The following is a 55524-nucleotide window of genomic DNA, read 5'->3' on the forward strand; positions in this document are numbered from 1 at the left end:
CGCGAGCGCCTGGCGCGCCTGGCGGTGGACATCGAGGCGGCGCGCATGATCGGGCTGGAGACCGCGTGGGCGCTGGAGCAGGGCGCGGTGCCGGCGGCGCAGTCGTCGATGGCCAAGGTGTTCGTGAGCGAGCTGACGCAGCGGGTGGCCGACGCCGGCACCGAGATCCTCGGCCTGAACGGCCAGCTCCATCCGGAAGAGCCGAGCGCGCTATTGCACGGGCGCATGCAGTGGCTCTACCGCATCGCCCCGATGCTCGCCTTCGGCGGCGGCACCAACGAGGTGCAGCGCAACATCATCGCGATGCTCGGCTACGGGCTGCCGCGCAAGTGAGGAGCGACCGGTCATGCGGCTGATCCCGACCCCGGAGCAGCAGGAGCTGTGCGACGCCGTCGCCCGCTTCTGCGCCGAGCAGATCACCCCCGAGCGCCTGCTCGCCTGGCAGCGGGAGCCGCGCGGCATCGACGGCCGGGCCTGGGACGCCATCGCCGAGCTCGGCTGGTTCGGGCTGGCCCTGCCGGAGGCGCGCGGCGGCAGCGGACTCGGGCTGATCGAGCTGGCCCTGCTGCTGCGCGAATGCGGCCGCGGCCTCATCCCGCGCAGCGTGATCAACGCCATCCGCGCCGGCTGGGCCCTGGCGCGGCTCGCGCCCGAGGCGCCGGAGCTGGAGGCGATCGCCGCCGGGCGCGCCATCGTGGCGTTGGCGCTCGACGAGCAGCACGCGCGCGACCCGCGCCACTTCCTCACCGCCATCGAAGGCGAGGCGCCGGCGCGGGTGCGCGGCGAGAAGTGGGGGGTCGCCAACGGGCTGAGCGCCGACTGGCACCTGGTGGCGGGGCGTGGTCGCGACGGCGTCCAGCTCGCGTTGGTCCGCGGCGAGCATGGCGAGCGGCGGCCGCTGCGCACCTTCGATGGCGAGGAGCAGGCGGTGGTCACCTATGCCGACGTGCCGGCCGAGCGGCGGGTCGGCGGCCACGGCGCGGCGGCGCTCGCCGCGCTGCGGCGCGAGGCGACGGCGCTGGCCCTGGCGGAGATGGTGGGCGGCATGCAGGCGGCGCTCGACGCCACCGTCGCCTACGTCAAGGAGCGCGAGCAGTTCGGGCAGAAGATCGCCGTCTTCCAGGCGGTGCAGCACCAGGTCGCCGACATGGCGACGGCGTACACCGCGGCCCGCCATCTCACCTGGCAGGCGATCACCCGCATGGCGGCCGGCAGCGAGCAGGGCGGCGAGCTCGAGCACGCGGTGGCCTTCACGGCGCCGGCGTTCAAGCGCCTCGCCTGGACGGCGCACCACCTGCACGGCGGCGCCGGGTTCGTGGTCGAGCACCCGCTGCACTACCACAGCGAGCGCGCGCAGGCACTGGCGATCCGCTACGCGCCGGAGGCGCCGGCGCTCGCCGCCGTGGCCGTGGCGTTGCTCGACTGAGCGCCGCCGTCAGAGATCGGCGAGCTCGGCGTCGAGTGGCAACGGCAGCAGCGGTTCGAGCAGGGTGTCGATGGTGGCGAGCACGAAGGTGACGCCGGCGACCAACAGCAGCCGCCGCCCGGTGTAGTCCGCGAGCTGGATGCCCTCGAAGAGCGGCAGCAGGACGATGACCACGCCGACGGTCACCGCGGTCACCGCCAGGGCGTTGGCGCTGAGCTTCAGGCGCAGCACGCGGCACAGGATGCTGAGCAGCAGGAACACGCCGATGGCGATGAAGACGTAGAATGGGACGAGCAAGAGATAGTGCACGCGGAGGCGCTCCTTATCCTGGTTCGCTAGGGGCCGGGTCGGGGAAAGTCAATCGACCAATCCGTTCCCGCGGCAGCGACGCCAGCGCGGCGTTGCGGGCCGCGATCGAGGCGCTGCGCACCGCCGGATACGGGCCGGACCTGCTCCGCGAGCGCCTGTCGGTCCGCCTTCCCGACGACGTCGGCCTGCTCAACCGGGCGCCGTCGCTGGAACGGCTGCGCGGCGCGAGCACGGCCGAGACCGCCGTGCGGCTCTGCTTTCTCGAGTCGTCCGAACCGCTTGCGGCGGTCCGCCGCCTGTTCGGCGCCGCCCTGACGCGCCGGCTGGTGGCGGCGCGGTGGCTGCGCGAGCGCTCCGGGCACATGCGGGTCGGCCTGCGAGTCGACGTGCACGAGCGCCTGGCGCTGCTCGCCGACCGCCGCTTCGAACGGCCGGACCTGGGCGCCCTGGGACTGCCGCGCGGCGACATGGTCTATCCGCCGGGCAGCGACTCGATCCTGCTCGCCGAGGCGGTGCCGGTGCGCTCGGACGAGCGGGTGCTCGACCTCTGCACCGGCAGCGGCATCCAGGCGCTGCAGGTCGCGCCGCGCGCCCGCGCGGTGATCGCGGTGGACATCGGCGCGCGCGCGGCCGCGCTGGCGCGAACGAACGCGCAGCTCAACGACGCCCGCGGCGTCGAGGTCCGGCGCGGCGACCTCTACCGCCCGGTGGCGGGCGAGCGCTTCGATCTCGTCATCGCCAACCCGCCCTTCGTCCCGGCGCGCCGCCGCGGGCCGGCGTACCACTCGGGCGGGCCGCGCGGCGACCGCGTACTGCGGCGCGTCGTCGAGGGCTGGGACGCGCACCTGCGGCCGGGCGGCCGCGGCATCGCCATCTCGCACCTGGCGGTGCGGCGCGGTGAGACCGTCGCGGACGTGCTGCGACCGTGGGTGCGCGGCTTCGGCGGCCGCGCGCTCGGACTGGTGCTGGAGGCGGGGACGCCGGTCGATCTCGCGGCGGCGCAGAGTCTCTTCGCCCTCGACGAGGGGTTCGACGCCTACGGGCGCGAGGTGCGCGACTGGACGGCGTATCTGCGCCGGCATCGGGTCGAGCAGGTGGTGCTGCTGCTGCTCGTCGGCGAGCGCGGTGGTCCGGCCGGCCTCGAGGTGCGCGAGGCCTTCCAGCGCACCCTGCCGTTGCCCTTGTCGCCGCCGCCGCCGGCACTGGTCGGCACCTGGCTGGCGCGCGCCTGAGACGTACCCGCGGGCGACGCGCGGTGGCGCCGGAGCGGCCCTCCACACGGGAGGCGAAACCAGCTAAGGGCTGCACATGCGGATCGCGATCATCGTCATCGCCGCCGGCGTCCTCGCCGGGTGCAGCGCCACCAAGCCGACGCTCTACCCCAACGAGCAGTACAAGCGGGTCGGCGAGGCGCAGGCCGAACAGGACGTCGCCAACTGCCAGGCGCAGGCGCAGGAGTACGTGAAGACCGGCGGGCAGGGCGGTCAGAAAATGGGCGAGGCGGCGCGCAACACGGGCGTCGGCGCGGCGGTCGGCGCCGCCAGCGGCGCCGTCGGCGGGGCGATTGGCGGCAACGTCGGCGAAGGCGCGGCGGTGGGCGCGGCGAGCGGCGCCACGGCCGGCCTGCTCGGCACCATGTTCGGCTGGATGTTCCAGCGCAGCGAGCCCGATCCGGTGTACCGGAACTTCGTCGAGAAGTGCCTGCGGGACAAGGGGTACGAGCCGATCGGCTGGCAGTGAGGGAGCGACGGATCCGCGCGTGTCGGGAGGCGGTCCGAGGGCCAGGATCGGGATGCCCGTCCCAGGCCCGGCGGCGCGACGACCCGGCCGCCGGCCTCAGTCGAACGCCTCCACGAGCTGCATCGGCTTGAGGAGCTGGCGCGGCACGTCGTCGAGGAAGCGCGACGCCTTCGCCAGCACCATGCCGGTGGCGCGGTCGTACATGTTGATCGGGTGGGTCAGGTACAGATTGCGCTTGGCGCGGGTGACGGCGACGTAGAGCAGGCGCCGCTCCTCCTCGAGATCGTCGTCGCTGTGCAGGCTGTAGGTCGAGGGGAACTTGCCGTCGACCAGCCAGATGACGAAGACCGTGTGCCACTCGAGGCCCTTGGCGGAGTGGATGGTCGAGAGGCAGAGCCGTCCCTCCCCGTCGTCCGTGGCGAGCGCATCGCCGACGCTGTCGCTGGGCGGCTCGAGGGCCATGTCGGTGAGCAGCGATTCGAGGCTGCGATAGCGCGCCGCGATGCCGACGAAGTGCTCGAGGTCGCGCTGGCGCTTCGGGTAGTCGTCCGGATGGGCCCGCTTCAGCAACGGCTCGTAGTAGCGCAGCACCTCGGACAACTGCTCGTCGGGCCGGCGACCGGGCTCGCCGAGGCGGCGGAAGAGGCCGGCGAGGGCCTGCAGCGCGGTCGACTGGGCGCGGCCGCCGCCGGCCGCGAGCGCGGCGGGAATGTCGGCGGCCCCGAGCAGGCGTGAGGCGAGCTCGTCGGCGCTCTTGGGGCCGATGCCCTCGAGCAGCAGGAGCAGGCGGTGCCACGAGACGGCGTCGCGCGGGTTCTCGAGCACCCGCAGGTGGGCGAGGGCGTCCTTCACGTGCGCGGTCTCGATGAACTTGAAGCCGCCGCGTTTGATGAACGGCAGGTCGGCGCGCGACAGCTCGAGCTCGAGATCGAAGGCGTGGAAGCTGGAGCGGAAGAGGACGGCGATCTCGGACAGCGGGACGCCCTCTTCGCGCAGCTCGAGGATGCGCTGGCAGACGAACCGGGACTGGAAGTTCTCGTGCTCGGCGGCGATCAGCAGCGGCGCGGAGCCGTCCGCCTGGGTGGTGAACAGCACCTTCGTATAGCGCTCGCGCGCCTCGCGCATGATGGCGTTGGCGACGTCGAGGATCGGCTGCGTGCTGCGGTAGTTCTGCTCCAGCGTGATGACCCGCGTGCCGGGAAAGAGGTCGGGGAAGCGCATGATGTTGCGGAAGTCGGCGCCGCGGAAGGCGTAGATGCTCTGGGCGTCGTCGCCCACGGCCATGACGTTGCCGTGCGCGGCGCCGAGGAGCTGGACGATCTGCGCCTGCAGCGGGTTGGTGTCCTGGTATTCGTCGACCATCACGTAGCGGTAGCGCTGCGCCAGCCGCTCGCGGACGTCGGGGTGCTCGGCGAGGAGCTGCCGCAGCTTGACCAGCAGGTCGTCGTAGTCGAGGACGGCGCGCTCGGACTTGTAGGCGTCGTAGGCGGCGTGCAGCGCGTGCAGGTCGTCGGCGTGCTCGGCCAGATGCGGATAGGTCTCGGCGAGGATCTCGTCGAGCCGCCGGTGCTTGTTGACGACGGCGCTGAAGAGGTCGCCGATCACCTGCTTGCGCGGGAAGCGTCTGTCCTTCTTGTCGAGGCCGAGGCGGGCGCGCAGCAGGCCGATGGCGTCCTCGCTGTCGCCGCGATCGAGGATGGTGAAGCCGCTCGGCAGGCCGAGGGCGTTGCCGTGGCGGCGCAACGTCAGGTTGGCGAAGGAGTGGAAGGTGCCGCCGGCGACCTGCTCGCAGCGGCCGTCGAGCAGCCCGGCGGCGCGCCGCAGCATCTCGGCCGAGGCCTTGCGGGTGAAGGTGAGGAGCAGGATCGCGTGTGGATCGACGCCCTGCTCGACGAGGCGGGCGACGCGGAAGACGAGGGTCCGGGTCTTGCCGCTGCCGGCGCCGGCGATCACCAGCACCGGCCCTTCGGTGGCGCTGGCGGCGGCGAGCTGGGCGGGGTTGAGGAGCCCTTCGTAGTCGATGCGGAACCTGGGCTCGCGCGTCGGGCGGCGGAGGATATAGGTGTCGGGTCGAGCGTTCATGGTGCGGCGAGCCCCCGGGGCCCGCGAGGGCCGACTGTAACAGCAGAGCGCCCGCGACGGCCAATGGAACACGAACAGAAGGTGAAGATTCTCGACCTGCGCGGCGTCGCCTGCCCGCTGAGCTGGGCGAAGGCGCGTGTGGTGCTCGATGGAATGCGGCGCGGCGAGCGGTTGCGGCTGCTGGTCGACGCGGGGCGGGCGGTCCGCGATATTCCGCGGGCGGCCGAGGCGATGGGCTATGCCGTCGAGAGCCCGCTCGAGGTCCCCGAGGGCTGGCGCCTGGAGATCGTCGTCTGATCGACGAAGGGCACTGGGAGCGCGTGGGTAGCTCGCCCCACGGCGGCCGGCGCGCCGGCTCAGCCCGGGATGGGGATGGACACCAGCAGCGCCAGCAGGGCGCTCAGGCCGGCGACAATCGGCCACCAGCGGGGGACTTCGTCGCTCATGACTTCCCACCTCAGCAGGAACCGGGCCCGCGGGCGGTGGGTCGCCAAGTCACCTGACGCTTGGCACTGGCACGCCTCGGCCGCGTCGAGCCGATGACGGAACGCCGGCGCGTCGTCGCCCCGGCCGCCCCGCGCGCATTCGGGCGAACTCTACTCGCCCGGGCCCATCATCTGGATCTTCTTGGCATCCTTCACCGTCGCCAGAAGCTCGGAAACGGAGGCGTTGAGCAAGGGGTGGATGAGCTGCGGCGCCAGCTCACTGAGGGGCAGGAGGACGAATCGGCGCTCCTGGAGGCGCGGGTGCGGAATCTTCAGGTTGCGCTTGTTCACGATCTCGTTGTCGAAGAAGAGGATGTCGAGGTCGATGATGCGCGATCCCCACTTCTTTCCTTTCACGCGCTTACGCCCCATTTCCTCTTCTATCGCCAGCAGCTTCTTGAGCAGCTCGGCGCTGTTCAGCTCGGTCTCGAGCTCGACCACGCTGTTGGCGAACCAGGTCGTGGCGTTGCCGTGCGGCTCGCTCTCGTAGAGCGAGGATTCCTTCACCACGCGGGTCTTGGGCAGTTGGGCGATCCGTTGCCGCGCCTCGCGGCAGTTCGATCGCCGTTCGCCCAGGTTGGACCCGATTCCGACGAATACTCGGTGGGGCATCCCTCCAACCTCCCCGCCACATCCACTCGGCGGCCGGCCCAAATGAGCCGAACGCGCCACCCTTCCACGCCCTGAGGTAGCTTGCCGTCGGTTGTGGGCACCGACCCGGCCACCAAAACCCGCCGGCGTTGTACAGGGAAGCCGGCGCCATTGCAACTTTCCCCGGCCCCCGGGCGGTGCGGCTTGAGAGCCCGGAGGGCGGGTGCTAACTGCAGCGGACTGCGGGTTTCGCCGGGTCGCGTGAGGAGGAGCAATGGAGTCAGCGGAGCGCCTGAAGAACATCCCCCCGTACCTGTTCATGGAGCTGCGGCAGAAGATCGGGCGGGCTCGGGCGGCGGGGAAGGACGTCATCAGCCTGGCGATCGGCGATCCGGTCGAGCCCACTCCCGAGCCGGTGATCGACGAGCTCGGCCGTGCCGCCCGCGATCCCGCCAACCACCAGTACCCGACCGATGAAGAGAAGGGCATGCTCGGCTTCCGCGAGGCCGTCGCCCGTTGGTACGGCGAGCGGTACCGGGTGTCGGTGGACGCGCGCAGCGAGGTGCTCGGCCTGATCGGCTCGAAGGAGGGCTGCCACCACTTCGCCCTGGCGCGCGTCAATCCGGGCGACGTGGTCCTGATGACCGACCCCGGTTACCCGGCCTACCGCGCCAGCATCCTCATCGCCGGCGGGGAGCCGGTGACGGTGCCCATCCGGCCCGAGCACGGCTACCTGCCGGCGCTGCGCGACATCCCGTCCGACACCGCCAGGCGGGCGACGGCGATGTTCCTCAACTACCCGAACAATCCGACCGGTGCCGTCGCCACGCCGGCGTTCCTGCGCGAGCTGGTGGAGTTCGCCCGCAGCCACGACATCGCCGTCTGCTACGACAACCCCTACATCGAGATGGTCTTCGACGGCGAGAAGCCGCTCAGCTTCCTCTCCGTCGAGGGCGCGAAGGACGTCGGCGTCGAGCTCAACTCGCTTTCCAAGCCCTTCAACATGACCGGCTGGCGCATCGGCATGGCGCTCGGCAATCCGGATCTGATCGCCGCGATCTCCAAGGTGAAGGAGAACACCGATTCGGGGGTGTTCAACGCCATCCAGTACGCGGCGATCGCCGCCTTCAACCGCTGCGCCGACACCATTCCGCACATGCTGCAGATCTATGCCCGGCGCCGCGATCTGGTGGTCGCGACCCTGCGCCAGATCGGCATCGAGTACACCCCGGCCAGGGGCACCTTCTATCTGTGGGTGCCGACCCCGAACGGCATGAGCAGCCTGGAGCTCGCGGACCTGCTGCTCGAGAAGGCGCAGGTCGTCATCGCCCCCGGCCGCGGCTACGGCGAGTACGGCGAGGGCTTCTTCCGCATCTCGCTGACCGTCGCCGACGCCCGCCTCGAGGAGGCGATGGAGCGGGTGCGCAGCGCGCTCGAATCGTAGGCCGTGCCGACGCGCTACAAGCCGAGCACGTTGCGCATCGAGTAGCGCCCCAGCGGCTTGTCGGCCAGCCACAGGCCGGCGCGCAGGGCGCCGCGGGCGAGGCAGTCGCGGCTCTGGGCGCGGTGGCTCAGCTCGAGGCGCTCGCCGAGACCGGCGAAGACGACGGTGTGGTCGCCGATCACGTCGCCGCCGCGCAGGGCGACGATGCCGATTTCCTGGTCGGTGCGGGCGCCGACGATGCCCTCGCGGGCCAGGCGGGCGCTGCGCTCGAAGTTGCGGCCGAGCCCGGCGGCGACGGCGCGGCCGAGCGCCAGGGCGGTCCCGCTCGGCGCATCGACCTTCAGGCGGTGGTGGATCTCGACGATCTCGGGATCGAAGGCGTCGCCGAGGGCGGCCGCGGCGCGCTCGACCAGGGTCAGCAGCACGTTGACGCCGATGCTCATGTTGGCGGCGACGACGCTGCGGGTGCGCGGCGCCAGCTCGTCGAGCTGCCGCTGTTCCTCGGCCGAGAAGCCGGTGGTGCCGATGACGATCCCCGCCCGGTTCTCGACCGCCGCGCGCAGATGCGCGAGCGCGCCGGCCGGCGCGGTGAAGTCGAGGGTGACGGTGTCGGCCGTCGCGGCGGCGGCGTAGTCGGCGGTCACCGGCACGCCCAACGGGGCGACGCCGGCGAGCGTGCCGGCATCCTCGCCGAGCGCCGGGTGGCCCGGCGCCTCGATGGCGGCGCGCAGGCGCGCCCGCGGCTCGGCGGCGATGAGCGCCGTGATGGCGCGTCCCATGCGGCCGGCGGCGCCGCAGACGACGAGGTCGACCGCGGCGCGTGGGCCGCCCAGGCGGTGGTCGTCGCTCACAGCAATCCGGCGGCGTCGAGGGCGGCGCGCAACTGCTGGCGCGGCGCCTCGGTCATCGGCAGCAGCGGCAGGCGCAGCTCGTCGGCGCAGAAGCCGCGCAGCGCCATCGCCGCCTTGATCGGGATCGGATTGGTCTCGAGGAAGAGGGCGTGGAGCAGCGGCAGCAAGGCGTAGCTGCGGCGGCGGGCGTCTGCCCAGTCGTTGCGCCGGGCCGCGTCGAGCATCTCCACCCACTGCTTCGGGACGCAGTTGCTGATCACCGAGATGACGCCGACGCCGCCCACCGCCATCACCGGCAGGGTCAGGCTGTCGTCGCCCGCGTAGACCGGCAGGGCGTCGCCACAGCGGCGAATCACCTCCTGGCACTCGTCGAGCGACCCGGTGGCTTCCTTGAGGCCGATGACGTGGGGCAGGGCGGCCAGGCGCTCGAGCGTGCCGGCCTCGATCTTCGAGCTGGTGCGGCCGGGGATGTTGTAGACGATCAGCGGGAACTGCGTCGCCTCGGCGATGGCGCGGTAGTGCTGGTAGATCCCCTCCTGCGTCGGCTTGTTGTAGTAGGGCGAGATCAGCAGCGCCGCGTCGGCGCCGACCTCCTTGGCGCCGCGGGTCAGCCGGATGGCCTCGGCGGTGGCATTGGAACCGGTGCCGGCGATCACCGGCACCCGGCCGCGCGCCCGCTCGACCACCAGCGCGATCACCTCCAGGTGTTCGTCATGGGTCAGCGTGGCCGACTCGCCGGTGCTGCCGCAGGGGACCAGCCCGTTGATGCCATTGGCGATCTGGTCGTCGACGATGCGGGTCAGCGCCTCGCGGTCGACCGCGCCGTCGCGGAATGGGGTGATGAGGGCGGTCAGCGCGCCCGGAAAGGTTCGCTTCATGCCTCAACCTCGATTTCGCCCCGGAATGCCTCTTCGGCGGCACCCGTCATGATCACGTGTCCGTCGCTGGCTCGCCACTCGATGTCGAGGTCGCCCCCGTTCAACTGCAGCAGCGCGTGGCGTTCGGCGCGTTCGGTCAGCACGGCGGCGACCAGCGCGGCGCAGGCGCCGGTGCCGCAGGCGGCGGTCTCGCCCGAGCCGCGCTCCCAGACGCGCATGCGCAGGCGGGTCGGGCTGTCGACGCGGACGAGCTCGGTGTTGACCCGGTGGGGGAAGAACGGGTGGTGCTCGAACTGCGGGCCGAGGTGCTCGAGGTCGATCGTCTCGACGTCGTCGACGAACACGACGCAGTGCGGGTTGCCCATCGAGACGCAGGTGACGCGATACTCGCGCCCGCCCACCGCGAGCGGCGCGTCGATCACCCGTCCCTCGGCGGCCACCGGGATGCGCGGCCCGTCGAGGATCGGCTCGTCCATGTCGACGGCGACGCTGACCACCTCGCTGCCCCGCCGCGTGAGCTGCAGCACCTTGATGCCGGCGTCGGTCTCGATGCGCAGCGGATTGTTCGCCGAGAGACCGTGCTCGGCGACGTACTTGCCGACGCAGCGGATGCCGTTGCCGCACATGGCGCCGCGGCTGCCGTCGGCGTTGTACATTTCCATGCGCGCGTCGGCGACCGCGGACGGGCAGATGAGGATCAGGCCGTCGGAGCCGATCGCGGTGCGGCGCGGGCTGACGCGCCGCGCCAGCGCGGCGGGGTCGGGGACACGATGGGCGAAGCAGTCGACGTAGACGTAATCGTTGCCGATGCCGTGCATCTTGACGAAGGGGAGGATCGCCATCGGTCTGGCTGAGCTAGCACGCAGGGGGGGAAACCGAAAGATCGCCGCGTGGCGCGTCGTGGAAAGTGTCAGCGCGCCGGCGTCGCGGTCGCCGGTGGTGTCGGCGCCATCGGCGGAGTGTTGGTGGGGACCTGGCGGAGGATGTCGACGACGTTCGACGGCGCGCTCACGTAGCCGTCGACGGTGACGCTGCGGACGCGATAGCGGTAGACCTCGCCCACCAGCGCCGCCTCGTCCACGTAGGTGAAGGTCTTCTGCTGGCGCAGCCGGTCGCGGTCGGGGATCTGGATGCGGGTGAGGAAGCCGAAGGGCAGCCCGGGCAGCGCCCGCTCGAGCGCGAAGGCATCGAGATCGTTGAGGCGCTGTCCGTCCGCCGTCGTCTTCGGGCGACCCCAGCTCAGGGCGACGCCGGCCGTCGCGTTCGCCGCCCGGAGATCGGAGATCGTCGCCGGCGCCACGAGCTCCGGCGGCCGCACCGGCGTCTTGCGGCCGCACGCGCCGGCGACGACGAGGGCGCTGGCCGCGAGGGCAACGATCCCGTTGCTGACGCGGCGCGCGCGCGGGAGAGGTGTCGTCCGCATCCGTGGAATCCCGGTCACCGGGTTGCGCGTCGGGGTCAGACGCCGAGGAGCTTCAGGCGCCGTTCGACGTTCGCCGGTGAGGTGCCGCCCGGCGCCCGGCGGCGCTTCACGGCGGCATCGAGGCTGAGCCAGCGTTTCACGTCCCGGCCGAAGGCGGGGGAGAAGCGGCGCAGCTCGGCGACGCTCAGCTCCTCGAGCTGGCGGCCGTCGGCGATCGCGGACTGCACGATGGCGCCGACGACGCCGTGCGCGTCGCGGAAGGGCACTCCCTTGCTGGCCAGGTAGTCGGCGAGCTCGGTCGCCAGGGTGTAGCCGGCGCTGGCGGCCGTGCGCAGGCGGTCGGCGCGGATGCGCAGCCGCGGCACCATGGCGCTCAGCACCTCGAGGCTCGTGCTCACCGTGTCGACGCTGTCGAACAGCGGCTGCTTGTCCTCCTGGAGGTCGCGGTTGTAGGCGAGCGGCAGGCCCTTCAGCATGGTCAGCAGATTGACCAGGTTGCCGTAGAGCCGCCCGGTCTTGCCGCGGATCAGCTCGCCGACGTCCGGGTTCTTCTTCTGCGGCATCATCGAGCTGCCGGTGGCGAAGGCGTCGGGCAACTCGATGAAGCCGAACTGCTGCGACGCCCAGAGCACGATCTCGTCGGCGAAGCGGCTGAGGTGCATGCCGAGGATGGCGAGCGCCGACAGCAGCTCGGCGATGAAGTCGCGATCGCTGACCGCGTCGAGGCTGTTCTCGCTCACCGCCGCGAACCCGAGCTGGCGGGCGACGAAGGCGCGGTCGATGGGAAAGGTGGTGCCGGCGAGCGCCCCCGAGCCGAGCGGCAGGACGTTGGCGCGGCGCAGGCAGTCGGCCAGGCGGTCGTCGTCGCGCGCCAGCATCTCGACGTAGGCGAGCAGATGGTGCGCGAAGAGCACCGGCTGCGCCGGCTGCAGATGGGTGAAGCCGGGCATCACCGCCGCGGCGTGGCGGCGCGCCTGGCGGCCGAGGGCGCGGCGCAGCTCGCCGATCTGCCGGCGAATGGCGGCGCCGGCGTCGCGGACGTAGAGGCGGAGATCGAGCGCGACCTGGTCGTTGCGACTGCGGGCCGTGTGCAGCTTGCCGCCGGCGGGGCCGATCAGCTCGATCAGCCGCCGCTCGATCGCCATGTGCACGTCCTCGTCCTGCGGCCGCGATCGGAAGGTGCCGCGTTCGAGCTCGCGCCGGATCGTTCCCAACCCGCCGACGATGCGCGAGGCGTCGCGCGCCGGGATGATGCGCTGCTTCGCCAACATGCGGGCGTGCGCGATGCTGCCGGCGATGTCGTAGGGATAGAGCCGACAGTCGATCGGGTACGAGGTGGTGAACGCCTCGACCAGCGGATGGGTTGCCTCGGCCATGCGGCCGGACCAGGCTTTGTGGGAGCGGGCGCGCTTCGCGGGCATGGCGGAGGTAGATAGCGAACGCCGAGCGCAGCGGCCAGCACGGCGCCCCTGACCGCCGCGACCTCCATCTGGCCGGTGGTCCAGATCTGGCGTCCGACCTCGTCGAGGGCGTCGCTGGGCGCGGCCTCGGGAGGGCCCAACAACGCGCCAGCGATGCGTCGCGCCCGGCCCGGTCGGAGCGGACGTCCCGGAGAGGCTCCGCCGGCGGAGGCGCGCAGCGCTACGAAGCCTTCTCCACCATCGCCCGGATGCGCAGGCGCAGCGCGTTCAGGCGGATGAATCCCTCGGCGTCGGCCTGGCGGTACACCTGGTCGTCCTCGAAGGTGGCGACCTCGGGATTGTACAGCGAGCGCTCGGACTTGCGGCCGGCGACGATCGCGTTGCCCTTGTACAGCTTCAGACGGGCGGTGCCGGTGACGGCGCGCTGCGATTCGTCGATCGCCGCCTGCAGCATGGTGCGCTCGGGCGCGTACCAGTACCCGTAGTAGACCATCTCGGCGTAGCGCGGGATGAGCTGGTCGCGCAGGTGCATGACCTCGCGGTCCAGGGTGATCGACTCGACGGCGCGATGGGCGACGTGCAGGATCGTCCCGCCCGGCGTCTCGTAGACGCCGCGCGACTTCATGCCGACGTAGCGGTTCTCGACCAGGTCGACGCGGCCGACGCCGTTGCGTCCGCCGATCGCGTTCGCCCGGGCGAGCAGCGCGGCGGGGGAGAGCGCCTCGCCGTTGATGCGCACCGGGTTGCCGGCCTCGAAATCGATGTCGACGTACTCGGCCTCGTCGGGCGCCTTCTCCGGCGCCACCGAGAGCGTGTACATGTCGTCGTACGGCTCGCGCCACGGGTCCTCGAGGATGCCGCCCTCGTAACTGATGTGCAGCAGGTTGCGGTCGGTGCTGTACGGCTTCTCGCGCGTCACCGGCACCGGGATGCCGTGCTGCTCGGCGTAGGCGATGAGCTTGCTGCGCGAGGTGAGGTCCCAGAAGCGCCAGGGCGCGATGATCTTGATGTTCGGCTCGAGCGCGTAGGCGGTGAGCTCGAAGCGGACCTGGTCGTTGCCCTTGCCGGTGGCGCCGTGGGCGATGGCATCGGCGCCCTCGGCGCGCGCGATCTCCACCTGGCGCTTGGCGATCAGCGGCCGCGCGATCGAGGTGCCGAGCAGGTAGACGTGCTCGTACACCGCGGCGGCGCGCAGCATCGGGAAGACGAAGTCGCGGACGAACTCCTCGCGCAGATCGTCGATGTAGATCTTCGCCGCGCCGCCGGCCTCCGCCTTGCGGCGCGCCGGTTCCAGCTCCTCGCCCTGCCCGAGGTCGGCGCAGAAGGCGATCACCGGAACCTGATAGCGGTCGATCAGCCACTTGAGCATGATCGAGGTGTCGAGGCCGCCGGAGTAGGCGAGAACGATCTTGTCGGGTGTGAGGTCCATTGCCCCTCGGAAGGGAAGAGGCGGAACCCATGGCCGGCGGCCCGTGGGCGTTGCGCGCATCCCATGGGTCGCCGGTCACCGGTCCCGCGGTGGTCAGTGTCGGCTCGTCTGGTTGTGCAGCCACACCAGCACGCCCTTCTGGACGTGCAGGCGGTTCTCGGCCTGGTCGAAGACGATGGAATGGGGGCCGTCGATCACCGCGTCGGTGATCTCCTCGCCGCGGTGCGCGGGCAGGCAGTGCATGACCAGGGCGTCCGGCTTCGCCTGGCGGAGCACGCCGTCATTGATCTGGTAGGGCGCGAAGATCGTGCGGCGGGCGGCGGCCTCGGCTTCCTGGCCCATGCTCGTCCAGGTGTCGGTATAGAGCACGTCGGCGCCGGCCGCCGCCTCGGCGACCTCGTGGGTGACGATCACGGCGGCGCCGGCGTGCCGGGCGGCCTCGACCAGATGCGCGTCGGGTTCGTAGCCCGGCGGGCAGGCGACGGCGAAGGTGAAGCCGAAGCGCATGGCGGCGGCGATCCACGAGTTGGCGACGTTGTTGCCGTCACCGACCCAGGCGATGCGCAGGCCGTCGAGGCGGCCGCGGTGCTCGATCAGGGTGAAGCAGTCGCTCAGCACCTGGCACGGATGGCGGAGGTCGGACAGGCCGTTGATCACCGGCACGCGCGCCGTCGCCGCGAGCTCCGCGATGGTCGCGTGCGAGAAGGTGCGCGCCATGATCACGTCCACCCAGCGCTCGAGGTTGCGCGCGATGTCGCCCACCGACTCGCGCTCGCCGAGGCGGAAGTCCGTGGTCGTCAGGTAGACGGCGTAGCCGCCGAGCTGCGTCATGCCGACCTCGAAGGTGACGCGGGTGCGCAGGCTCGGCTTCTCGAAGATCATCGCCAGGGTCTTGCCGGCGAGCAGCGGCTGCCGCTTGCCGGCCTTGAGGTCGCGCTTGATGGTCGCCGAGAGGTGCAGGATCTCGTCCAGCTCGCCGCGGCTGAAGGCGTCGAGGGTGAGGAAGTCGCGCTTCATGCCGCCAGGGCCCCGTCGAGGATCGCCAGCGCCGCATCCACCTCGGCGGCGGACACCGTGAGCGGCGGGGTGATGCGCAGCACGGTGTTGGCGGTGCAGTTGATGATCAGGCCCCGCGCCAGGCAGCGCGCGACCACCGGACCCCCCGGCTGGTCGAGCTCGGCGCCCAGCAGCAGGCCGCGGCCGCGCACGGCGCGAATGGTCGGGTGCCTGCCTGCCAACGCCGCCAGGCCGGCGCGCAGGCGCTCGCCCATCGCCTGGCAGTTGCCCAGCGCGCCCTCGCTCTCCAGCACGTCGCACACCGCCAGGGCGACGGCGCAGGTGAGGGCGTTGCCGCCGAAGGTCGAACCGTGCGAGCCCTTGTCGAGGATGTCGGCGATCGGTGCCGCCGCCAGCATGGCGCCGATCGGCACGCCGGCGCCCAGGCCCTTGGCGAGGGTCATGATGTCGGGCGTGACGCCGAGCTGCTCGTAGGCGAAGAACGTGCCGCAGCGGCCCATGCCGGTCTGGATCTCGTCGAAGATGAGCAGCAGCCCGTGGCGGTCGCAGAGGGCGCGCAGCGCCTGGAAGTACTCCGGCGGCGGCGCGACGATGCCGCCCTCGCCCTGCACGGGCTCGACCATGATGGCGATGGTGCGCGGCGAGATCGCCGCCTCGAGCGCCGCCGGGTCGTCGTAGGCCGCGTAGCGGAAGCCCTGCTGCACCGGCTCGAAGCCGACCCGCACCTTCTCCTGGCCGGTGGCGGCGATGGTCGCCAGGGTGCGGCCGTGGAACGAGTTGAGGAGGGTGATGATCTCGTAGCGGCCGTCGCCCCGCGCGTGTCCGACCTTGCGGGCCAACTTGATCGCCGCCTCGTTGGCCTCGGCGCCGCTGTTGCAGAGGAAGACCCGGTCGGCGAACGAGCGCCGCACCAGCCGCTCGGCGAGCCGGGCCTGCGGTTCGCAGTAGTGCAGATTCGAGACGTGCAGGATCTGGTGCGCCTGCTGTTCGATGGCGCGCACCACGGCGGGGTGCTGATGGCCGAGATTGGTGACCACCGTGCTGGAGAAGAAGTCGAGGTACTCGCGGCCGTCGGCGTCCCAGACCCGCGTGCCCTCGCCGCGCACCAGGGCCAGCGGCGCGCGGGCGTAGGTGGGGAAGAGATAGCGGTCGGCGAGGGCGATGATCTCGGCGCTGGTCATCGCCGCCGCTCTCCGACCCGCCGCGGCTCGCGGGTCCGGCCGGCGCGCGCGCCGCGCACGACCTCGGTGCCGACGCCCTCGCGGGTGAAGATCTCGAGCAGCACGGCGTGGCGGACGCGGCCGTCGACGATGTGGGTCTGCTTGACGCCGTTCTTGAGCGCCTCCAGGCAGCACTCGACCTTGGGGATCATGCCTTCGCCGATGGTGCCGTCGGCGATCAGGCGGTGCGCGTGCTCGTCGTCGAGGGTGGGGATGACCGCGCCGTCGGCGCCGTGGATGCCGTCCACGTCGGTGAGCAGGATGAGCTTCTCCGCCCGCAGCGCCTCGGCGATCTTGCCGGCGACCAGGTCGGCATTGATGTTGAACGTCTCGCCGTCGTCGCCGGCGGCGACCGGCGCGATGACCGGGATCATGTCGCCGCGCTCCAGGGTCTCGATCACCCCGGGATTGACGCCCGCCACCTCGCCGACCAGGCCGATGTCCCCCGCGGCGTCCGGCATGGTCATCTTGCGGGCCCGGATCAGCTCGCCGTCCTTGCCGGAGAGACCGACCGCCTGTCCGCCGTGGCGGTTGATGAGGGAGACGATCTCCTTGTTGGTCTTGCCCACCAGCACCATCTCGACGACGTCCATGGTCGGCCGGTCGGTGACCCGCATGCCGCGCACGAAGCGCGACTCGATGCCGAGCTGCGTGAGCATGGCGCCGATCTGCGGCCCGCCCCCGTGCACCACGACCGGGTGCAGACCGACGAACTTCAGCAGGACGATGTCCTGCGCGAAGCTGTCCTTCAGCGCCTCGTCGACCATGGCGTGCCCGCCATACTTCACCACGATGGTCTTGTTGGCGAAGCGGCGGATGTAGGGCAGGGCGTCGAGCAGGACCTCGGCCTTGGCGACCAGATCGGTGACGCGCGTCGACGGCGCCGCCATCAGGCCGCCACGGCAGGGCGGCGCGCCGTCGGCGCCGGCCGGTCAGAGAATGTAGCGAGAGAGATCGTCATCCTTCACCACCGCGTCGAGCTTGGCGCGAACCTCCTGCGCGTCGATGACCACATCGCAAGCCGCCATTTCTGGCGCGTCGAACGATATCTGGTCAAGCAGGCGTTCCAAGACCGTGTGAAGACGGCGGGCGCCGATGTTCTCGGTGCGCTCGTTCACTAGCGCCGCGACGTCGGCGATGGCGGCGATGGCGTCGTCGGTGAAGCGCAGGCGCACGCCTTCGGTGGCCATCAGGGCGACGTACTGTTTCAGCAGGGCGTTCGCCGGCTCGGCGAGGATGCGGATGAAGTCGTCGCGGGTGAGGGCATCGAGCTCGACCCGGATCGGGAAGCGGCCCTGGAACTCCGGCAGGAGGTCCGACGGTTTGCTGATGTGGAAGGCGCCGGAGGCGATGAAGAGGATGTGATCGGTGCGCACCATGCCGTGCTTGGTGTTCACCGTGCTGCCCTCGACGATCGGCAGGAGGTCGCGCTGCACGCCCTCGCGCGAGACGTCGGGGCCGCCGGCGAGGCCCTGGCGGCCGGCGATCTTGTCGATCTCGTCGATGAACACGATGCCCGACTGCTCGACCCGGCGGATCGCCTCGCGCGTCACCTGGTCCATGTCGAGCAGCTTGCCGGCCTCCTCCTGGCTGTAGTGCTCGAGCGCCTCGCGCACCGTGGCGCGCTGGCTCGTGGTCTTGCCCGGGAAGAGGTTGGCGAAGGCGTCCTTGAGCTGGAACGCCATCTCCTCGAGCCCCTGCGGCGTCATCACCTCGACCAGCGGCGTCGCCGGTTTGCTGACCTCGATCTCGACCTCGCGCGCGTCGAGCGCGCCCTCGCGCAGCATGCGCCGCAGTTTGTCGCGGGTCGCCGAGGCGTCGGCCGACGCGGGCGTCGGGCCCGCCGGCTCGCGCCGGCGCTCGCTGCCGTGCGAGGGCAGGAGGAGATCGAGGACGCGTTCCTCGGCGCGCTCGCGGGCCCGCACCTGGACCTTGTCCTTCTCCTCCTCGCGCACCATGCCGATGGCGAGCTCGACGAGGTCGCGGATGATCGACTCGACGTCGCGGCCGACGTAGCCGACCTCGGTGAACTTCGAGGCCTCGACCTTGGTGAACGGCGCCTGCGCCAGCTTGGCGAGGCGGCGCGAGATCTCGGTCTTCCCCACCCCGGTGGGGCCGATCATGATGATGTTCTTGGGCGCGATCTCGTCGCGCAGCTCGTCCGGCACCTGCTGCCGGCGCCAGCGGTTGCGCAGCGCGATGGCGACGGCGCGCTTGGCATTGCGCTGGCCGACGATGAAGCGGTCGAGCTCGGAGACGATCTCGCGTGGCGTCATCTGGCTCATGCGGCGCCCAGCTCCTCGACGACGATTTCGCGGTTCGTGTAGATGCAGATGTCGGCGGCGATGCGCATCGCCGCGTCGGCGATGCCCGTCGCCGGCAGGGGACTGTGGGCCATCAGCGCCCGTGCCGCCGCCAGGGCGTAGCCGCCGCCGGAGCCGATGGCGGTCACCGGCTCGTCGGGCTCGATGATGTCGCCGCTGCCGGAGATCACCAGGATCGTCTCGCGACTGGCGGCGAGCAGCAGCGCCTCCAGTCGGCGGAGGACGCGATCGGTGCGCCAGTCCTTCGCCAGCTCGACGGCCGCCCGGGTCAGGTTGCCCTGGTGCTGCTCGAGCTTGGCCTCGAACTTGTCGAACAGGGTGAAGGCGTCGGCGCTCGCCCCGGCGAATCCGGCCAGAACGCGTCCGCCGTGCAGGCGACGCACCTTGCGCGCGCCGTGCTTCATCACCGTGCTGCCGAGCGTCACCTGCCCATCGCCGGCCATGACGACGGCGCCGCCGTGGCGCAGCGCGAGAATCGTGGTGCTGCGGATGGTCATGAATTGTCACCGCACAGACGCAGAGGCGCTGAGGCTTCGGTTTCAAGTTCGAAGGGCAGGGACGTCATGGTACCCATACGGAAGAACGATTGCGGAATATCGAAACGGATCATCGCCAGGAGGAGGTCTCCGCGCCTCAGCGTCTCTGCGGTGACAATCACGCGCGCGGATGGGCCTTGTCGTACGCCGCCATCAATTGATCGAGGTTGACGTGCGTGTACTTCTGCGTCGTCGACAGGCTGGCATGGCCGAGCATCTCCTGGATGGCGCGCAGATCGGCGCCGGCGCCGAGCAGGTGGGTGGCGAAGCTGTGGCGCAGGGCGTGGGGGCTGATCTTGCCGGCGATGCCGCCGAGGAGGGTGTAGACGTCGACGAAGCGGCCGACCGAGCGGGCGGTGAGCCGGCCGCCGCGCTGGTTGAGGAACACCGCCTGCGGCGCCTTCACCCCGCGCGGGCAGAGGCGGGGGATCGCGTCGCGGTACGCGCGCAGGGCGGCGAGCGCCGCGTCGCCGATCGGCACGAGGCGCTCCTTGCGGCCCTTGCCGACGACCCGCACCAGCGACAGCCGCTCGTCGACGTCGCTCCAGTCGAGGGCGACCAACTCGCCGACCCGCAGACCGCAGGAGTAGGCGACCTCGAGCAGGGCGCGATCGCGCAGGCCAGTCGGGCTGTCGGGCAGGGGCGCGGCGAGGAGCCGGAACATGTCGTCCACCGACAGGTGCGCCGGCAGGGGCTTGTCCTGCCGCGGCGCCTGGATGCCGACGCAGGGATCGATGGTCAGCTCCCCGGCGCGCAGCAGGTGGCGGGCGAAGCGCTTGACCGCCGACAGGGCGCGCGCCGCCGAGCTGCGCTTGGTGGCCTTCAGGCGCTCGACCATGAAGGCGCGGACGGCGTCCCGATCGAGCGCGTCGCAGGGCAGCGACTCGACCGGCGCGCCGTGGCGCGCGGCCAGCGACTCGGCGAGCCGCTGCAGGTCCGCGGCATAGGCGCGGATCGTATTGGCCGACACGTTCTCCTCGACCGTGAGGGCGCGGAGGAAGTCGTCGATGGCCGCCTGGAGGCTCGTCATGCGCGTCGCGTTCGCCGCCAACGGCGTTTTGCCGCCGGCGCGGCCGTCATGGTAACAACCGCCCTCTGGCGGAACAAGGAAGGATGTCCGAGCTCGGAGCCGTTGCCTGCTGGCGCTGCGGGGCCGCGATCGACGCGCGCCAGCGCATCGGCCGGCGCGATGCCTGTCTGGCGTGCGGCGCCGACCTCCACTGCTGCCGCAACTGCCGTTTCCACGACCCGGCGATGCACAACGAATGTCGCGAACCCCAGGCCGAACGCCAGCTCGACAGGGAACGCGGCAACTTCTGCGAGTGGTTCAGCGTCGCCGCCCGGCGCGCGGACGTCGATGAGCAGGCGGCCGCGGCGCGCGCCCGCCTCGATGCCATGTTCGGGCGGAAGGCGTGAGGTCGCAGCGGAGGGCTCATGCAGCGCATCCCGATTCATGACGGCCTGTTCACCGACGCCGGGGCGCTGCTCGGCGCCCGCTGCCCGGACTGCGAGCGGTGGCACTTTCCGGCCGACGCCGACTGTCCGTACTGCTCCGGCGAGCGCTGCCAGACCGCGGCGCTGAGCGATCGCGGCACCCTGTGCCTCTTCACCGGGGTCAACAACCGGCCGCCGGGCTACCTCGGCGAGGTGCCGTTCGGCTTCGGCGTCGTCGAGCTGCCGGAGGGGCTGCGCCTCATCGCCCGGCTCACCGAAGCGGATCCGACGAAGCTGCGCGCCGGCATGGCGATGCGGCTCGTCATCGTGCCGTTGCACGTCGACGACGAGGGCCGCGAGGTCGTGAGCTACGCGTTCGCCCCGGACGAGGTGGCGTGATGAGCGCGGGGGTCGCGATCGCCGGCGTCGGCATCCATCCCTTCGGTCGCTTCGGCGACAAGACGGTCACCGCCATGGGGGTGGAGGCGGTGAAGGCGGCGTTGCGCGACGCCGGGATCGGGCGCGGCGGCTTCCAGGCGGCGTTCTGCGGCACCGTCTACAGCGGGGTCGCCGCCGGCCACAAGGTCCTGACCGCGCTCGGCCTGAGCGGCGTGCCGATCGTCAACGTCGAGGCCGGCTGCGCCAGCGGCGGCGCGGCGTTGGGCCTGGGCGTCGAGGCGATCCGTTCGGGTCGGTGCGACGCCGTGCTGGTGTTCGGCATCGAGAAGATGCCGAAGGGCATCATCCGCTCGTCCTTCTTCGAGCCGTGGCGCGAGCAGGCCGGGCTGGCGGTGACGCCGGCGTACTTCGCGCTGCGCGCCCAGCGCCTGATGCGCGACTCCGACGTCACCCGCGAGCACCTCGCCTACGTGTCGGTGAAGAACCACGCCAATGGCGTCCACAATCCGTACGCGATGTTCCGCAAGCCGTTCTCGCTCGAACAGGTGCTGGCCTCGGCGGTGGTCTGCGAGCCGCTCACCGTCTACATGCTCTGCTCGCCGAACGAGGGCGCGGCGGCGGTGGTGCTGCGCCGGGCGGCCGGCGGCGGCGTGCGCATCCGCGCCGCGGCGCTGCGTTCGCACCTGCCGGGCAGCGTCCTCGGCGAGCACACGCCGATGTGCGGTCTGCCCGACGACGGCGTGCCGCCGCCGAGCGAGCTGGCGGCGCGCGCCGCCTACGAGGAGGCCGGTATCGGGCCCGAGGACATCGACGTCGCCGAGGTCCAGGACACCGACTCGGCGCGCGAGCTGATCTCCTGCGAAGAGCTGGGGCTGTGCCCGAAGGGCGGGGCCGGTCGGATGATCGCGGAGCGCCGCAGCGACCTCGGCGGTCCGCTTCCCGTGAACCCGAGCGGCGGCCTGTTGTCGAAGGGGGAGCCGCTGGGCGCCTCGGCCCTCGGCCAGGTGATCGAGCTCTACTGGCAGCTCCGCGGCGAGGCCGGCGCGCGCCAGGTCGCGGACGCCAGGGTGGCCCTCGGCCACACCGTGGGCCGCGGCGCCAACGCGTCGGTGGTCATCCTCAGCCGCTGAGCGACGGGGCAGGGAGGCGGGACGGCGACTGCCGGTGCGCGCCCGGCGCCCGGCGTCACTTGCCGGTGAAGACGGGGGAGCGCTTCTCCATCACGGCGCGGATGCCTTCCCGCGCGTCCTCGGTCTGGAAGGTCGCGCGCTGCTGCAGGGATTCGAGGTCGACGGCGGACGCCAGGTCGTGCTCGAGACCGCGGTAGATGGCGCGCTTCACCAGCCGCACCGCGACCGGCGCCGCGCTGGCGAGCTCGCTGGCGTACGCCTCGACGGCGGCGGGGAAGGCCTCGTGCGAGACGACGCGGTTGACGATGCCGAGCTGTTCCGCTTCCTCGGCGTCGATGATGCGGCCGGTGAACAGCAGGTCGCAGGCGCGCGCGGCGCCGAGCAGGCGGGGCAGGAAGTAGGTCGCGCCCATGCCGGGATGGATGCCGAGCCTGGTGAAGGTCATGCCCATCTTGGCGTTCGACGAGGCGATGCGGAGGTCGCAGGCGAGGGCGAAGCAGAATCCGGCGCCGATCGCGTGGCCGTTGATCGCCGCCAGGGTGGGGATCGGCAGCGAGGCGACCGACAGGTAGCGGTTGTAGAACTCGCGCGGCGGGCCGCCCATGCCGGCGTGCGGCTCGCCGATGCCGGCGTCGGCGGCGAGCATGCCGAGGTCGCCGCCGCCGCTGAAGGCGCGGCCCTCGCCGGTGACGACGAGGACGCGGACGTCGGCGTCGGCGCGGATCGCCTCGACGGCGCGCGCCACCTCGTCGCCCATCGCGACCGACATCGCGTTGCGCGCCTCCGGACGGTTCAACTTCAACGTGGCGACGTGACCGTCGCGCGTCAGCTCGATGTGCTCGTACGTCATGCGCGCATGCCTAGCGAAGCGCGCGCGGCGCCGCCACCGCGCGCGGTGCGCTTGATGGGGTGCGCGATACCCGTTAGGAAGGCGGGCGCACCATCGCACGAAAGGACCTGCCATGGCTCGACGGAAGATTGCTCTGATTGGCGCCGGCGCGATCGGCGGCACGCTCGCCCACCTCTCGCTGATGAAGCAGCTCGGCGACGTCGTGCTCTTCGACGTGGTCGAGGGCATGCCGCAGGGCAAGGCGCTCGACCTGCTGGAGTCGGGGCCGATCGAGGGCTTCGACGCCAACGTCGTCGGCACCAACGACCTGAAGGACATCGAGGGCGCCAGCGTGTGCATCGTCACGGCGGGCCTGCCGCGCAAGCCGGGCATGAGCCGCGACGATCTGCTCGAGACCAACGTGAAGGTGATGAAGAGCGTCGGCGCCGGCATCAAGAAGTACGCGCCGGAGTCGTTCGTCATCGTCATCACCAACCCGCTCGACGCCATGGTGACGGCGATGAAGCGCATCACCGGGTTCCCCAAGGAGCGCGTGGTCGGCCAGGCGGGCGTGCTCGACTCGGCGCGCTACCGCACCTTCGTGGCGATGGAGCTCAACGTCTCGGTGCGCAGCGTGTCGGCGATCGTCCTCGGCGGCCACGGCGACGACATGGTGCCGGTGCGCAGCCTCTGTCACGTCGGCGGCGTGCCGGTGGACACGCTGATCCCGGCCGGCCGCCTGGAGGCGATCGAGAAGCGGGTGCGCGGCGCCGGCGGCGAGATCGTCAACCTGATGAAGACCTCGGCCTTCTACTCGCCGGCGACGGCGGCCATCCGGATGGCCGAGGCGTACCTCTTCGACAAGCGGGAGATCCTGCCCTGCGCGGCGCTGCTCGAGGGCGAGTACGGGGTCGACGGCTTCTACGTCGGCGTGCCGGTGCAGATCGGCGGCAGGGGCGTGGAGAAGGTCATCGAGGTCGCGCTGACCCCGGCGGAGAAGAAGGCGCTCGATGAATCGGTCTCGCACGTCCGCGAGCTGGTCGAGGCGTCGGAGAAGTTCCTCAACGCCTGAGCGGCGCGAGGCAGGAGCGAACGAGCGTGAACGTCCACGAGTTCCAGGCCAAGGCGCTGCTGAAGCGCTACGGAGTCGCCGTCCCACCGGGCCGCGAGGTGACCAGCTACCACGATGCCGCCGCTGCCGCGCGCGAGCTGGGCGGGCGGTGCGTCATCAAGGCGCAGATCCACGCCGGCGGGCGGGGCAAGGCGGGCGGCGTGAAGCTGTGCCAGACCCCGGACGAAGCCCAGGCGGCGGCGCGCGACCTGCTCGGCAGGGTCCTGGTGACGCACCAGACCGGCCCGCAGGGTCGCGAGGTGAAGCGGCTGCTCGCCGAGGCGTTGAGCGAGATCGAGCGCGAGCTCTACCTCGGCATGGTCGTCGACCGCGCCACCGGCCGGCCGGCGATGATGGCCTCGGCCGAGGGCGGAGTGGAGATCGAAGAGGTCGCCGCGCGTTCGCCGGAGAAGATCCTGCGCGAGAGCGTCGACCCGGCGGTGGGCCTGCAGCCCTACCAGGCCCGCAAGCTGGCGTTCGGCATCGGCATCCCGGCCGCGTCGGTCAACAAGGCCGTCGCCTTCATGCTCGCCCTGTACAAGGCCTTCATCGAGAGCGATGCCTCGATGGCCGAGATCAACCCGCTGGTGCTCACCAGGCAGGGCGACCTGATCGCCCTCGACGCCAAGATGGGGTTCGACGACAACGCGCTCTACCGCCATCCGGAGATCCGCGAGCTCCGCGATCTCAACGAAGAGGACGAGAAGGAGATCGAGGCGTCGAAGCACGATCTCAGCTACGTCGCCCTCGACGGCAACATCGGCTGCATGGTCAACGGCGCCGGCCTGGCGATGGCGACCATGGACATCATCAAGAACTTCGGCGGCGAACCCGCCAACTTCCTCGACGTCGGCGGCGGCGCCACCGCTGAGCGGGTCACCGAGGCGTTCAAGATCATCCTCGCCGACCAGAACGTGAAGGCGGTGCTGGTCAACATCTTCGGCGGCATCATGAAGTGCGACGTCATCGCCAACGGCGTCGTCGAGGCGGCCCGGCAGATCAAACTGACGCTACCGGTCGTCGTTCGCCTCGAGGGCACGAACGTCGAGCTGGGTCGCAAGATCCTCGCCGAGTCGGGCCTCAACATCGAGTCCGGCAGCGACATGTCCGACGCCGCCCGCCGCGTCGTCCGCGCCGCCCAGACCGCCGCCTGATCCGGGAGACTCGGCCTCACTGGCCGAGCCGGCGGTTTCGGTTCGCCGCCGTATTCGAGCTTCTCCCCGGGACTGTGGAGAACCTGTTGATTTCTCTCGTCCAGGCCCCGCCGTTCTAAGGCTTTCCGGATTTGCCGCCCTGCTAGGCAAACACGCCTGCAGGAACCTGCCTGTGTTATCAGGTAGTTGAGCTGTAAAGCGAAGTAGCGTCGAGGCGCCGGGCCGGAAAGACAACTGCGATGCGGGCGATGGCCGGAGTGTGGATAACCGCCCTTAGAGATTGACGCCGACGATCGGTTCCGTGCCAGTCGCGGACTGGCTCAGATTGCCGTTGACGTAGAGCTCGGAGCGGATGGTTGCCTTTGGCTGGCCATCGGGGTTCTGGCCCGAGTTGACGCTCATCACGGCGTCGAACTGGTCCTGCGGGTTCTGCCAGAAGAAGGTGGCGGGCGTGCGGCAGGCGTCGAGGAAGGGGTTGAGCTGACAATTGGTGATGTTGGTGGCCACCAGGTCGCCGGTGCTGCCGAAGAAGGCGATGTTGCGGTCGGTGGGCGGCGGCTGGTCGAGGCAGGAGGTGCTGAGGCCGGCGGTCGGCGAGCAGACCTCGGTGCGGATCTCGGGGCCGAGCTGCTTGATGGTGAAGGTGCCGGGCGCCGACGCGATGGTGCGGCACGCGCCGGGCTGGATGACGCCGTTGTCGCCGCCGACCTGCTGGGTGAACCCGAGGTACATGTCGACCTGGATCGGCTGGTTGGAGATGTTGCGGATGACGGCGCGCACCGGTTGATGCGCGTTCTCGAGCACGAAGAGGTGCGGGGTCTGAAAGACGCGGTCGCCGAATTGGTGGTTGGAATTGGGCGACTGGATGCCGGTGCCCGAGCTGCCGCAGCCCGCCAGGTCCGGCGTGTCGGCGAAGACGAACGGGAGGTTGGGCCCGCCCGACACGTAGTAGAGGATCTCGATCGGACGCGCCTCAGAGCCGCCGCTGGTGCCGCAGTTGAGCGAGGCGAGGGCGAGGGCCGTGACGAGCGAGGGGAGGGCGTAGCGCTTCATCTTTCGGTCTGTGACAGCAACATTCCTCGAGTGCAAGGAAGCGGCGGCGTCGGCTGTGTTCTCCGTGCCGCTCTGTGGTTTAATGCGGCATGGACCGACGCCGGTTCCACGCCCTGGTCGCGGCGGCGATCGAGGAGATCCCCGAGCCCTTCCGCCGCCATCTGGTGAACGTCGAGGTGGTGGTCGAGGACGAGCCGAGCGACGAGCTGCTGCGCGAGATGGGACTGAACCCACGCCGCGACACCATCTACGGTTTGTACGAAGGGGTGCCGATCGACGAGCGGGCGCTCGACGGGGGGCCGCTGCTGCCGGACCGCATCGCCATCTACTACCGGCCGTTGGTGCGGGACTTCCGCACGCCGGGCGCCATCCGGCGGGAGATCCGCGCCACCATCATTCACGAGGTGGGGCACCTCTTCGGCCTCGAGGACGACGAGATTGAGGCGGAGGGCTACTGAGATGGAGCTCGGCGGCGTGCCCCTGGAGCGCATCGCGGTGGCCGTCGAGGGGATCGAGGTCCCGCTCTGGCGGGCGGTGCAGCTCGAGCGCTTCGTCGACGCCGCCGCGCTGCTGACCGCTGACGCGCCGGCCGAGCCGCCCTACTGGATGCACCTCTGGCCCGGCGCCCTCACGCTGGCGCGACGCCTCGCCAGGCTGGCCGGGGTGGGGCCGGACACCCGCGTGCTCGAGCTCGGCTGTGGTCTCGGGTTGCCGACGCTGATCGCGGCGCGCCGCGGCGCGGCCGTCGTGGCGACGGACTGGCAACGCGCGCCCCTGGCGATCGTGGCCCGCAGCGCCGCCGACAACGGCGACCGCGTCGCCTGCGTGCAGATGGACTGGCGCGCTCCGGCGCTGGTCGGCGGGTTCGATCTGTGCCTCGGGGCCGACGTCGCCTACGACGCCCAGGCGGCGGCGCCGCTGGCGCTGGCGCTGGCGACGTTGGTGCGCCGGGAGGGCGCCGTCTGGCTCGCCGATTCCGTGAACACGGCGCGCGGCGAGCTGGCGGCGGCCCTGGCCGCGCATGGCTTCGACATCGCGCAGCGCGAGGTCGGCGAGCGCGAGGACGGGCGGCGGGTCTGGGTGCGGTTGATCGAGGCGCGACGACGGTGAGTGTCCTCGTCTTCGACATCGAGACCCGGGTCGACAAGGCGTTGCTGCGGGCCACCCAGTTCGCCGACCTGGCGATCGACGACGAGGGGGCCTACGAGCGCATGCGCGACCGCCTGCGCCACGAGAGCGACGGGCGCAGCGACTTCTTCCCGGTCACCTACCACGTCCCGATCTCGATCGCTCTCGTCACCGCCGGCGACGACTACGCTTTCGGTGGCCTCGAGGTGCTGGGCGCCGACGCGCTCGGCGAGGGCGGGCTGGTGCGCGAGTTCTGGCGGCGGCTGGAGGCCTTCGACGGCACGCTGGTGTCCTTCAACGGTCGCGGCTTCGATCTGCCGGTCCTCGAGCTGCAGGCGTTGCGCCACGGCTGCGCCCTGACGCGGTATTGCGGCGAGCGCAACGGCCTCCGCCAGCGCAGCGGGCGGCATCTCGACCTGTACGACTGGCTGAGCAATTTCGGTGCGGCGCGGCTGCGCGGCGGGCTCGATCTGATCGCCAAGCTGGTGGACCTGCCGGGAAAGGCCGAGATCGCCGGCGCCGACGTGCAGCGCCTGTGGGAGCGCGGCCGCTGGGGGGAGATTCACCACTACTGCGCCGACGACGCGCTCCAGACCTACTTCGTGCTCCTGCGCGTCGAACAGTTGCGCGGCCGGCTCAGCGCCGAGCAGGTCGCGACCCTGACCGCCGGGGCGCGCGCCCGCCTGGCGGGCTCCGCGGCGCCATGAACCGCCACCACGACGACGCCGGCAGTCGCAGCCACATGGACGCGCCGCAGTCGAGCGGCCTGCGCCGGCGGCCGAACGCCCGTCCGACCGAGGGGCGGTTCCAACTCGTCGCCGACTTCGAGCCGGCGGGCGATCAGCCGGCGGCGATCGCGGCGTTGACCGAGGGGATCGACGCCGGCGCGCGGGGCCAGGTGCTGCTCGGCGTCACCGGCTCGGGAAAGACGTTCACCATGGCGCACGTGGTGGCGCGCGTGAACCGGCCGACCCTGGTGATGGCGCCGAACAAGACGCTCGCCGCGCAGCTCTACCACGAATTCAAGGCGCTCTTCCCGCACAACGCGGTGCGCTACTTCGTCAGCTATTACGACTACTACCAGCCGGAGGCGTACGTCCCGAGCTCCGACACCTTCATCGAGAAGGATTCGTCGATCAACGACGAGATCGACAAGATGCGCCACTCGGCGACCAAGGCGCTGCTCGAACGGCGCGACGTGCTGATCGTCGCCAGCGTCTCCTGCATCTACGGCCTCGGCTCGCCGGAAGCCTACTTCGACATGCTCGTCTTTCTCGAGCGCGGCGAGCGGGTTGACCGCGACAAGCTGCTGCGCAAGCTGGTGGACATCCAGTACGAGCGCAACGACTACGACTTCCATCGCGGCACCTTCCGCGTGCGCGGCGACGTCATCGAGATCTTCCCCGCCTACGAAGAGGCGCGCGCCCTGCGGGTCGAGCTCTTCGGCGACGAGATCGACCGCATCGCCGAGATCGATCCGCTGCGCGGCAAGACGCTGCGGGCGCTCGACCGGGTCGCCGTCTATCCCGCCAGCCACTACGTCACCAAGCCGGATCAGTTGAAGCGCGCCGTCGACGGCATCCGCGACGAGCTGCGGGACTGCCTGCAGCGATTCCGCGCCGAGAACAAGCTGCTCGAGGCGCAGCGGCTCGAGCAGCGGACGATGTACGACCTCGAGCTGCTCGAGGAGATGGGCTTCTGTCCCGGCATCGAGAACTACTCGCGTCACCTCACGGGCCGCGCGCCTGGCGAGCCGCCGCCGACGTTGATCAACTACTTCCCCGACGACTTCCTCATGGTCATCGACGAGAGCCACGTCACCGTGCCGCAGATCGGCGGCATGTACCGCGGCGACCGTTCCCGCAAGCAGACGTTGGTCGAGTTCGGCTTTCGACTGCCGTCGGCGCTCGACAACCGCCCGCTCAGCTTCGCCGAGTGGGAGGCGCTGGCCACCCAGGTCGTCTACGTCTCCGCGACGCCGGGTGAATACGAGCGGCAACAGAGCGGCGGGGTGGTGGTCGAGCAGCTCATCCGCCCGACCGGGCTCACCGACCCGGAGGTCATCGTCCGGCCGGCCCGGCAGCAGGTGGACGACCTGCTCGATGAGATCCGCACCCGCGTCGGCCGCAACGAGCGGGTGCTGGTCACGACGCTGACCAAGAAGATGGCCGAGGATCTCACCGACTACTACGACGAGCTCGGCGTCAAGGTGCGCTACCTGCACTCGGACATCGACACCATCGAGCGGGTGGAGATCATCCGCGATCTGCGGCGCGGCGTGTTCGACGTCCTGGTCGGCATCAACCTGCTACGCGAGGGGCTCGACCTGCCCGAGGTCTCGCTGGTCGCGATCCTCGACGCCGACAAGGAAGGCTACCTGCGCTCCGAGCGCTCGCTGATCCAGACCATCGGCCGTGCCGCCCGCAACGCCGGCGGCACGGTGATTCTCTACGCGGATGGCATCACCGCGTCGATGCGGGCCGCCATCGACGAGACCAACCGCCGGCGCGTCATCCAGCAGGCCTATAACGCCGAGCACGGGATCACGCCGCAGACCATTCGCAAGGCGATCGGCGCGCCGCTGATCGAGGCGGCGGAAGCCGACTACGTGGACGTGCCGCTGGTCGCCGATGCCAGCGCGGAGTACGTCTCGCCGGCCGAAATCCCCGGGCGCGTGGCGGCGCTGCGCAAGCAGATGCGCGAGGCGGCGGCCGCCCTGGAGTTCGAACACGCCGCCGAGCTGCGGGACGAGATCCAGCGCCTGCAGGCGCTCGAGCTCGAGATTCGCGCGCCGGCCGAGTGAGAAGCGGGTGAGAGGGCTGGCCAAAGGCGCAAATATCTGTTGACTTTGACCTGGCATGAACGGGTAAAGGGTAGGCAGACGGGGCAGGCTGGCAGGGGCTGGCCGATAGAGGTCCGACACAGCGGGCGCCGGCGCCCGCGGGGGAAACGGGGGACGAGACGGTGCGTGACGTTTTCGCGGCTGCGGCGCGACGGGCGGTGGGGATTTCGCTCGCGCTCGCGGCTCTCCTCGCCGCCGGCACGGCTTCCGCCCACAACGGCACCGGCAAATTGCGCGGGGTCTGCGTGATGCAGAACCTGGCCGGTCGCGGCACCATGACGGTGACCGTGTCCAACCTCTGGAGCGGCTCGGTGACCAACGTCACCCCGTCCGACCTGCTTGCCTCGGGTACCGGCACCGCGACCTTCTTCCTGCAGACCAGTCCGCGCCCGTTGCGCGAGCTCTTGCCCGGTAAGAACACCGATTTCGTGTGGCGCGGGCGGCTCTACGGGGACGGCGTCATCGACCTCTCGGTCGAAGTGCTGGCGCAGTTCGACGATGGCCACATCGAATCGACGGGCATCGTCAACTGCAACCGCCTCGTCGTCGGCAACGGCGGCGAGGGGCCGCCGACCAATACGCCCGGCCAGCGGCCGACGAACACGCCAGTCGGCGGCGCGGCATCTCCCACGCCGACCAGTGGCCGGCCCACCGCGACCAGCGGACGGCCGACCTCGACCTCACGCCCCACGCGCACCTCGCGCGTCGATCCGAGCGCAACGGCGACCCGTCCGCAGGCTACCTCGACGCCGACCCGGATTCAGCCGACGGCAACCTTCACCCGCGTGCCGCCGACCAGGACGCCCACCCAGGCCAGGCCGACGCGGACGCCGATCCCCGACCGGCCCACGCGGACCCCGATCGTCGTGCCGTCGCGCACCGCAACGCCGAGCCGCCCGGCGCGGCCGACTGCGACGCCGAGTGCGCCGGCGCCGACCAGAACGCCGATCCCCGCTCGTCCGTCTCGGACGCCCATTCCGACCGCGACGGCTCGGCCGACGCGGACACCGAATGTGCCCGCGGCGACGCCGACCCGAACGCCGACGCAGTCCCAGGGTGGGACGATCGGCGTGCTCGCTGCGAGCTGCAGCCTGCGGCGCAACATCGATCTGGTGACCATCACCATGGCGGTGCAGAACCGCAGCGGCGTCGACATTCAACAGCTCGCTGCCAGTCCGCTCAGCCTGCAGCCTGAGGGCGGCGCCCTGTTCTTCGATCGTACCGGCCCGAGCCCGACCTCGGCGCCGCTGGTGCGCAACGGCGCCACCGCCACGTTCCAATGGACCGGCCGGCTCAGCCCGGGCGGCACCATGGGCTTCAGCGCCAGTGCCGCCGCCAATAGCAGTCGCGGCCCGCTCACTACCGGCTTGGTGGACTGCGGCGTCACGGGTTCGGATGCCGGAAATTTCGATCCCAGCAGCTTCTCCGGCACCTGCACCCTGTCGCCCGGCGACCCCGGCACGCTGCGGGTCGAGGTGCGCAACGGCTCGCGCGAAACGCTGCAGACCATCGAGGCGGGTTTGGTGGCGCGAACCGGCAGTGGCACGGCGCAGCTCACCGAAGTGCGCGGTCCGTCGCCGCGGAGCGTCAGCACCCTCAGCTCCGGCGCGCGGCGCCAGTTCGACTTCCAGGGGCGCTTCCTGGGCAACGGCGAGATCCGGGTTCAATTCGAAGCCAAGGGCACGCGGCAGACCACCAACGATCGCGTGTCGACCGGCCGCATCGAATGCGCGGCGCAGGTCGGCGGCACCGGTGGCAATCTGCCGGATCTCGGCGTCGACCAAGAGGACCTGCGCAACTCGGTGATGATCGAGACGAAGAATTTCACCGCCGACAACTGCGCCGTGTTCGAGGGGTGCGTCGACGGCACGGGGAACCGCAAACTCCTGCGCTTCAACACAACGACCCCGAACTACGGCCCAGGCGACGTCTTCCTCGGTGACCCGCGGGGCAGCTCGACGTTCGAGTACTCGGCCTGCCACAATCACTACCATTTCAAGGAATACGCGGATTACCGACTGCTCGACATGGGTGGAAACATCGTCGCTCGCGGGCACAAGCAGGCCTTCTGCCTGGTCGATCTGTGGAAGCCGCCGGGGCTGCGTGGCCGCGCCGATCCGCAGTTCAATCATTGCGGCTACCAGGGCATCAGTGCCGGTTGGGCCGACGTCTACCACCGCGGCCTCGACTGCCAGTGGATCGACATCACCGGCGTGCCGTCCGGACGTTACGTGCTCGAAGTCGTGATCAATCCGGCGCACGTCATCAGGGAGAACAACTACTCCAACAACAGCGCCCGAACCGAGGTCGTCATCCCCTAGAGGGGCAGGCCGGGGCTGGAATCCTGACAAAGCGCAGAAAACTGCTTGACTAATGAGAAGCGGAACAACTAGACGTGGGACCGGACTTCCCAGGGGGGTCGTCTGGAAACGATTCAAGGGGGACCTAAGGGTGTGTAGCGGGGACAGCGCATCTCGAGGCAACGAGCGTGGGGAATCTCGTTGCATCGCCATGCGTGAGCGTTGAACGCTCGCTGCTGCACGGCTCCGGACAGGGAGGACAGGGCATGTTGAGGGTCAGAGTGGGGACAATCGCCGGCGTTGTGGGTGCCGTTCTGATGACGGCCAGCGCCGGCGTCGCGCAGCTCAATACCCGCAAGCCCACCAGCACACCGCGGCCGACGAGCACGCCGATCGAGCAAGACGTGCGGACCCGCAAGCCGACCAACACGGTACGGCCGACGAGCACGCCGATCGTGCTCGATACGCGCACGCGCAAGCCGACCAGCACGTCGCGGCCGACGAGCACCCCGATCGTGCTCGAGGAGCGGACGCGCAAGCCGACCAACACGTCGCGGCCGACCAGCACGCCGATCGTGCTCGAGGAGCGGACGCGTAAGCCGACCAGCACGGCACGGCCGACCAGCACCCCGATCATCCCCGAGGATCGGACGCGCAAGCCGACCAGCACCTCCCGGCCGACCAGCACGCCGATCGTGCTCGAAGAGCGGACGCGTAAGCCGACGAGCACCGAGCGGCCGACCCGCACGCCGATCGTCACCGAGGATCGCACGCGCAAGCCGACCAGCACCTCCCGGCCAACGCGCACCCCGATCGTCACCGAGGATCGTACGCGCAAGCCGACCAGCACCGAGCGGCCGACGCGCACCCCGATCGTCACCGAAGATCGCACGCGCAAGCCGACGAGCACTGAGCGGCCGACCCGCACGCCGATCGTCACCGAGGACCGCACGCGCAAGCCGACCAGCACCGAGCGGCCGACTCGCACGCCGATCGTCACCGAGGACCGCACGCGTAAGCCGACCAGCACCGAGCGGCCGACGCGCACGCCGATCGTCACCGAAGATCGCACGCGCAAGCCGACCAGCACCGAGCGGCCGACCCGCACCCCGATCGTCACCGAGGATCGCACGCGCAAGCCGACCAGCACCGAGCGGCCGACCCGCACCCCGATCGCGCAGGAGGAGCGGACGCGCAAACCGACCAGCACTGAACGGCCGACCCGCACCCCGATCGCGCAGGAGGAGCGGACGCGCAAGCCGACCAGCACTGAACGCCCGACCCGCACGCCGATCGTCACCGAGGACCGGACGCGCAAGCCGACCAGCACCGAGCGGCCGACCCGCACCCCGATCGTCACCGAGGATCGCACGCGCAAGCCGACGAGCACCGAGCGCCCGACCCGCACGCCGATCGCGCAGGAGGATCGGACGCGGAAGCCGACGAGCACCGAGCGGCCGACGCGGACGCCGATCGTCAGCGAGGATCGCACGCGCAAGCCGACCAGCACGGAGCGCCCAACTCGCACGCCGGGGACGAGCGAAGACCGGACGCGCAAGCCGACCAGCACGGCTCGGCCGACCCGCACCCCGCTCCCCGAGGCGCCGCCGCCTCAGTTCGAGGCGGGCGGAATCAGCGCCGCTTGCCGCGCCATCGACAAGGGCGGCCCGGCCGCCAAGGACAACCTGATCCATGTGACCCTGATTGTCAGCAATGCGTCGGGGGCCCAGATCACGGGCCTCACGGCTCATGCGCTGGACATTCAAGGGGGACCGTACCGGCTCAACAGCGCTCCGGGTCTCACGCGGACGCTGGTGAACGGCAGCTCCGCAGCGTTCCGCTACTCGCTCGACGCAGATGCCTCGCTCTCAATCAGCGCCTCGGCGTCCGCGACCGGACCTGGTGGGGAGCTGATCAACATCGGACCAGTCGCCTGCGAATTCTGATCGACCAGAAATCCACAGCGTGATGAAAAGGGGGCCAGGGTCGTGTACCTGGCCCCCTTTTTTTACGCCCTCACGCTTGGTTCGCTCTTTCTTGAAAGAATCGCGCTGCGTATCGTGACGCAGAGCGCCGGTGAAGGGGCGGAGCGCGAAGAAGGGCGCCGCGCGAGGTGAACGCAATGTCCAATCGACTGAATCGTCTGCTGTGGAGCGTGTTCGGCGCTCTTGCGGTGCTGCTGACCGGCGGCGTCGTTCTGGCCCAGACGCCGACTCCCGTGCCTGGGGGCGACTGTTGCGCGGTTCACAGTGGCGTCGGTTGCGACAACCGGGCGTGCCAGGACTGTGTGACCGAGACCCAGGCGGTCTGCGGAATTCTGCCGTGGGACCAGTTCTGTGTTGCAGGCACGACGGATCCGGAGTGCGCGAATATCTGCGGATGCATCCAGGCACCGTCGCCGACTCCCACCCCTGGGGGGGACTGTTGCAGCGTCCACGGCGGAACGGGATGCGATGTCGCGGCCTGCCAGGCGTGCGTCTGTGGAATCGATGAACCCTGCTGCAACCTGGTGTGGGACCCGACGTGCGTGGCCGAGGCCTCCGACGAATGTCTGTCGCAGTGTCCGTGTACCGCGCCGCCAACCGAGACGCCGGCGCCGAGCCCGACGCCGGGAGGCGACTGCTGTTCAGCCCACGGCGGCCCAGACTGCAACGATAACGCCTGTGCCGCCTGCGTATGCGGGCTCGATCCGGAGTGCTGTAACGGTGTGTGGGATGCGGACTGCGCTTCCGAGGCGAGCGTCGAGTGCGCCCTGGAGTGCGCCTGCCCTGGATCCGAGCCCTGCTGCGGCGCGCATGACAGCGTCTCGTGTGACGATCTGCGGTGCAAGACCTGCGTCTGCGATCTCGACCCCGCATGCTGCACGGATTCGTGGGACCAGCGCTGCGTCGACGAGGCCTCGGTCGATTGTCAGATCGACTGCACCTGCGATGCGCCCGGCAGTTGTTGCGATGCGCACGACGGCATCGGCTGCGAGGTCCAGGCGTGCCAGGACTGCGTCTGCGCCATCGACGCGCCGTGCTGCAGCGACGGTTGGGATGCGCGCTGCGCCGACGAGGCGGCGAACGACTGCGCGGAACGTTGCGGCGCGTGTGCCGCGAACAATTGCTGCGAGGCGCGCGGCGATGCCGGCTGCGGCGACGATGCCTGCCAGGCGTGCGTCTGCAACGTCGACGGCTTCTGCTGCAACGAGCTCTGGGATGCGGGCTGCGTGAGCATCGCAGAGGGCGATTGCCCGAGCGAGTGCAGTTGCGGGAACGCGCCCACCTGCGCCGGTGACTGCGGCGGCGACGGCAGGGTGACGGTCAACGAGCTCATCGCCGCGGTGAACATCGCGCTCGGGAACGCCGCGGTGAGCACCTGTACAGCGGTGGACCGGAATGGCGACGGCGATGTCACCGTCAATGAGCTGATTCAGGCGGTGAACTCGGCGCTGAGCGGTTGCGGGTGAACGTCCGGCGGGCGGTCACTGCGGCATGCTGGCCGCAGTCGTCGTGCCGCTGCTCTGCATCTTGAAGATCAGGTCGGTCACGCGGCCCGCCAGCTTGAGCTTGGAGGCGAGCTCGCGGTTCTGACGGTGCTCGTCATCGAGGCGGCGTTGCAGGGCCGCGTTCTCGGCGCGCAGGCTCGTGACGCTGTCGGCCAGGGACACGCCGTCGCCGTCCTGCTGCGCCAGGGCGGCGCGGAGCTCTCCCTCGCGCTGCTGGCTGGCGGCGAGATCCTGTTGGATGCTGGCGAGGACGCGGCGCTGACGCTCCTTGAGCGCCGCGATCTCTTCGCTGTCCGCGCCGCTGCGTGCGGTCCGTTCGAGCTGTTGCTGCAGCGTCGCATAGCGCCGTTCGAGATCGCCGCGTTCGCGGCGCTCGGTCGCCAGGGTGTTGCGCAGCTCGCCGATCTCCTGCTGGGCGGTGGCGAGCTGTTCGCGCAGGTGCTGGTCGACGACGTTGCCGGATCGTTCGTACGGACCGGCGGACGTCTCCTCGAGCAACTTGGCCATCTCGCTCTCGACATGCTTGCGGCGCTGCATCTCGCTGTCGAGCCGCGTCTCGAGGGTGGCCACCTGCCGTTTCGCTTCGTCGAGCTCGGCCTCCTTGGCCGCCAGCGCGGCAGCGGATGAGTCGGGTGCTGTCACGCCGCCCGCCAACGGCGCCGAGCTGCCAGTCGTCGACCCACCGCCGGTCTGCTCCGTGGGTACCGGTGATCCGGAAGGCTGTCGGCGGGCGGCGGCGAGCTGCGTCTGTACGGCGGCGATCGTGCGATCGCGCTCAGCGAGCTGAGCCTCGAGCTCCTGCACCTGCCGCTCGGCGGGCGTCAGGGGGCGCTGTGGCGCGACCCGCCGCGCATCGGCCGCGGCGTTGTCGTCGGCGCCATCCTCTTCCGTGAAGCGTTCCGTTTCGGACGGAAGCGTGGGATCAGGTGCGGCTGAAGGGTGGACGCGCGGAATGCATCCCGCCAACAGGACGGCCGCGGCAAACATCCATGTGGCCCGTTGAAGCCCCATCACCCCTCCACCAACCGACGCGGCCGCGAGGCTAGACCCAACGGGTCACCTTGTCCAGGCATGATTCTCGGGCTCGGCCGCGCCGCCTACTACGCGGCCGGGAGGGGCACCTCGACATAATCGCGTCGACAGGGTGGGCCAGGCGCGTGCCAGTACCGCAGACGGCCGGCGGCGTCGGCGGCCACGACCGAGGACGAGCGGGTCCCATAGCCGGGCAGGTGCACACAGAGCGTGTCGATGATCTCGGCGCGAGGGTCCAGGGCGGTCGAGTGGTCGGACAGGATGGTGCGGAGCGCCGGCAATAGCGCCGGAACCTCGGGCGCCGCGGCGAGGTCGAGGGCGCGGAAGCGCTGTGACGACTTGGCGATCCGCGGGCAGGTCGGGTCGTTGAGCTCGAGATTGGTGAGCAGATGCACCCCGGGTTCGAGCGGTGCGATCTGCATGGCGCCGCCGCGGTTGGTGGCGACCAGTGCGGCGGCGTGGTCGGCTATCAGGAGGCTGAAAGGGTTGTAGGCGCTGCCGTCCTCGCCTTCGAGCAGGCGCCGGGCGTTGGCAATCCCACGCTGCTGGAGCACCGACAGAGTCAGCAGGCCGCGAGACCGCAGGCTCGCGTCGGGCCCGCCACGACTTCTTCGGTTGAGCAGGCCGACGACGAGGCCGGCCTGGTTGACGCCGAACCAGGTACCGCCGGCGCTGAGGTCCTGCCCGCCGACGACCCATGGATCCGCTGCCAACTGGCGCGGGTCGGCGGTCGGGCGATCGAGGAATTCGTCGCGATTGGCGGCGACCAGCAGCGGCAGGGAAGGGGCGCAGCCCACGTACACGGCCAGGGTACACACGCCGAATGCGCTAGCGAGGCGGCGGGCCGCTGGCAAATACCCGGGGCGCGGAAGCGGTGCCACCGCCGCTCCCCGGCCGCCGCGCCGGAACCGTCGATTGTGTGCGTCGGACCCCTGTGGTAGCCGATTTTCATCGCACGAACGGCTCCACGATGCTGGAGAACGGACCTTGGACACGAGGTCCGCGCCCAGACGAGAATGGCGCCAGTCGAGGCCAGTACGACGCGCAGCCAGCCACCGCCGGGAGCCCGCATGTTTGCCAGTATCGACGACGTCATCACCCAGTTCGCCGCCCAGCGCTACATCTGCAACCGGCGCATCGCCACGGTGGTCTACCTGGCCACCCACCTCGAGAAGCCGATCCTGATCGAGGGCCCGGCGGGCGTCGGCAAGACCGAGCTCGCCAAGGTGGTGGCCGCGGCGCTCGACCTCAACCTGATCCGTCTGCAGTGCTACGAGGGCCTCGACGAGGCCAAGGCGCTGTACGAGTGGGAATACGCGAAGCAGCTCCTGTACACCCAGATCCTCAAGGACAAGATCAGCGAAGTGATCGGCGGCGCGGCGTCGCTGCGCGAAGCCGTCGACCGCATCGCCACGCAGGATGACGTCTTCTTTTCCGACCGCTTCATCCTGCCGCGGCCGCTGCTGCGCTCGATCACCTCGGCCGAACGCACCGTCCTGCTGATCGACGAGATCGACAAATCCGACAGCGAGTTCGAGGCCTTCCTGCTCGAGGTGTTGAGCGACTTCACGGTCAGCGTCCCCGAGCTCGGCACCTTGCGGGCGACGCATGTGCCGATCGTCCTGCTCACCAGCAACAACGCGCGCGAGATGTCGGACGCGCTCAAGCGACGCTGCCTGCACCTCTACATCGACTTCCCCTCGAGCGCCCAGGAGCTCGAGATCGTTCGCCTGAAGGTTCCGGATATCGGCCCACAGCTCGCGGCGCAGGTCGTCGAGGCGGTGCAGCGGGTGCGCAAGCTCGACCTCAAGAAGGTGCCGAGCATCAGCGAAACCCTCGACTGGGCGCGCACCCTGACCCTGCTCAACGCCACGCAACTCGACGAGTCGTTGGTCGAGGACACGCTGACCGCGATCCTCAAGTACGAGGGGGACATGCGCAAGGCGCAGGACGAGCTGAAGGCCTTCCTGCAGCAGCCAGCCGCTGCGGGCGGGCAGGGGAACGGCAGCGACGTCCGTCACTGAGGCGATGGACGACCGGATCGTCGATTTCACGGCGCTGCTGCGCGCCAACGGGCTGCGGGTCTCCATGTCCGAGCACCTCGACGCCTTCCACGCCGTCGCCGCGCTCGGCATCGCCGACCGCGAGGTGTTCAAGGACGTGCTGCGCAGCACGATGGTGAAGCGCAGCGTCGACCTCCCCGTCTACGACGAGCTCTTCGATCTCTACTTCGCCGGCCTCGGCCGGGCGATCTCCGAGAACTCCGAGGCGGCGATGAAGGCCCTGCAGCTCAATCCGCAGGAGTACCAGGCCCTGATGGAGCAGCTTGCCGAGCTGCTCCAGGACCTCAACATCAACCTGTCGCAGCTTGCGGAGGCGTTGCTCCGCAACGACAGCGGCCGACTCGAGCGCATGTTGCGCGAGGCGGCGGACCAGGCGCAGGCGCAGGGCATCGAACGCTCCTACCAGGAGGGGCGCTACAGCCACAGCACCGCCCAGAGCCTCGGCCTCGGCGGGCTGAGCGAGGAGCTGGAACAGCTCAAGGAACAGCTCGGCCAGGCGGGACTGTCGCCTGAGCTCAACGAAGCGCTGCGGCGGCTGATCGATCAACGGCTGCGCGACCTGCGGGAGATGATCCGCCGTACCGTCCGCCTCGAGCTCGAGAAGCGCGACCAGACGCAACGCGAGAAGAACCGCCTCGCCAGTCTGGCGGAGAAGAGCTTCTACTATCTCTCCGAGGACGAGATGCGGCGGATGCGCGAGGCGGTGACGAAGCTCGCGCAACGCTTGAAGAACGTGGTCTCGATCCGCCGCAGGCGCGGCAAGCGCGGCAAGTTCGACCTCAAGGGCACCCTGCGCAAGAACCTGCAGTACGGCGGCGTGCCGTTCCGCATCCAGTTCGACCGCAAGATCAAGGACAAGCCGCAGGTGCTGGTGCTGTGCGACGTGTCGGATTCGGTGCGCAACGTGTCACGCTTCATGCTCCAGTTCGTGTATTCGCTGCAGGATCTCTATTCGCGCGTGCGAAGCTTCATCTTCGTCAGCGAGATCGGCGAGATCACTCAGCTTTTCGAGGAGAACGACACGCAGCGGGCGATCGAGCAGGCGCTCACCGGGTCGATCATCAACGTCTTCGCCCACTCGGATTTCGGCCGCGCGTTCAAGACCTTCCATCGCGATCATCTCGGGGCGGTCAACAACCGCACGACGGTGATCATCCTCGGCGACGCGCGCAACAACTACAATCTGGCGCAGGAATGGGTGCTGCGGGACATCCAGGCGCGCGCCAAGCAGCTCATCTGGCTCAATCCCGAGAGCCGCCTCACGTGGGGGTTTGGGGACTCGGAGATGGACCGCTATCTGCCGTTCTGCGACCTCGTCGAGGAGTGCCGGAACCTGAATCAGCTCTATCGCGTCGTCGACCGCCTGGTGCGCTGATGCGCACCGATGAGCGGGCGAAAACGCGTTGACCGAGCGAATTCTTTCTGGGCACAATTCCCGTATGAGCCGCGAAGACGCGATCCCGATGACCGTCGGCGGGCTGACCCTCGATCCCGCGACCAAGACGCCGATCGTCATTCTGCGCGACGACGACAACAAGCTGAACCTCCCGATCTGGATCGGCCTGCTGGAGGCGACCGCGATCGCCACCGAGCTCGAGGGCATCCAGATGACGCGGCCGATGACTCACGATCTCCTGCGCAACCTCATCGGCGAGCTCGGCGCCACGGTGCAGAGCATCGAGATCTCCGACCTGCGCGACAACACGTACTATGCCGTCATCAATCTCGTCGTGGACGGCGCGCCCCGCATCATCGATTCCCGACCCAGCGACGCGATTTCCCTGGCACTGCGCGCCAAGAGCCCGATCTACGTCGCGCGCCGTGTGCTCGAGGCCTCGAGCGTGCTGCAGCAGGGCGAGAGCGGCGACAACGTCGAGAGCAACCTGTCCAACGTCTCGCGCGACAAGTGGTCGGAGATCCTCGAGAAAATGTCGCCGGACGACTTCAAGTACAAGATGTGACCTCAACCAGGCCGGCACCGGGTGTCGGCCTATTCCGGGATCGCGTTCGTCGCCCGTGCGGCGCGCGACGCCCGAAAGTCCGCGGAGGGGAGACGATCGTGGCGGAGAAGGCGCGCCTGTCGCACAAGGAAGCGAAGCAACCAGACGAGTTCATCACCCTGACCAACCAGGCCATGGCCTGGGGGCGGGCGCACCAGCAGACGGTCATCTGGAGCGCCATCGCCGTCGCTGTCCTGATAGCCGCTCTGGGGATCGCCACCGCCTACCGCAGCGCGCAGCGCCGGGACGCCAACGCTGACCTGGCGCAGGCGGTGGCGAAGATCCAGAGCAATGACCTCGCCGGCGCCATCACGGACCTGAACACCGTCACCGAACGCTGGTCCGGGACCGAGGTCGCGCGCATCGCGACCCTGATGGCCGCGAACACCGCGTTACGCCTGGGTGACCCGGACAAGGCGCTCAGCGCTCTCGCCAGCATCCCATCGTCGAGCCTGCCGGCCTACCTGCAGCAGCAGATGCTGCTCGCCTGGGGCACGGCCCTCGAGGACAAGGAGCAGTGGGCGGACGCCGCCACCAAGTACCGCGCCGCAGCGGCCATCGCCGGCCCGTACACCGGCACGGCGATCGTCGCTGAAGCCCGTACCACCGAGCTCGCCGGCGACAAGGAAAAGGCGCGTACGCTGTATCGCCAGGCCTACGAGCAGTTCCCGGATCTACCGGGCCGCGAGGTCCTGACGAGCAAGATCTCGGCGTCCTGATCGCCTCGGGCGGCGGCGAGCCATTCCAGGGACGTCAGCCGGCTCAGGTCACATAATCCATCTTATCAGACGTTGAACCGAGGCGACCGGCGAGGCGGCACCGTTGGCTCTTGCCGGGCCGGCTACCCCCGTTCCCCGGGATCGAAGAGTTTCCGGTGCTCTTCGAGCGCGAACCGGTCGGTCATGCCGGCGATGTAGTCGGCGATGATCCGCGGCAGCGGATCGCCGACCCGGGCGTGGCGCTCGAGGATGTGCGGGGGCAGTTGCTGCGGCTCGCTCATGTAGGCGCCGAAGAGCTCGCGCATGACGCGCTTCGCCTTCTCGAACATCCGGATGACCTTGTAGTGGCGGTACAGGTTGTCCATCAGGAATGCCTTGAGCTCCTGACGCTGGGTTTCGACCTCCGGGCTGTGTCCCACCAGCGGCTCGCCGTGGGCGCGAACGTCGTCGAGCGTCTCGGCGCCGGCCGCGGCGAGCCGGCGTTCCAGGGTCTCGATGAGGTCGGTGACGAAGCGGTCGATGATCAGCCGGATGGCCTGGTAGCGCCAGATGCGTTGGCTGGCGTGCGGCGAGCGGTCGCGAACGGCGCGGTACGCGTCGCGCCAGAGCCCTACCCCGTCGAGTTGCTCGAAGGTCAGGAGGCCGGATTTCAGCCCGTCATCGATGTCGTGGCTGTTGTAGGCGATCTCGTCCGTGTAGTCGACGAGCTGGGCCTCGAGGCAAGGTCCGCGCCCGGGCTCGAAGGCGGCGGCCAGCGGCTTGTCGTACGGGGGGGTGTGCTTGACGATGCCCTCGCGCACCTCCCAGGTCAGGTTGAGCCCGGGGAAATCCGGGTAGCGCTCCTCGAGCACGTCGACGATTCGCAGGCTCTGGGCGTTGTGTTCGAAGCCGCCGTGCGCCGTCATGAGATCATTGAGGACGCGCTCGCCGGCGTGGCCGAAGGGCGTGTGTCCGAGGTCGTGCGCCAGCGCCACCGCCTCCGCCAGGTCGGCGTTGAGGCGCAGCGACTTGGTGATGGTGCGGGTGATCTGGGCGGCTTCCATCGTGTGGGTCAGACGGGTGCGGTAGTAGTCGCCCTCGTGGTTCACGAAGACCTGGGTCTTGTACTCCAGGCGGCGGAACGCGGTGCTGTGGATGATCCGATCGCGATCGCGCTGGAAGGCCATGCGGAACGGGTGTTCGCTCTCGGCGTGGACCCGACCGCGCGTGGCGGCGCTGCGTACGGCGTAGGGCGCGAGGAGGCGGTTCTCCAGTTCCGCGAACTCCGCGCGTGTCAGCATGGGCGGCGTCTACCACGGGGTATGTGGAGCGACCAGTGGAGGCCTCCTGCGGAGCGACATTTTTCGGACGCCGAGCGGCAGGCGTCGACGCGGCGCCAGGCGCTGGCCGCTGATCTCGGCGGGCGCCGCATCGCTGGGCGCTTGGCATGCCGATTGTTGAATGCGCCCAACCGTGATGGTCGCACTTCGCGGTGGGCACGGCGCGCAGGTCCTCGTCTGTCTCTCTCTACTCCTCGTCTCGACGGCGGCCGATGTCGCCCGCGGGGCCAGTGGCATGGCCCCGCCGGTACCGGGGCGTCTCGTGCTTCGAGGCCGTGGCGGGCTGGACCCCGAGGCGCTGCAACGGGCGCTGAACGCGGCCGGAGCGCGCCGGGTCGAGAGCGTGGATGGCGTCGAGGGCACCGTCGTCGAGGCCGATCCGGCGACCCTGCTCGGAGTGGCCGACAGCCTGCGGCGATCGGGACTCTTCTCGAGCGTCGAGCGCGATCAGCAGGTGCGGATCGCGGAGCCGGACGATCCGTACTACCAGTCGCAGTGGGGCCTGCCGCGCGGCGGCGTGCCCGCGGCGTGGGCGCTCTCGTCCGGCGCTGGCGTGACGGTGGCGGTGGTCGACACCGGCGTCGATGCCAGTCATCCGGATCTCCAGGGGCAGTTGCTCCCCGGCTACGACTTCCTGAACGACGATCCCTACCCCAACGACGACAACGGTCACGGCACGCGCATGTCCGGCATCGTCGGCGCCGCGTGCGACAACGGTGAGGGCATCTGCGGCGTCGCGCCGGGGGCGATGGTCCTGCCGATCAAGTCGCTCGACGCCCAGGGCTACGGCCCGTACAGCGCCGTCGCCAACGGCATCATCTACGCCGTCGATCACGGCGCGCGCATCGTCAACCTGAGCCTGGTCGGCACCGCGCCCTCGAGCATCCTGCAGGCAGCGGTCGACTACGCGGCGGCGCACGACGTGATCGTCGTCGCGGCGGCGGGCAACTTCGGCACCGACACGCCCGGCTATCCCGCCGCGTCGACTGGCGCGGTGGCCGTGGCGGCGATCAATGACGCCGACGGACACCCGAGCTTCTCCAATTACGGTCCCTGGGTGAGCATCTCGGCCCCGGGTGTCGACGTGGTGACCACCAGCCCCGGCGGGTACGCCGCCTCGACCGGCACCTCGCCTGCGGCTGCGTTCAGCTCCGGCGTGTTCGCGCTGCTCCTGGCCGCCAACCCGGCGCTGAGCCGCGCCGACGCGGTCGCCCGCGTGCGCGCCGGCGCGGTCGACCTCGGGGCGAGCGGGTGGGATCCGTATTTCGGTTGGGGACGGGTCGACGCCTACGGCGCCCTGGTGCCGGGCCAGGTCGGCGCGCCACCACCCGACACCACGCCGCCGACCATCGGCATCCTCAGCCCGACCAAGGGCAGTCTGCAATCGAACATGGTGGCGGTCGACATCGCCGCCAACGACAACGTCGGCGTCGGCCGCGTCGAGCTCTTCGTCGACAACCGCTGGTACGCCACGATGACCGCCCCGCCCTACTCCTTCGTCATCGACGCCGGCACCCTGGAAGCGGGCGATCACAAGCTCCGCGCCTATGCCTACGACACCAGCAACAATGTCGCGAAGACCAAGAACCAGAAGGTGTCCTTCACCCCGGGCACCGGCTTGCTGGTCACCCATACGGTGGTCAAGCCGTCGAGCGTCTCGGTGAGTGGCAAGTTCGCGTTGCCAGCCGGCGTGGCGTTCAACCCCAGCGCCGACGACGTCGTCGTCACCCTGACCTCGGCCGACGGAACGCTCCTCTCGGCGGTCGCCAAGGCCGGCTCATTCAACGTCAGCGGCAGCGGCAAGATGCAGGGCATCATGTCGCCAAGCGTGCCGAGCACCGGCTCGGTGCGCCTGACGGCCAAGAGCGACATCACCGACCAGCCGCTCTACACGTTCAAGATCCGCGCCTCGAACCTCAGCGGCATGAGCGCCCGCCAGTCCCTCATGAATCTCGGGATCGCGGTTGGCGGCATCCAGCTCTCCCAGAGCCTGCCGTGTCGCGCCAAGGGGAGCACCCTGCTCTATCCGTAGATTCGTCGGCGCAGTGCCGAGCCTGGGGCGGATCGGTCACCCCCTTTGCCGGGGACGGTGGCGCCTGTCAGCGGCCCGCGAACCAAGGCACAGCGGCGCTGTGGGGGGCGCCCGGCAGACCGCCCTGGCTGCGCCGCGACGCTAAGCCGAGCGGCGCAGTGGATGCCTCTGGTCGTCAGCACAACGCGCAGCGCGAGTGCCGGCCGACGGGTGGGACAGCACCCACCTCGTCGGCCGCGGGTACTACTTGCCGCTGGTTGCGCTCTGCGCGTCGCTGTCTGCCTTGCCGTCGCAGGCGAGCACCGGCGCCGCGAGCACCGTCGCGACGAACGCGCAGGCGAGTGCAGCCATCACCAGGCGGCGTATGGAATGACGCATCTGTCGATCCTCCTTCGTGGCCGTATCGTACACGCATGAAGGAGTCCGGCAACCCGGTGTCGTGGGGGTCTGTGCGGCCTGGGCTGGTCGTCCGGGACGCTGCCGTCCTCCCGTCTCCCTTCCGGACCGGGGAGCCGGCGCCATCCCATCGGCGGGCTCGCGCGCTTTGCGTCCGGGCGCGGATGTGGCAGATGCCGCTCCATGGAGAGAGGAGACATGATGCGTCGAGGGGATCACCGATCGTATGCTGCGGCACTGGTCGGCGCCGGCGCTGCCGCGTTGCTGCTCGCCGGGTGCGTGTTCCAGTCTACTTACAACAACATGCTGCAGCAGCAGGAGGCGATCGAGTCCGCGCTGCGCTCGGAGATCGCCGCCGATCAGGTCAAGATCGACCAGTTGGAGAACGGCATCCGGGTGCGGATGTCGAATGACCTGCTCTTCCGTGAGGGGGGCGTCGAGCTGAGCGAGGCGGGTGCGCGCGCCCTGGACAAGGTCGTGCCGCAGCTCAACACCAGTGCGTACATCGTGGACGTGGTCGGCAGCACCGACAACGTGCCCATCGGTCCCGGGCTGGCCGACCGCTATCCGACCAACTGGGAGCTCGCCGGCGCGCGTGCGGCAGTGGTGGTCCGTCACCTGCAGGCTGGCGGCGTCGACCCGACCGCGATGCGAGCGGTATCGGACGGCCAGTACCACCCGGTCGCCTCCAACGACACGGCGCAGGGTCGCGCCGACAACCGCAACGTCTCCCTGCTGCTGCGCCCGCGCTGATCGCACCGCGCGGGCGACTCGAGGATCGCGCGTTCCTCGTGCAACGCGACCTCGATGCCGCCGGTGAGGTTCTTCACCCTGGTCGGGTCGGCATGGACAGCCAGAGAGCCTTCCGGTAAGTCGGGCGAGTCAGCGTGAGCCCCCGTAGCTCAGGTGGATAGAGCACAGGATTCCTAATCCTGGGGTCAGGCGTTCGAGGCGCCTCGGGGGTACGTAAAATCAGCAACTTGCGCCGGCGGCACCCGCGAAATTGTTTCCATCTGTTTCCACGGGTGCCGCCGGGTCGCAAGGTCTCAGCCTTTGGCCGCGTCGGCGGCGATGCCGTCGAGGCTCGCCAGCGCCGACGGATCGTGCTCGGCGCGCAGCCAGTGCGCGTAGACGCGACGGGTGACAGAACTGTCCTTGTGGCCACAGAGCGCCGCCACCTCCGTGTCCGCCCGGCCCGCCATGAGCAGCGTCGACGCGAAGGTGTGCCGCAGGGAGTGCAGCCGCACGCGCTTCACGCCGGCGGCATCGCAGGCCGGGTGCAGCGCCTTGTGGGCAAGCGTGCTGCGATGCACGGGCGTCCCCTCGCTTGACGGGAACACCCATCCGTCCGCGGTCGGCGGACATGCCAGCTTCCAGCGCCGCAGGGCGGCGACCAATTCGGGGCGGAGCGGGATGCGGCGCTTGCCGGCGCTCGTCTTGGGCGGCTTGTAGGTCGGCCCGCTGGCCGGCTCGTCGCGCCGATGGGCCCACGTGACGCTGCGCGCGATCCGCACCTCGCCCTTGGTCAAGTCGATGTCATCCCAGATGAGCGAGGTCAGCTCCCCTACCCGCCCGCCGGTCAGCACCGCCATGTGCAGGAAGGTCTGGTACATGCCCGGCGTCGCCTGTGCGATGACGGTGCGCGCCTGCTCGGCGGACAGCACTGTGGTCGGGTCCACCGCGCCGTCCTCCAACTCGGCTGCCAGCTCGGCGAGCGCCTTGACGGACTTCGCCGCGACCACGCGCCGGCAGCGCGGCACGACGTCCACCGGGTTGCGGTCGATGTACTCGTGGCGGACGGCATAGTTGAACACGTCGGCTGCGGTGGTCAGGAACTTGTTGACCGTCTGCGGCGCCAGCTTCGCCGCCAGCCGATTGCGGCAGAAGGCTTCCAGGTGCCGCACGCGGATCTGGTCGATGCGGTGCTCGCCGAGGATCGGCACAAGGTGCAGGTCGAGGTGAACTTGGTAGCCGGCGATGGTCGCCACGCTCACGCGCTCGGCCCGCTCAGCCAGCCAGTCCGCCGCCACTGCCTTGAAGGTCGGCAGTTGGTCAGGCGCTAAGAAGGTGCCCTTCTGAAGCTGGCTCGTCACCTGCGCCAGGTAGGCGTAGGCAGCCGGCTCATCGGCGCACGGCTTGATGAAGCGCCGGCCGGTGTCGTCGCGCCAGTCGGCGCACCACTTGCCGCGAACCTGTCGGACCGTTGCCATGCTCTCCCCTCCTTTGGTGTTACCGTCGCTTGAGCGACTGCATCAGCTCGTTGATGTCGCTCATGACTTCCGCGTGCGCTGGATTGAGGTCCGGGTGGTACTTCTTGGCGAGGCGGCGGTACACCTCACTGTCGACGCTGGGCGTCTGTCCGCGCCCGCCGAACATCTCGAACAACCGTTCCCGGTTCATGCGATTGGCGCGCTTCTCCATGCGGGCGAGGCGCAGGTCGAATTGTAGTTGTTTGACCTTTTCGCGGGCGGCGTCGCGCGCGCCCGCGATGGTCTCGACTCGGCGATGCAGAGCACGGATCTCGTCCAGGCGCCGCTCGAGCTGCGCCCGGAGGGACGCCAGCTCTGCCGCGACGCGCTCCTCGCGGTCGAGAAACTGCGTCAACCACGCCGGCATGGCGAGTACGCCCCGTTCCCATCGAGCTACCGTATTGGCGGCGACGCCTAGCTCCGCCGCAAGGGCAACCTGGGTTAACGCGCGGCGATGGCGATACTCTCGAAGGGCAGACGGCGTCATACGATGGTCGGCTATACCATACGTATGGCGGCGCCGTCTATACCTATCGTATGCGTGGTGCTGAGCCGGTACACCGTCACCGCCCCCAGCTCCGCCCCGCAGAGCGCGCAGCCCGCGTCGAGGTCGCCGGGTAGCGGCGCCCCCGGCCGCTCCTGCATGTAGCGGCAGCGCGGCTGCGAGCAGGTGACGCGCGTCCACAGACTCGCTGCGGCGCAGCGATCCGGCGCAGCCATTGCCGGCCGGGCCGGCGGGTGCGATGCGCCCGCCATGGACTGGACGTATCTGGCGATGGGCGCGGGCATGATCCTGCTCATGCTGCTGCTGACCTCGCTCATCGACTAGCCCACCACCGCACCCGACACCGCGGGCACCGCCCCGGCACCTCCCGCGGCGCGTAGAGCAGCACCAGGCCGCAGGCGCACGTCACGCGGACGCCGCCAGGGACGAGACGGACGGTGGCCGTCATGGCTGCCGGCCCCGGAGGGGCGGACGCCGAGTAGCCTGCATCACCGGCCGATCACGCGCGACGGCCGTGAGCCCACGCAGGCACCGCCGCGCAACCGCCTCCCGCATCATCACGCCGCCGGCACCGCCGCCGTAGGCTCCGGCTGCGGCGCGCGCTCCAGCTCCTCGCGCGCCCGCACGGCGGCCTCGCGCCGGCGCTGCGCGCGACGCTCCAGCCGCTCCTGCGCGTGGCGGATGCCGCTGCCCGGCCCCTCGGCCTCCAGCGCCGGCCCGCTCGGCTTCTCGGCGGTGGTCACGGCGCCGACGTCGTCGACGTCGCCGGTCGCCATCTGGCCATAGACCTGGCGGATGGTCTCGGCGTCGGCGGCGATGGCGTCGAGCACCTCGAGCACCTCCGCCTGGTCGGCCGGCAGCGGCGTGGCCGTGATCGCCTCGTGGACGCGCCGACGCACGGGTGCGTACGCCTTGCCGGCGCGGCCGTCGAGCTCGTCGGCCAGCACGCCAAGCAGCCACAGGTTGCGGTCGGCCGCGGCCTGCTCGACGAGGTGCGTAAGCGTCCGCGCGCTCGCCCGCGACACGCGCTGCAAGGCGGTGAACTGCGTCAGCGTGTTCGCCAGCTCGGCCGCCTGCTGGCGCTGCTCATGGTGCTGCCGCGCCGCATCGACCTGGAAGTCGGCGAGCCCGTCAACCAACTCGTGCCGGTTGAACGGCTTGACCGCCGGGACCGGGCGAGCGCGGAGCGCCGCCAGGTACGGGTCGGACAGCGCGGCCCGCTCGGCCTGCAGCGCCTGCGCCCGACTGAGCGCGGCGTCCGCCAGCGGCCGCGCCCGCCTCACGGCGTCGCGGCGCGCCTGCGCCTTGCGCCCGGCGCGGTAGTCCGCCTGGTAGGCCGCGACGATGTCGGGGGCATCCATCGCGGCCCGCTCGATCTGCAACGCATCCCGCGCGGCGATCATGGCGGTGCGCGTCGTGGCGATCTCGGCCGCGGCCTGCTGGAGTGCTCGGCGATCGATCATCGGGCACCCCACTTCCCCGCCGCACTGCCGCGGGGGCCGAGCCGGCCGTCGACCACGTCGACGGCGCCGCGCCCCGGCGGCGGCGGACTCACGCGCGTCTGCGCGGCGACGGCATCGGTGCGCTGCGCCCGCGGCCGCACAAGCGCGGCGGCCTCAGCCGGCGTGAAGCCCGGCGATCGCCGCGCCCCACTGCGACGCGCGGCGGCGATGGCGTTGGTAATCGTGTTCTTCATCTCGAATCCTCCGGTAGTGGCTCGCGTCTCGGCGCCCGCGAGCGATGGCGCATGAAGGTCAGCCCCAGAGCACGCGGGAGATACTGCCGGTGGCGCGGCCACCGTGCGCGATGGCGAGCGCCACCACGTTGGCGACGTCGTCATGGCCGCCCCGCGGATGGTCGACGGAATCGCGGCCGGTGCGTGACGTGGTGCGCCGCTGGAGCAAACTGAACTGCCGCATCATCCGGTCGGCAGTCACCGAGCGCGCCGGGTCCGGCAACGAGACCCGCCCACCGACCAGCCACGGCAACGCGAGTACGTATGCCTCCGAGCGCGTGTGCAGCGTCGGCATCACGCCGAGCCCGACGCGACGCAGCGCATCAACGAGGAACTCTGATGCGTACCGGTCCGACCACACGACGCCGACGCCATACGGCCGCAGGAAGTCGCGCAGGCGCTCGACCGCCGCCGCCACCTGAAACGGGGGGCGAGTCTCGAGCAGGTCGTCGACCACGATCAGCGGCGCCCCATGGCGCGTCTCGCGATGGTAGACGCAGGCCGTGAACGAATCGCCCGCCTGGGTGCCGGACGCGGCGTCGATGGCCGCGGCGTAGGCGTGCCCCATCGGCGGCCGGCGCACCCGGTCCTGCTCGACGCAGCCCTCGAGCTCGGTCCAGCCAATCAGCCCCTCGATGTCGGCCCGGAACTCCGCATCCCACTCCGCCCGCGCCGCCGCGGGATCATCGGCGTGCGCCTCGTCGATCACCGTCTGCGCGATCGTCGGGTTCATGCGGCGGGTCGGCGCCTGCCACGTCAGCACCGGCGAGCCGTCGACGCCGTGGTGGGCGCGATACCAGTCCCAGAGCACCCCACGCCGCGCATACGGCGAGGAGATGCACAGCAGCAGCGAGCCCGGCACACGCGCCAGCCCCGGCGTCACCGCGCGCACCAGCTCGGCGTCCGGGTTGGCGGCGTCGTCCGTCGGCAAGAACGCGCACTCATCGATCACCGCGCCGGCCAGCGAATAACCGCGGGTCGAGCGGAAGGACGCGGTGTGAATCTCGATGACACAGCCCGTCGAGAGCGTCAGGCTCTCGCTGGTCTCGGCGGTGACCAGCCGGTCGAGCATGGGCGATGCGCGCAGGAGCCCGCGCACGTAGCGGAACGCCACCCGCGCCTGGCGGCGGTCGGGACACAAGAGCATCGCCGTCGCCAGCTCCCCCGGCCCGAGCACGGGGCGGAAGTCGCGCGAGCAGGCGAGATAGACGATCAGGAACGCGGCGAGCAGCGTCTTGCCCGAGCCGCGGCCGGCGATCACCATCGCCCGCGATGCCGGCACGGTCGGCGCCGCCGAGCGCCCCGAGCAGGCGCGGTAGATCGCCAGCGCCTCGGCATCGAGCGGCAACCCGTAGATCGCCGCCACCAACGCCCGAGCAGCAGCGAACGATGGGCCGCCGAAGGTCCGCCCGCACAGGTGCGGGTCGGTCATCCAGTCGAGCGGCGTCACGCGGCAGGCCTCCCGCAGGTCGGGCACCGCCACCGCTCGAGCGCCCGATCGAGCGCCCGATCGTCGTCGCGGTCGACGATCACACGGGGATGCCCATCGACGCCGCACCACACACCAGCGCGGGCACGCCAGATGCCAGCAGCGGGCGGCACGTCCCGGCAGGGCGGCGCGTCGTGCCAGCTCATGCGCCGTCCTCGCCAATCGGCGGCACCGGCACGGGGAACACGCCGGCGATCTCCTCGGCGCCGTCGATGTCGACGTAAACCACCGTGACGTGCGACGGCGGCGGGTCGGCGGGAATGAAGGAGTCGAGGTCGGCGTCGGCGTCGCCAGCCAGCTCGAGGGCGCGCTGCGCCGCCTCGCGCCGGGCGCGCACCTGTGCGGCGATGGCGGCGCCGAGCGCCTGCGCGGCGTGGCGGTCGGCGGCGGAGGACCAGCGGCGGTGATCGCGGGTCATCGGATGTCCTCGCCCGCCTGCGGCGATCCTGGGGCCGGGAAGTCGCTCTGAGTGTTGGCCGCCGCGCGGTGGCGCGCGAGGGCGGCGGTGCCGGCCGCAACCAACGCGGCCCGGTGCTCCTCGCTCAGTCGCCGGCGCCGGTACGGCCGCAGGATCGCCAGCACGGCGTCGAGGTGGTCGACGTGAAAGACGACGCGCACCTCAGCGTCGCCCAGCGCCCGCTCGACGAACGGCAGCGCCCGCAGATGCACCCCGATGCGCGGCCGGTCGGTCCACGCGAACAGCCGCTCGCCGCCCTGGGCGCCGACGTAGCCATGCCGGCAGGCGATGCGAGCGAGCCAGGGGCGGTCAGCGACGGGCCAGTCGGCGGCCTGCGGCTCGAAGACGATGCGGTAGCGGCGGCTATACCGGGCGGATAGGTCGATGCAGGTCATGCGGGATCGTCTCCTGTGGTGTCGGCGGACACCTCGGCGTCGACCACGGCCGCCTCGGCCGGCGGCGCCGCCTCGGCCGGCGCGGCAGCGGTCGTGGCGCGGTCGCGCAGGTAGGCGTCGAGCGACGGCAGGTCGGCAGCGCGGTCCGGGCGCAGGCCGAGCGCCTGCAGCATCCGCGAAAGCGACTGAACGTGCGTCACGTAGCCGCGGCGCAAGATCGGCAGCAGCTCGCCAGCCGCGTCAACCAGGCGGTCGGCCTGGAACACATGCCCCTCGATGGTCGAGCAGATGAGCGCCGCCGCGGCGCAGCGGTCGACCAGCAAGCGCTCACGCGCTGTCAGCCGGTCGTAGCCGCCGGCATCGGCGGCGAGGTCCTGGCGCAGCTCGGCGAGCGCCCGAGCAATCCAGGTCCGCTGGTCGAGACTGCCGGCGGCGAGGTGGCGGGCGAGCGAGCGGGCGCCGTGTTTCGGCGGCGTGCCGGCGCGTCGGCGCATAGGCACCGGGCGGCTAGCCATGGCGGATCACCGCCTGAAATCCCGTACCCCTGCCCAGCGTCTCGGTGGAAACAGATGGAAACGGACCCGCGCCGTTGCTGGATTTTTCGGCGGTCGCAGGACTGCCCATCCTGTGGTCCGCCTCGAGCGCTGCGCGCACGGCGCCGCGATCGAAGCGCCAGTACTTGCCGCAGCGCCGCGCCGGCAGCCGACCAGCACGCGCCTGCGCGCGGAACCACGTCACCGGCAAGTGGAACTCGGCGGCCAGCTCATCGGCGGTCGCGAAGGCGGTGCGCGATGGCGGCACATCGGCTGGCGCGGTCATCGCCGCGACCAACTGCACCTGCGCGCCGGCGAGGGCAGCCACGGCGGCGGCCCGATCGGTCGCGGACAGCTCGGCGCAGGCACGATCCAGCGTCCGGCGCAGCTCCTCGAGCGTCATCGGCGGCCCCGGGGCGCAATCTGTGAAGCATTGCCGGCGGCGGAGGTGCCGGTCGCGGGGGGAATCATCATGCCCCATCCCCTACAGCCGACCCCAGACGGATACGGCGTATCTGTCTCGCCGGTCCGACCCAGGCTCAGACCAGGCTCACCAGGCTCACGGTCCATATGTCTCTCGCGCGCGCGCGCGCTATGCGGGTAAACGGACGGAGAGCCTGATAAGCCTGCTTGGGCCTGGCGGTGGGTCATTTGGGCCGTCATTCCTGTTCTTGGGCTGCCGCTCGCAGCCGAACACCGACGCGAAACCGGACGCCACCGATCTTCTCGGCGTGGATGCCGAGCCGGTGCAGCTCGTCGCCGAAGTCGCGCTTCTTGAGCGCGTCGTGCCTCAGCTCGGCGACGTAGGCATCGAACAGCACCTTGAACGGCGTGCGTGCTCGCGGGTCGCGCTCGCAGTACTCGTCGACCCACTGCCCGACAGCGTCCATCTCGGCGCGGTAGGCGGCGGTGGCGGCGCGGACGATCTCGGGCGGGCGCAGGCCGTCGGCGTACCAGGCGATGGCGCCGTCGATGATCCAACGGAGGATGCCGGGCAGCTCGTCGGTGAGCGAGGCGGCGAAGTCGCGGACCAGATTGGTCTGCAGCCGCTCCTCGAGGTTGACGACGAAGGGCACCAGATGGATGCGGCGCCAGATGGCGGGGTCGGTGCCGCGGACGTCGGGCTTGTGATTCCCCGCCAGCCAGAACGTGTGCGTCGGCGCGAACTCGAAGAAGTCCTGCCGCATGTACCGCGCCTTCAACTGGTCGCCGCCGGTGAGCCACTTGACCTTCGTTTCGGCCAGCCCGCGACCCTGCTCGGTCTCGATGGCCGAGACCAGGCGGGCGCCCATCAAGTCGGCGATCTCGGTCGGGTGCGCGTCGTGCTTGGTCGCCATCAACAGCGACGGGGCGGCGGTGCGGGCGTAGTCGCCGAGTGCGGCATGGAGCAGCGACAGGAAGGTCGACTTGCCGTTTGCGCCGCTGCCCCACAAGAACAGCAAGCACTGCTCGCGGACCGACCCCGTGGCGCTGTAGCCGGCGGCGCGCTGCAGGAAGTCGATCAGCGCCGTGTTGTCGAAGGTCAGCGTCAAGAACTCCATGAACCGTGGACAGGTCGCGTCCGGGTCATAGGCGACTGGCGTGCGGCGGCTGATGAGGTCCTCGCGGCGGTGCGGGCGCAGCTCGCCAGTGCGGAGGTCGACGGTGCCGTTCTCGCAGGTCAGCAACCACGGGTCGCGATCGAAGGCGTCGGGCGGGAGCGCCACGCGCCGATCGGCAGCGGCGAGCGCCAACATCGCCTCCAGCCGGTTGCGCTTGCCGGACGCAAGGAAGTGTTGCGCCAGGATGGCCCGCTCCTCGGGCGAGCCAGCGGCGCCCACCTCGGCCCACCACTGCGCGATGGTGGTGGTCGCCAGCGCCATCGTCGCGGCCGTAGCATCGGGCTGCCAGCGTCCCTCCGTCCAGACGTGCCAGCCGGCGCCGCGGTGCGCGTAGCGCAGCGTGTCGGCGTGCGCGTCGATGAACGCCTCGGCGTTGGCGACGTCGGTGGTGCGCCACTTGGCGTCGCGGATGGCAGCGGGGTTGGGTAGATCGCTCGCGCCGAAGAGGTCTACGATCTTCCCGCGGCTCATCGGGGCGCATCCTGGGCTGTCATGCGGCGCACCGTACCGGCCGTGCGTGCCGGATACGGCGTATGTGTCCGCTGCCCTGACCCGGCATCGTAGGATTCGACGCTGGCCAAGATGGCGTTGACTTCGCGTTTCCCCAGCGGCTTGTCGCAGCGTTCCGTGTTCGCGGTGTGGACGGACGCGCAGAGCAGCTTCCACTCCACCTTCCGCGCCCGCATCGACGCCGCGTAGCGGAACAGCGTGTCGTTGCGCTCGCCCTTGCCGATCGTGTCCGGCAGCCGGAACGGGTCGCCGTGCTCGCCGCGGAGCTCGTCGAGGTGGCGAATCGCCGCGACCCAGAGCGGCGGCAGCTCGGGCAACGGGAGGTCGGCGGCCGAGTAGCCGATCAAGTAGGCGTAGCCGCGGCAGGGCGGCGGAAAGACCAGGCTGTTGTCGCCGCGGATGTCGACACCGGCACCCAGCTTGGCGACCGAATTGCGAATCCC

Annotated in this window: 56 protein-coding genes and 1 tRNA gene (2 of these 57 running past the window's edge); 26 read left to right on the forward strand and 31 right to left on the reverse strand. The window is 70.4% G+C overall.

Going from position 1 to position 55524, the window contains the following annotated elements:
* Both KF840_22155 and KF840_22160 read left to right on the forward strand, forming a co-directional pair.
* On the forward strand, positions 1 to 333 hold the end of the coding sequence (locus KF840_22155; GenBank protein MBX3027611.1) for an acyl-CoA dehydrogenase family protein. It extends 840 nt beyond the left edge of the window; only the last 333 of its 1173 coding nucleotides appear in the window; the start codon falls outside the window, past its left edge; the stop codon is at positions 331 to 333.
* 13 nt (positions 334 to 346) lie between these two features.
* Complete coding sequence (locus tag KF840_22160) at positions 347 to 1426, forward strand: acyl-CoA/acyl-ACP dehydrogenase (GenBank protein MBX3027612.1); 1080 nt, start codon at positions 347 to 349, stop codon at positions 1424 to 1426.
* 9 nt (positions 1427 to 1435) lie between these two features.
* On the opposite strand, the gene KF840_22165 is transcribed toward KF840_22160, so the two are convergent.
* Entirely contained in the window at positions 1436 to 1735 is a 300-nt protein-coding gene (locus KF840_22165; GenBank protein ID MBX3027613.1) for a hypothetical protein, read from the reverse strand.
* A 92-nt stretch (positions 1736 to 1827) separates the two neighbouring features.
* On the opposite strand from KF840_22165, the gene KF840_22170 reads away from it, so the two are divergent.
* Positions 1828 to 2967, forward strand: a complete 1140-nt coding sequence (locus KF840_22170) for a methyltransferase (GenBank protein MBX3027614.1) — start codon at positions 1828 to 1830, stop codon at positions 2965 to 2967.
* A 76-nt stretch (positions 2968 to 3043) separates the two neighbouring features.
* On the forward strand, positions 3044 to 3475 hold the full coding sequence (locus tag KF840_22175; GenBank protein MBX3027615.1) for a hypothetical protein: 432 nt from the start codon (positions 3044 to 3046) through the stop codon (positions 3473 to 3475).
* Between the two features lie 96 nt (positions 3476 to 3571).
* On the opposite strand, the gene KF840_22180 is transcribed toward KF840_22175, so the two are convergent.
* Positions 3572 to 5557: an ATP-dependent helicase gene (locus tag KF840_22180; protein MBX3027616.1), complete on the reverse strand. Its 1986-nt coding sequence runs from the start codon at positions 5555 to 5557 to the stop codon at positions 3572 to 3574.
* Positions 5558 to 5620: 63 nt separating this feature from the next.
* Between KF840_22180 and KF840_22185 the strand changes: the two genes are divergently transcribed.
* Complete coding sequence (locus tag KF840_22185) at positions 5621 to 5854, forward strand: sulfurtransferase TusA family protein (GenBank protein MBX3027617.1); 234 nt, start codon at positions 5621 to 5623, stop codon at positions 5852 to 5854.
* A 299-nt stretch (positions 5855 to 6153) separates the two neighbouring features.
* Here the strand turns inward: KF840_22185 and folK are convergent, their stop codons facing one another.
* Positions 6154 to 6654 carry a 2-amino-4-hydroxy-6-hydroxymethyldihydropteridine diphosphokinase gene (folK, locus tag KF840_22190; protein ID MBX3027618.1) on the reverse strand — a complete coding sequence of 167 codons (501 nt, stop codon included), beginning with the start codon at positions 6652 to 6654 and terminating at the stop codon, positions 6154 to 6156.
* A gap of 253 nt (positions 6655 to 6907) precedes the next feature.
* Between folK and KF840_22195 the strand changes: the two genes are divergently transcribed.
* Positions 6908 to 8077, forward strand: a complete 1170-nt coding sequence (locus KF840_22195; GenBank protein ID MBX3027619.1) for an LL-diaminopimelate aminotransferase — start codon at positions 6908 to 6910, stop codon at positions 8075 to 8077.
* Between the two features lie 14 nt (positions 8078 to 8091).
* On the opposite strand, the gene dapB is transcribed toward KF840_22195, so the two are convergent.
* The 12 genes from dapB to KF840_22255 all read right to left on the reverse strand — a co-directional run bounded on the left by dapB (position 8092) and on the right by KF840_22255 (position 20206).
* Positions 8092 to 8856: a 4-hydroxy-tetrahydrodipicolinate reductase gene (gene dapB / locus KF840_22200; protein MBX3027620.1), complete on the reverse strand. Its 765-nt coding sequence runs from the start codon at positions 8854 to 8856 to the stop codon at positions 8092 to 8094.
* Between the two features lie 68 nt (positions 8857 to 8924).
* Entirely contained in the window at positions 8925 to 9806 is an 882-nt protein-coding gene (gene dapA, locus KF840_22205) for a 4-hydroxy-tetrahydrodipicolinate synthase (protein MBX3027621.1), read from the reverse strand.
* A complete protein-coding gene (locus KF840_22210) occupies positions 9803 to 10648 on the reverse strand; it encodes a diaminopimelate epimerase (protein MBX3027622.1) in 846 nt (281 codons plus the stop codon). The genes dapA and KF840_22210 overlap by 4 nt, the downstream gene beginning before the upstream one ends.
* Positions 10649 to 10716: 68 nt before the next feature.
* On the reverse strand, positions 10717 to 11229 hold the full coding sequence (locus KF840_22215) for a hypothetical protein (GenBank protein MBX3027623.1): 513 nt from the start codon (positions 11227 to 11229) through the stop codon (positions 10717 to 10719).
* 35 nt (positions 11230 to 11264) lie between these two features.
* The gene (argH, locus tag KF840_22220; GenBank protein MBX3027624.1) at positions 11265 to 12650 is read right to left on the reverse strand and encodes an argininosuccinate lyase; all 1386 of its coding nucleotides are present in this window, start codon (positions 12648 to 12650) and stop codon (positions 11265 to 11267) included.
* Positions 12651 to 12870: 220 nt separating this feature from the next.
* Positions 12871 to 14079 (reverse strand): argininosuccinate synthase, encoded by a 1209-nt coding sequence (locus KF840_22225; GenBank protein MBX3027625.1) that lies wholly within the window; start codon positions 14077 to 14079, stop codon positions 12871 to 12873.
* 93 nt (positions 14080 to 14172) lie between these two features.
* Positions 14173 to 15096 (reverse strand): ornithine carbamoyltransferase, encoded by a 924-nt coding sequence (argF, locus tag KF840_22230; GenBank protein ID MBX3027626.1) that lies wholly within the window; start codon positions 15094 to 15096, stop codon positions 14173 to 14175.
* On the reverse strand, positions 15093 to 16277 hold the full coding sequence (locus KF840_22235; GenBank protein MBX3027627.1) for an aspartate aminotransferase family protein: 1185 nt from the start codon (positions 16275 to 16277) through the stop codon (positions 15093 to 15095). Before KF840_22235 ends, argF begins: the two co-directional genes overlap by 4 nt.
* Positions 16274 to 17206 carry an acetylglutamate kinase gene (argB, locus tag KF840_22240; protein ID MBX3027628.1) on the reverse strand — a complete coding sequence of 311 codons (933 nt, stop codon included), beginning with the start codon at positions 17204 to 17206 and terminating at the stop codon, positions 16274 to 16276. Before argB ends, KF840_22235 begins: the two co-directional genes overlap by 4 nt.
* A 42-nt stretch (positions 17207 to 17248) precedes the next feature.
* The gene (gene hslU, locus KF840_22245; protein MBX3027629.1) at positions 17249 to 18601 is read right to left on the reverse strand and encodes an ATP-dependent protease ATPase subunit HslU; all 1353 of its coding nucleotides are present in this window, start codon (positions 18599 to 18601) and stop codon (positions 17249 to 17251) included.
* Positions 18598 to 19137: an ATP-dependent protease subunit HslV gene (gene hslV / locus KF840_22250; GenBank protein MBX3027630.1), complete on the reverse strand. Its 540-nt coding sequence runs from the start codon at positions 19135 to 19137 to the stop codon at positions 18598 to 18600. The genes hslU and hslV overlap by 4 nt, the downstream gene beginning before the upstream one ends.
* Positions 19138 to 19294: 157 nt before the next feature.
* Complete coding sequence (locus tag KF840_22255; GenBank protein MBX3027631.1) at positions 19295 to 20206, reverse strand: tyrosine recombinase XerC; 912 nt, start codon at positions 20204 to 20206, stop codon at positions 19295 to 19297.
* Between the two features lie 83 nt (positions 20207 to 20289).
* Between KF840_22255 and KF840_22260 the strand changes: the two genes are divergently transcribed.
* From KF840_22260 to KF840_22270, 3 genes are read left to right on the forward strand one after another with little or no spacing between them, the layout of a single operon-like run.
* The gene (locus KF840_22260; protein ID MBX3027632.1) at positions 20290 to 20592 is read left to right on the forward strand and encodes a hypothetical protein; all 303 of its coding nucleotides are present in this window, start codon (positions 20290 to 20292) and stop codon (positions 20590 to 20592) included.
* 18 nt (positions 20593 to 20610) lie between these two features.
* Positions 20611 to 21009, forward strand: coding sequence for an OB-fold domain-containing protein (locus tag KF840_22265; GenBank protein ID MBX3027633.1), 399 nt, complete (start codon positions 20611 to 20613; stop codon positions 21007 to 21009).
* Complete coding sequence (locus KF840_22270) at positions 21009 to 22139, forward strand: thiolase family protein (protein ID MBX3027634.1); 1131 nt, start codon at positions 21009 to 21011, stop codon at positions 22137 to 22139. The genes KF840_22265 and KF840_22270 overlap by 1 nt, the downstream gene beginning before the upstream one ends.
* A gap of 55 nt (positions 22140 to 22194) precedes the next feature.
* Here the strand turns inward: KF840_22270 and KF840_22275 are convergent, their stop codons facing one another.
* Positions 22195 to 22989 carry an enoyl-CoA hydratase/isomerase family protein gene (locus KF840_22275; GenBank protein ID MBX3027635.1) on the reverse strand — a complete coding sequence of 265 codons (795 nt, stop codon included), beginning with the start codon at positions 22987 to 22989 and terminating at the stop codon, positions 22195 to 22197.
* A 112-nt stretch (positions 22990 to 23101) separates the two neighbouring features.
* Here KF840_22275 and mdh point away from each other — a divergent pair, with 112 nt between their 5' ends.
* Both mdh and sucC read left to right on the forward strand, forming a co-directional pair.
* Complete coding sequence (gene mdh, locus KF840_22280; protein ID MBX3027636.1) at positions 23102 to 24040, forward strand: malate dehydrogenase; 939 nt, start codon at positions 23102 to 23104, stop codon at positions 24038 to 24040.
* 26 nt (positions 24041 to 24066) lie between these two features.
* Positions 24067 to 25233, forward strand: coding sequence for an ADP-forming succinate--CoA ligase subunit beta (sucC, locus tag KF840_22285; protein MBX3027637.1), 1167 nt, complete (start codon positions 24067 to 24069; stop codon positions 25231 to 25233).
* Positions 25234 to 25506: 273 nt separating this feature from the next.
* On the opposite strand, the gene KF840_22290 is transcribed toward sucC, so the two are convergent.
* Positions 25507 to 26286 carry a hypothetical protein gene (locus KF840_22290; GenBank protein MBX3027638.1) on the reverse strand — a complete coding sequence of 260 codons (780 nt, stop codon included), beginning with the start codon at positions 26284 to 26286 and terminating at the stop codon, positions 25507 to 25509.
* Between the two features lie 89 nt (positions 26287 to 26375).
* On the opposite strand from KF840_22290, the gene KF840_22295 reads away from it, so the two are divergent.
* From KF840_22295 to KF840_22325, 7 genes are all read left to right on the forward strand, one after another.
* Positions 26376 to 26744, forward strand: coding sequence for a metallopeptidase family protein (locus KF840_22295; protein MBX3027639.1), 369 nt, complete (start codon positions 26376 to 26378; stop codon positions 26742 to 26744).
* Between the two features lies 1 nt (position 26745).
* A complete protein-coding gene (locus tag KF840_22300; GenBank protein MBX3027640.1) occupies positions 26746 to 27396 on the forward strand; it encodes a methyltransferase domain-containing protein in 651 nt (216 codons plus the stop codon).
* Positions 27393 to 28121, forward strand: a complete 729-nt coding sequence (locus KF840_22305) for a 3'-5' exonuclease (GenBank protein ID MBX3027641.1) — start codon at positions 27393 to 27395, stop codon at positions 28119 to 28121. Before KF840_22300 ends, KF840_22305 begins: the two co-directional genes overlap by 4 nt.
* A gap of 35 nt (positions 28122 to 28156) precedes the next feature.
* Positions 28157 to 30217, forward strand: a complete 2061-nt coding sequence (gene uvrB, locus KF840_22310; GenBank protein ID MBX3027642.1) for an excinuclease ABC subunit UvrB — start codon at positions 28157 to 28159, stop codon at positions 30215 to 30217.
* Positions 30218 to 30414: 197 nt separating this feature from the next.
* Positions 30415 to 32577 (forward strand): hypothetical protein, encoded by a 2163-nt coding sequence (locus KF840_22315; GenBank protein ID MBX3027643.1) that lies wholly within the window; start codon positions 30415 to 30417, stop codon positions 32575 to 32577.
* A gap of 296 nt (positions 32578 to 32873) precedes the next feature.
* Positions 32874 to 34502, forward strand: a complete 1629-nt coding sequence (locus tag KF840_22320) for a hypothetical protein (protein ID MBX3027644.1) — start codon at positions 32874 to 32876, stop codon at positions 34500 to 34502.
* Between the two features lie 761 nt (positions 34503 to 35263).
* Positions 35264 to 36007, forward strand: coding sequence for a hypothetical protein (locus tag KF840_22325; GenBank protein ID MBX3027645.1), 744 nt, complete (start codon positions 35264 to 35266; stop codon positions 36005 to 36007).
* A gap of 15 nt (positions 36008 to 36022) precedes the next feature.
* On the opposite strand, the gene KF840_22330 is transcribed toward KF840_22325, so the two are convergent.
* Positions 36023 to 37033, reverse strand: a complete 1011-nt coding sequence (locus KF840_22330) for a hypothetical protein (protein MBX3027646.1) — start codon at positions 37031 to 37033, stop codon at positions 36023 to 36025.
* A 113-nt stretch (positions 37034 to 37146) separates the two neighbouring features.
* On the reverse strand, positions 37147 to 37896 hold the full coding sequence (locus KF840_22335; protein ID MBX3027647.1) for an NRDE family protein: 750 nt from the start codon (positions 37894 to 37896) through the stop codon (positions 37147 to 37149).
* A 252-nt stretch (positions 37897 to 38148) separates the two neighbouring features.
* Between KF840_22335 and KF840_22340 the strand changes: the two genes are divergently transcribed.
* From KF840_22340 to KF840_22355, 4 genes are all read left to right on the forward strand, one after another.
* Positions 38149 to 39102, forward strand: a complete 954-nt coding sequence (locus tag KF840_22340; protein MBX3027648.1) for a MoxR family ATPase — start codon at positions 38149 to 38151, stop codon at positions 39100 to 39102.
* A 4-nt stretch (positions 39103 to 39106) separates the two neighbouring features.
* Positions 39107 to 40516, forward strand: coding sequence for a VWA domain-containing protein (locus KF840_22345; GenBank protein ID MBX3027649.1), 1410 nt, complete (start codon positions 39107 to 39109; stop codon positions 40514 to 40516).
* Positions 40517 to 40580: 64 nt separating this feature from the next.
* Positions 40581 to 41102 (forward strand): bifunctional nuclease family protein, encoded by a 522-nt coding sequence (locus KF840_22350; GenBank protein ID MBX3027650.1) that lies wholly within the window; start codon positions 40581 to 40583, stop codon positions 41100 to 41102.
* Positions 41103 to 41200: 98 nt separating this feature from the next.
* Complete coding sequence (locus KF840_22355) at positions 41201 to 41860, forward strand: tetratricopeptide repeat protein (protein MBX3027651.1); 660 nt, start codon at positions 41201 to 41203, stop codon at positions 41858 to 41860.
* A gap of 122 nt (positions 41861 to 41982) precedes the next feature.
* Here the strand turns inward: KF840_22355 and KF840_22360 are convergent, their stop codons facing one another.
* Positions 41983 to 43140, reverse strand: coding sequence for a deoxyguanosinetriphosphate triphosphohydrolase (locus KF840_22360; GenBank protein MBX3027652.1), 1158 nt, complete (start codon positions 43138 to 43140; stop codon positions 41983 to 41985).
* 301 nt (positions 43141 to 43441) lie between these two features.
* On the opposite strand from KF840_22360, the gene KF840_22365 reads away from it, so the two are divergent.
* From KF840_22365 to KF840_22375, 3 genes are all read left to right on the forward strand, one after another.
* Positions 43442 to 45211 carry a S8 family serine peptidase gene (locus KF840_22365; protein ID MBX3027653.1) on the forward strand — a complete coding sequence of 590 codons (1770 nt, stop codon included), beginning with the start codon at positions 43442 to 43444 and terminating at the stop codon, positions 45209 to 45211.
* Positions 45212 to 45808: 597 nt separating this feature from the next.
* Positions 45809 to 46360, forward strand: coding sequence for an OmpA family protein (locus KF840_22370; GenBank protein MBX3027654.1), 552 nt, complete (start codon positions 45809 to 45811; stop codon positions 46358 to 46360).
* 138 nt (positions 46361 to 46498) lie between these two features.
* Positions 46499 to 46572, forward strand: a tRNA-Arg gene (locus KF840_22375).
* An 81-nt stretch (positions 46573 to 46653) separates the two neighbouring features.
* Here KF840_22375 and KF840_22380 read toward each other — a convergent pair.
* Positions 46654 to 47817 (reverse strand): site-specific integrase, encoded by a 1164-nt coding sequence (locus KF840_22380; GenBank protein ID MBX3027655.1) that lies wholly within the window; start codon positions 47815 to 47817, stop codon positions 46654 to 46656.
* 19 nt (positions 47818 to 47836) lie between these two features.
* Positions 47837 to 48343 (reverse strand): helix-turn-helix domain-containing protein, encoded by a 507-nt coding sequence (locus tag KF840_22385; GenBank protein MBX3027656.1) that lies wholly within the window; start codon positions 48341 to 48343, stop codon positions 47837 to 47839.
* Between the two features lie 183 nt (positions 48344 to 48526).
* Here KF840_22385 and KF840_22390 point away from each other — a divergent pair, with 183 nt between their 5' ends.
* The gene (locus KF840_22390; protein MBX3027657.1) at positions 48527 to 48685 is read left to right on the forward strand and encodes a hypothetical protein; all 159 of its coding nucleotides are present in this window, start codon (positions 48527 to 48529) and stop codon (positions 48683 to 48685) included.
* Between the two features lie 233 nt (positions 48686 to 48918).
* Here the strand turns inward: KF840_22390 and KF840_22395 are convergent, their stop codons facing one another.
* The 9 genes from KF840_22395 to KF840_22435 form a co-directional block, all read right to left on the reverse strand.
* Entirely contained in the window at positions 48919 to 49824 is a 906-nt protein-coding gene (locus tag KF840_22395; protein MBX3027658.1) for a hypothetical protein, read from the reverse strand.
* On the reverse strand, positions 49821 to 50057 hold the full coding sequence (locus tag KF840_22400) for a hypothetical protein (GenBank protein MBX3027659.1): 237 nt from the start codon (positions 50055 to 50057) through the stop codon (positions 49821 to 49823). The genes KF840_22395 and KF840_22400 overlap by 4 nt, the downstream gene beginning before the upstream one ends.
* A gap of 58 nt (positions 50058 to 50115) precedes the next feature.
* A complete protein-coding gene (locus KF840_22405) occupies positions 50116 to 51573 on the reverse strand; it encodes a hypothetical protein (protein MBX3027660.1) in 1458 nt (485 codons plus the stop codon).
* A gap of 154 nt (positions 51574 to 51727) precedes the next feature.
* The gene (locus tag KF840_22410) at positions 51728 to 52003 is read right to left on the reverse strand and encodes a hypothetical protein (protein ID MBX3027661.1); all 276 of its coding nucleotides are present in this window, start codon (positions 52001 to 52003) and stop codon (positions 51728 to 51730) included.
* The gene (locus tag KF840_22415; protein MBX3027662.1) at positions 52000 to 52437 is read right to left on the reverse strand and encodes a hypothetical protein; all 438 of its coding nucleotides are present in this window, start codon (positions 52435 to 52437) and stop codon (positions 52000 to 52002) included. The genes KF840_22410 and KF840_22415 overlap by 4 nt, the downstream gene beginning before the upstream one ends.
* On the reverse strand, positions 52434 to 52931 hold the full coding sequence (locus KF840_22420; GenBank protein ID MBX3027663.1) for a hypothetical protein: 498 nt from the start codon (positions 52929 to 52931) through the stop codon (positions 52434 to 52436). The genes KF840_22415 and KF840_22420 overlap by 4 nt, the downstream gene beginning before the upstream one ends.
* Positions 52932 to 52944: 13 nt before the next feature.
* Entirely contained in the window at positions 52945 to 53373 is a 429-nt protein-coding gene (locus KF840_22425; GenBank protein MBX3027664.1) for a helix-turn-helix domain-containing protein, read from the reverse strand.
* Between the two features lie 256 nt (positions 53374 to 53629).
* Positions 53630 to 55042: a hypothetical protein gene (locus KF840_22430; protein ID MBX3027665.1), complete on the reverse strand. Its 1413-nt coding sequence runs from the start codon at positions 55040 to 55042 to the stop codon at positions 53630 to 53632.
* Positions 55039 to 55524, reverse strand: the 3' portion of a protein-coding gene (locus KF840_22435; GenBank protein MBX3027666.1) for a bifunctional DNA primase/polymerase. The gene runs 426 nt beyond the window's last position; the window shows 486 of its 912 coding nt (coding positions 427–912); its start codon lies off the right edge, out of view — the gene reads right to left on this strand; its stop codon occupies positions 55039 to 55041. Before KF840_22435 ends, KF840_22430 begins: the two co-directional genes overlap by 4 nt.

It is taken from the genome of bacterium, assembly GCA_019637795.1.
GTDB lineage: Bacteria > Desulfobacterota > Binatia > HRBIN30 > CADEER01 > JAHBUY01.

Excerpts from the sequence above, each read along its gene's own strand:
- KF840_22160 (MBX3027612.1), top strand. The coding sequence starts at position 347 with ATGCGGCTGATCCCGACCCCGGAGCAGCAGGAGCTGTGCGACGCCGTC.
- KF840_22175 (MBX3027615.1), top strand. The coding sequence starts at position 3,044 with ATGCGGATCGCGATCATCGTCATCGCCGCCGGCGTCCTCGCCGGGTGC.
- KF840_22180 (MBX3027616.1), bottom strand. The coding sequence starts at position 5,557 with ATGAACGCTCGACCCGACACCTATATCCTCCGCCGCCCGACGCGCGAG.
- KF840_22185 (MBX3027617.1), top strand. The coding sequence starts at position 5,621 with ATGGAACACGAACAGAAGGTGAAGATTCTCGACCTGCGCGGCGTCGCC.
- folK (MBX3027618.1), bottom strand. The coding sequence starts at position 6,654 with ATGCCCCACCGAGTATTCGTCGGAATCGGGTCCAACCTGGGCGAACGG.
- KF840_22195 (MBX3027619.1), top strand. The coding sequence starts at position 6,908 with ATGGAGTCAGCGGAGCGCCTGAAGAACATCCCCCCGTACCTGTTCATG.
- dapB (MBX3027620.1), bottom strand. The coding sequence starts at position 8,856 with ATGGGACGCGCCATCACGGCGCTCATCGCCGCCGAGCCGCGGGCGCGC.
- dapA (MBX3027621.1), bottom strand. The coding sequence starts at position 9,806 with ATGAAGCGAACCTTTCCGGGCGCGCTGACCGCCCTCATCACCCCATTC.
- KF840_22210 (MBX3027622.1), bottom strand. The coding sequence starts at position 10,648 with ATGGCGATCCTCCCCTTCGTCAAGATGCACGGCATCGGCAACGATTAC.
- KF840_22215 (MBX3027623.1), bottom strand. The coding sequence starts at position 11,229 with ATGCGGACGACACCTCTCCCGCGCGCGCGCCGCGTCAGCAACGGGATC.
- argH (MBX3027624.1), bottom strand. The coding sequence starts at position 12,650 with ATGCCCGCGAAGCGCGCCCGCTCCCACAAAGCCTGGTCCGGCCGCATG.
- KF840_22225 (MBX3027625.1), bottom strand. The coding sequence starts at position 14,079 with ATGGACCTCACACCCGACAAGATCGTTCTCGCCTACTCCGGCGGCCTC.
- argF (MBX3027626.1), bottom strand. The coding sequence starts at position 15,096 with ATGAAGCGCGACTTCCTCACCCTCGACGCCTTCAGCCGCGGCGAGCTG.
- KF840_22235 (MBX3027627.1), bottom strand. The coding sequence starts at position 16,277 with ATGACCAGCGCCGAGATCATCGCCCTCGCCGACCGCTATCTCTTCCCC.
- argB (MBX3027628.1), bottom strand. The coding sequence starts at position 17,206 with ATGGCGGCGCCGTCGACGCGCGTCACCGATCTGGTCGCCAAGGCCGAG.
- hslU (MBX3027629.1), bottom strand. The coding sequence starts at position 18,601 with ATGAGCCAGATGACGCCACGCGAGATCGTCTCCGAGCTCGACCGCTTC.
- hslV (MBX3027630.1), bottom strand. The coding sequence starts at position 19,137 with ATGACCATCCGCAGCACCACGATTCTCGCGCTGCGCCACGGCGGCGCC.
- KF840_22255 (MBX3027631.1), bottom strand. The coding sequence starts at position 20,206 with ATGACGAGCCTCCAGGCGGCCATCGACGACTTCCTCCGCGCCCTCACG.
- KF840_22260 (MBX3027632.1), top strand. The coding sequence starts at position 20,290 with ATGTCCGAGCTCGGAGCCGTTGCCTGCTGGCGCTGCGGGGCCGCGATC.
- KF840_22265 (MBX3027633.1), top strand. The coding sequence starts at position 20,611 with ATGCAGCGCATCCCGATTCATGACGGCCTGTTCACCGACGCCGGGGCG.
- KF840_22270 (MBX3027634.1), top strand. The coding sequence starts at position 21,009 with ATGAGCGCGGGGGTCGCGATCGCCGGCGTCGGCATCCATCCCTTCGGT.
- KF840_22275 (MBX3027635.1), bottom strand. The coding sequence starts at position 22,989 with ATGACGTACGAGCACATCGAGCTGACGCGCGACGGTCACGTCGCCACG.
- mdh (MBX3027636.1), top strand. The coding sequence starts at position 23,102 with ATGGCTCGACGGAAGATTGCTCTGATTGGCGCCGGCGCGATCGGCGGC.
- KF840_22290 (MBX3027638.1), bottom strand. The coding sequence starts at position 26,286 with ATGAAGCGCTACGCCCTCCCCTCGCTCGTCACGGCCCTCGCCCTCGCC.
- KF840_22295 (MBX3027639.1), top strand. The coding sequence starts at position 26,376 with ATGGACCGACGCCGGTTCCACGCCCTGGTCGCGGCGGCGATCGAGGAG.
- KF840_22300 (MBX3027640.1), top strand. The coding sequence starts at position 26,746 with ATGGAGCTCGGCGGCGTGCCCCTGGAGCGCATCGCGGTGGCCGTCGAG.
- uvrB (MBX3027642.1), top strand. The coding sequence starts at position 28,157 with ATGGACGCGCCGCAGTCGAGCGGCCTGCGCCGGCGGCCGAACGCCCGT.
- KF840_22320 (MBX3027644.1), top strand. The coding sequence starts at position 32,874 with ATGACGGCCAGCGCCGGCGTCGCGCAGCTCAATACCCGCAAGCCCACC.
- KF840_22330 (MBX3027646.1), bottom strand. The coding sequence starts at position 37,033 with ATGTTTGCCGCGGCCGTCCTGTTGGCGGGATGCATTCCGCGCGTCCAC.
- KF840_22340 (MBX3027648.1), top strand. The coding sequence starts at position 38,149 with ATGTTTGCCAGTATCGACGACGTCATCACCCAGTTCGCCGCCCAGCGC.
- KF840_22345 (MBX3027649.1), top strand. The coding sequence starts at position 39,107 with ATGGACGACCGGATCGTCGATTTCACGGCGCTGCTGCGCGCCAACGGG.
- KF840_22350 (MBX3027650.1), top strand. The coding sequence starts at position 40,581 with ATGAGCCGCGAAGACGCGATCCCGATGACCGTCGGCGGGCTGACCCTC.
- KF840_22360 (MBX3027652.1), bottom strand. The coding sequence starts at position 43,140 with ATGCTGACACGCGCGGAGTTCGCGGAACTGGAGAACCGCCTCCTCGCG.
- KF840_22370 (MBX3027654.1), top strand. The coding sequence starts at position 45,809 with ATGCGTCGAGGGGATCACCGATCGTATGCTGCGGCACTGGTCGGCGCC.
- KF840_22380 (MBX3027655.1), bottom strand. The coding sequence starts at position 47,817 with ATGGCAACGGTCCGACAGGTTCGCGGCAAGTGGTGCGCCGACTGGCGC.
- KF840_22385 (MBX3027656.1), bottom strand. The coding sequence starts at position 48,343 with ATGACGCCGTCTGCCCTTCGAGAGTATCGCCATCGCCGCGCGTTAACC.
- KF840_22395 (MBX3027658.1), bottom strand. The coding sequence starts at position 49,824 with ATGATCGATCGCCGAGCACTCCAGCAGGCCGCGGCCGAGATCGCCACG.
- KF840_22400 (MBX3027659.1), bottom strand. The coding sequence starts at position 50,057 with ATGAAGAACACGATTACCAACGCCATCGCCGCCGCGCGTCGCAGTGGG.
- KF840_22410 (MBX3027661.1), bottom strand. The coding sequence starts at position 52,003 with ATGACCCGCGATCACCGCCGCTGGTCCTCCGCCGCCGACCGCCACGCC.
- KF840_22415 (MBX3027662.1), bottom strand. The coding sequence starts at position 52,437 with ATGACCTGCATCGACCTATCCGCCCGGTATAGCCGCCGCTACCGCATC.
- KF840_22420 (MBX3027663.1), bottom strand. The coding sequence starts at position 52,931 with ATGCGCCGACGCGCCGGCACGCCGCCGAAACACGGCGCCCGCTCGCTC.
- KF840_22425 (MBX3027664.1), bottom strand. The coding sequence starts at position 53,373 with ATGACGCTCGAGGAGCTGCGCCGGACGCTGGATCGTGCCTGCGCCGAG.
- KF840_22430 (MBX3027665.1), bottom strand. The coding sequence starts at position 55,042 with ATGAGCCGCGGGAAGATCGTAGACCTCTTCGGCGCGAGCGATCTACCC.